General features: G+C 59.6%; 52 protein-coding genes and 4 tRNA genes (2 of these 56 only partly in view). 27 read left to right on the forward strand and 29 right to left on the reverse strand.

Features of this window, described 5'->3' with window-relative positions:
• Positions 1 to 453, forward strand: partial view of a substrate-binding domain-containing protein gene (locus tag AC0Z4S_RS12335; RefSeq protein ID WP_485623186.1) — the final stretch only. The gene continues 882 nt to the left of window position 1, outside the view; 453 of the gene's 1335 nt are visible here — the last part of the coding sequence; its start codon lies off the left edge, out of view; it ends in the stop codon at positions 451 to 453.
• Positions 454 to 575: 122 nt separating this feature from the next.
• On the opposite strand, the gene AC0Z4S_RS12340 is transcribed toward AC0Z4S_RS12335, so the two are convergent.
• On the reverse strand, positions 576 to 1805 hold the full coding sequence (locus AC0Z4S_RS12340; protein WP_016775307.1) for an acyl-CoA dehydrogenase: 1230 nt from the start codon (positions 1803 to 1805) through the stop codon (positions 576 to 578).
• Positions 1806 to 1975: 170 nt separating this feature from the next.
• On the opposite strand from AC0Z4S_RS12340, the gene AC0Z4S_RS12345 reads away from it, so the two are divergent.
• The 3 genes from AC0Z4S_RS12345 (at position 1976) to AC0Z4S_RS12355 (ending at position 4505) form a co-directional block, all read left to right on the forward strand.
• Positions 1976 to 2911 (forward strand): LysR family transcriptional regulator, encoded by a 936-nt coding sequence (locus AC0Z4S_RS12345; protein ID WP_064363647.1) that lies wholly within the window; start codon positions 1976 to 1978, stop codon positions 2909 to 2911.
• Between the two features lie 151 nt (positions 2912 to 3062).
• Positions 3063 to 3461 carry a MerR family transcriptional regulator gene (locus AC0Z4S_RS12350; protein WP_016775309.1) on the forward strand — a complete coding sequence of 133 codons (399 nt, stop codon included), beginning with the start codon at positions 3063 to 3065 and terminating at the stop codon, positions 3459 to 3461.
• A 144-nt stretch (positions 3462 to 3605) separates the two neighbouring features.
• Positions 3606 to 4505 carry a hydroxymethylglutaryl-CoA lyase gene (locus tag AC0Z4S_RS12355; RefSeq protein WP_485623188.1) on the forward strand — a complete coding sequence of 300 codons (900 nt, stop codon included), beginning with the start codon at positions 3606 to 3608 and terminating at the stop codon, positions 4503 to 4505.
• A 655-nt stretch (positions 4506 to 5160) separates the two neighbouring features.
• Here AC0Z4S_RS12355 and AC0Z4S_RS12360 read toward each other — a convergent pair.
• Entirely contained in the window at positions 5161 to 6858 is a 1698-nt protein-coding gene (locus tag AC0Z4S_RS12360) for an AMP-binding protein (RefSeq protein WP_485623189.1), read from the reverse strand.
• A 292-nt stretch (positions 6859 to 7150) separates the two neighbouring features.
• Here AC0Z4S_RS12360 and AC0Z4S_RS12365 point away from each other — a divergent pair, with 292 nt between their 5' ends.
• From AC0Z4S_RS12365 to AC0Z4S_RS12380, 4 genes are read left to right on the forward strand one after another with little or no spacing between them, the layout of a single operon-like run.
• Positions 7151 to 8314, forward strand: coding sequence for an isovaleryl-CoA dehydrogenase (locus AC0Z4S_RS12365; protein WP_041068789.1), 1164 nt, complete (start codon positions 7151 to 7153; stop codon positions 8312 to 8314).
• Positions 8315 to 8326: 12 nt separating this feature from the next.
• Positions 8327 to 9934, forward strand: coding sequence for a carboxyl transferase domain-containing protein (locus AC0Z4S_RS12370; protein WP_485623191.1), 1608 nt, complete (start codon positions 8327 to 8329; stop codon positions 9932 to 9934).
• A 13-nt stretch (positions 9935 to 9947) separates the two neighbouring features.
• Positions 9948 to 10760, forward strand: a complete 813-nt coding sequence (locus AC0Z4S_RS12375; RefSeq protein ID WP_485623192.1) for a gamma-carboxygeranoyl-CoA hydratase — start codon at positions 9948 to 9950, stop codon at positions 10758 to 10760.
• The gene (locus AC0Z4S_RS12380) at positions 10760 to 12709 is read left to right on the forward strand and encodes an acetyl/propionyl/methylcrotonyl-CoA carboxylase subunit alpha (protein WP_485623194.1); all 1950 of its coding nucleotides are present in this window, start codon (positions 10760 to 10762) and stop codon (positions 12707 to 12709) included. Before AC0Z4S_RS12375 ends, AC0Z4S_RS12380 begins: the two co-directional genes overlap by 1 nt.
• Positions 12710 to 12751: 42 nt before the next feature.
• Here AC0Z4S_RS12380 and AC0Z4S_RS12385 read toward each other — a convergent pair whose 3' ends face one another.
• The gene (locus AC0Z4S_RS12385; RefSeq protein WP_485623195.1) at positions 12752 to 13411 is read right to left on the reverse strand and encodes a LexA family protein; all 660 of its coding nucleotides are present in this window, start codon (positions 13409 to 13411) and stop codon (positions 12752 to 12754) included.
• 130 nt (positions 13412 to 13541) lie between these two features.
• Here AC0Z4S_RS12385 and AC0Z4S_RS12390 point away from each other — a divergent pair, with 130 nt between their 5' ends.
• Positions 13542 to 13940 carry a DUF6124 family protein gene (locus tag AC0Z4S_RS12390; protein WP_253505300.1) on the forward strand — a complete coding sequence of 133 codons (399 nt, stop codon included), beginning with the start codon at positions 13542 to 13544 and terminating at the stop codon, positions 13938 to 13940.
• A gap of 84 nt (positions 13941 to 14024) precedes the next feature.
• Here AC0Z4S_RS12390 and AC0Z4S_RS12395 read toward each other — a convergent pair whose 3' ends face one another.
• Positions 14025 to 14264, reverse strand: a complete 240-nt coding sequence (locus AC0Z4S_RS12395) for a hypothetical protein (protein ID WP_485623196.1) — start codon at positions 14262 to 14264, stop codon at positions 14025 to 14027.
• A 97-nt stretch (positions 14265 to 14361) separates the two neighbouring features.
• Between AC0Z4S_RS12395 and AC0Z4S_RS12400 the strand changes: the two genes are divergently transcribed.
• Positions 14362 to 15513: a M14 family metallopeptidase gene (locus AC0Z4S_RS12400; RefSeq protein WP_485623198.1), complete on the forward strand. Its 1152-nt coding sequence runs from the start codon at positions 14362 to 14364 to the stop codon at positions 15511 to 15513.
• Positions 15514 to 15572: 59 nt separating this feature from the next.
• Here AC0Z4S_RS12400 and AC0Z4S_RS12405 read toward each other — a convergent pair whose 3' ends face one another.
• Together AC0Z4S_RS12405 and AC0Z4S_RS12410 are read right to left on the reverse strand one after the other, a co-directional pair.
• On the reverse strand, positions 15573 to 16118 hold the full coding sequence (locus AC0Z4S_RS12405; protein ID WP_485623199.1) for a cytochrome b: 546 nt from the start codon (positions 16116 to 16118) through the stop codon (positions 15573 to 15575).
• A complete protein-coding gene (locus tag AC0Z4S_RS12410) occupies positions 16115 to 17221 on the reverse strand; it encodes a catalase family peroxidase (protein WP_485623200.1) in 1107 nt (368 codons plus the stop codon). The genes AC0Z4S_RS12405 and AC0Z4S_RS12410 overlap by 4 nt, the downstream gene beginning before the upstream one ends.
• A gap of 156 nt (positions 17222 to 17377) precedes the next feature.
• Between AC0Z4S_RS12410 and AC0Z4S_RS12415 the strand changes: the two genes are divergently transcribed.
• The 4 genes from AC0Z4S_RS12415 to AC0Z4S_RS12430 all read left to right on the forward strand — a co-directional run bounded on the left by AC0Z4S_RS12415 (position 17378) and on the right by AC0Z4S_RS12430 (position 21506).
• Positions 17378 to 17884, forward strand: a complete 507-nt coding sequence (locus AC0Z4S_RS12415) for a sigma-70 family RNA polymerase sigma factor (RefSeq protein WP_485623201.1) — start codon at positions 17378 to 17380, stop codon at positions 17882 to 17884.
• Complete coding sequence (locus AC0Z4S_RS12420; RefSeq protein ID WP_485623202.1) at positions 17881 to 18636, forward strand: anti-sigma factor family protein; 756 nt, start codon at positions 17881 to 17883, stop codon at positions 18634 to 18636. The genes AC0Z4S_RS12415 and AC0Z4S_RS12420 overlap by 4 nt, the downstream gene beginning before the upstream one ends.
• A gap of 208 nt (positions 18637 to 18844) precedes the next feature.
• On the forward strand, positions 18845 to 19975 hold the full coding sequence (gene zapE, locus AC0Z4S_RS12425; RefSeq protein ID WP_485623203.1) for a cell division protein ZapE: 1131 nt from the start codon (positions 18845 to 18847) through the stop codon (positions 19973 to 19975).
• Positions 19976 to 20192: 217 nt separating this feature from the next.
• The gene (locus AC0Z4S_RS12430) at positions 20193 to 21506 is read left to right on the forward strand and encodes a leucine-rich repeat-containing protein kinase family protein (protein WP_485623204.1); all 1314 of its coding nucleotides are present in this window, start codon (positions 20193 to 20195) and stop codon (positions 21504 to 21506) included.
• A 98-nt stretch (positions 21507 to 21604) separates the two neighbouring features.
• Here the strand turns inward: AC0Z4S_RS12430 and AC0Z4S_RS12435 are convergent, their stop codons facing one another.
• Positions 21605 to 22309: a YebC/PmpR family DNA-binding transcriptional regulator gene (locus tag AC0Z4S_RS12435; protein ID WP_485623205.1), complete on the reverse strand. Its 705-nt coding sequence runs from the start codon at positions 22307 to 22309 to the stop codon at positions 21605 to 21607.
• 221 nt (positions 22310 to 22530) lie between these two features.
• Here AC0Z4S_RS12435 and AC0Z4S_RS12440 point away from each other — a divergent pair, with 221 nt between their 5' ends.
• Positions 22531 to 23919 carry a type VI secretion system Vgr family protein gene (locus tag AC0Z4S_RS12440; protein ID WP_485623206.1) on the forward strand — a complete coding sequence of 463 codons (1389 nt, stop codon included), beginning with the start codon at positions 22531 to 22533 and terminating at the stop codon, positions 23917 to 23919.
• 104 nt (positions 23920 to 24023) lie between these two features.
• On the opposite strand, the gene AC0Z4S_RS12445 is transcribed toward AC0Z4S_RS12440, so the two are convergent.
• On the reverse strand, positions 24024 to 24884 hold the full coding sequence (locus tag AC0Z4S_RS12445) for a LysR substrate-binding domain-containing protein (protein WP_485623207.1): 861 nt from the start codon (positions 24882 to 24884) through the stop codon (positions 24024 to 24026).
• Positions 24885 to 24998: 114 nt separating this feature from the next.
• Here AC0Z4S_RS12445 and AC0Z4S_RS12450 point away from each other — a divergent pair, with 114 nt between their 5' ends.
• A complete protein-coding gene (locus AC0Z4S_RS12450) occupies positions 24999 to 26108 on the forward strand; it encodes a 2-aminoethylphosphonate--pyruvate transaminase (protein WP_485623208.1) in 1110 nt (369 codons plus the stop codon).
• A gap of 143 nt (positions 26109 to 26251) precedes the next feature.
• Positions 26252 to 27079 carry a phosphonoacetaldehyde hydrolase gene (gene phnX, locus AC0Z4S_RS12455; RefSeq protein WP_485623209.1) on the forward strand — a complete coding sequence of 276 codons (828 nt, stop codon included), beginning with the start codon at positions 26252 to 26254 and terminating at the stop codon, positions 27077 to 27079.
• Positions 27080 to 27166: 87 nt separating this feature from the next.
• Here phnX and AC0Z4S_RS12460 read toward each other — a convergent pair whose 3' ends face one another.
• A complete protein-coding gene (locus tag AC0Z4S_RS12460) occupies positions 27167 to 27508 on the reverse strand; it encodes a hypothetical protein (RefSeq protein WP_471879657.1) in 342 nt (113 codons plus the stop codon).
• A 661-nt stretch (positions 27509 to 28169) separates the two neighbouring features.
• Here AC0Z4S_RS12460 and AC0Z4S_RS12465 point away from each other — a divergent pair.
• Positions 28170 to 28718, forward strand: coding sequence for a cytochrome b (locus AC0Z4S_RS12465; protein WP_485623210.1), 549 nt, complete (start codon positions 28170 to 28172; stop codon positions 28716 to 28718).
• Between the two features lie 3 nt (positions 28719 to 28721).
• Here the strand turns inward: AC0Z4S_RS12465 and AC0Z4S_RS12470 are convergent, their stop codons facing one another.
• Positions 28722 to 29648 carry a 1-aminocyclopropane-1-carboxylate deaminase/D-cysteine desulfhydrase gene (locus tag AC0Z4S_RS12470; protein WP_485623212.1) on the reverse strand — a complete coding sequence of 309 codons (927 nt, stop codon included), beginning with the start codon at positions 29646 to 29648 and terminating at the stop codon, positions 28722 to 28724.
• Between the two features lie 125 nt (positions 29649 to 29773).
• Positions 29774 to 31813 carry a 2,4-dienoyl-CoA reductase FMN-binding domain-containing protein gene (locus AC0Z4S_RS12475; protein WP_485623213.1) on the reverse strand — a complete coding sequence of 680 codons (2040 nt, stop codon included), beginning with the start codon at positions 31811 to 31813 and terminating at the stop codon, positions 29774 to 29776.
• Positions 31814 to 32019: 206 nt separating this feature from the next.
• Between AC0Z4S_RS12475 and AC0Z4S_RS12480 the strand changes: the two genes are divergently transcribed.
• Together AC0Z4S_RS12480 and AC0Z4S_RS12485 are read left to right on the forward strand one after the other, a co-directional pair.
• Positions 32020 to 33150: a nitrilase-related carbon-nitrogen hydrolase gene (locus AC0Z4S_RS12480; protein WP_485623214.1), complete on the forward strand. Its 1131-nt coding sequence runs from the start codon at positions 32020 to 32022 to the stop codon at positions 33148 to 33150.
• 3 nt (positions 33151 to 33153) lie between these two features.
• The gene (locus AC0Z4S_RS12485) at positions 33154 to 34194 is read left to right on the forward strand and encodes an AraC family transcriptional regulator (RefSeq protein WP_485623215.1); all 1041 of its coding nucleotides are present in this window, start codon (positions 33154 to 33156) and stop codon (positions 34192 to 34194) included.
• A 389-nt stretch (positions 34195 to 34583) separates the two neighbouring features.
• Here AC0Z4S_RS12485 and AC0Z4S_RS12490 read toward each other — a convergent pair whose 3' ends face one another.
• Entirely contained in the window at positions 34584 to 35438 is an 855-nt protein-coding gene (locus tag AC0Z4S_RS12490) for a DUF2242 domain-containing protein (RefSeq protein WP_485623216.1), read from the reverse strand.
• Between the two features lie 92 nt (positions 35439 to 35530).
• The gene (locus tag AC0Z4S_RS12495; RefSeq protein ID WP_485623217.1) at positions 35531 to 36430 is read right to left on the reverse strand and encodes a LysR family transcriptional regulator; all 900 of its coding nucleotides are present in this window, start codon (positions 36428 to 36430) and stop codon (positions 35531 to 35533) included.
• Between the two features lie 119 nt (positions 36431 to 36549).
• Here AC0Z4S_RS12495 and AC0Z4S_RS12500 point away from each other — a divergent pair, with 119 nt between their 5' ends.
• Positions 36550 to 37755 (forward strand): MFS transporter, encoded by a 1206-nt coding sequence (locus AC0Z4S_RS12500; RefSeq protein WP_485623219.1) that lies wholly within the window; start codon positions 36550 to 36552, stop codon positions 37753 to 37755.
• Between the two features lie 605 nt (positions 37756 to 38360).
• Here AC0Z4S_RS12500 and AC0Z4S_RS12505 read toward each other — a convergent pair.
• The 10 genes from AC0Z4S_RS12505 to AC0Z4S_RS12550 form a co-directional block, all read right to left on the reverse strand.
• Complete coding sequence (locus AC0Z4S_RS12505; RefSeq protein ID WP_485623220.1) at positions 38361 to 40232, reverse strand: SurA N-terminal domain-containing protein; 1872 nt, start codon at positions 40230 to 40232, stop codon at positions 38361 to 38363.
• A gap of 227 nt (positions 40233 to 40459) precedes the next feature.
• Positions 40460 to 40732, reverse strand: coding sequence for an HU family DNA-binding protein (locus tag AC0Z4S_RS12510; protein ID WP_003183171.1), 273 nt, complete (start codon positions 40730 to 40732; stop codon positions 40460 to 40462).
• 149 nt (positions 40733 to 40881) lie between these two features.
• Positions 40882 to 43278, reverse strand: coding sequence for an endopeptidase La (gene lon, locus AC0Z4S_RS12515; protein WP_016775334.1), 2397 nt, complete (start codon positions 43276 to 43278; stop codon positions 40882 to 40884).
• 163 nt (positions 43279 to 43441) lie between these two features.
• Positions 43442 to 44725 carry an ATP-dependent Clp protease ATP-binding subunit ClpX gene (gene clpX / locus AC0Z4S_RS12520; RefSeq protein WP_007951558.1) on the reverse strand — a complete coding sequence of 428 codons (1284 nt, stop codon included), beginning with the start codon at positions 44723 to 44725 and terminating at the stop codon, positions 43442 to 43444.
• A 112-nt stretch (positions 44726 to 44837) separates the two neighbouring features.
• Positions 44838 to 45473: an ATP-dependent Clp endopeptidase proteolytic subunit ClpP gene (clpP, locus tag AC0Z4S_RS12525; protein WP_016775336.1), complete on the reverse strand. Its 636-nt coding sequence runs from the start codon at positions 45471 to 45473 to the stop codon at positions 44838 to 44840.
• A gap of 92 nt (positions 45474 to 45565) precedes the next feature.
• Positions 45566 to 46876 (reverse strand): trigger factor, encoded by a 1311-nt coding sequence (gene tig / locus AC0Z4S_RS12530; RefSeq protein WP_485623221.1) that lies wholly within the window; start codon positions 46874 to 46876, stop codon positions 45566 to 45568.
• A gap of 399 nt (positions 46877 to 47275) precedes the next feature.
• Positions 47276 to 47351: transfer RNA gene (locus AC0Z4S_RS12535), tRNA-His, on the reverse strand.
• Positions 47352 to 47428: 77 nt separating this feature from the next.
• Positions 47429 to 47513, reverse strand: a tRNA-Leu gene (locus AC0Z4S_RS12540).
• Positions 47514 to 47570: 57 nt separating this feature from the next.
• Positions 47571 to 47646, reverse strand: a tRNA-His gene (locus tag AC0Z4S_RS12545).
• 32 nt (positions 47647 to 47678) lie between these two features.
• Positions 47679 to 47755 (reverse strand) — tRNA-Arg (locus AC0Z4S_RS12550).
• A 275-nt stretch (positions 47756 to 48030) separates the two neighbouring features.
• On the opposite strand from AC0Z4S_RS12550, the gene folD reads away from it, so the two are divergent.
• From folD to pbpG, 4 genes are all read left to right on the forward strand, one after another.
• Positions 48031 to 48885 (forward strand): bifunctional methylenetetrahydrofolate dehydrogenase/methenyltetrahydrofolate cyclohydrolase FolD, encoded by an 855-nt coding sequence (folD, locus tag AC0Z4S_RS12555; protein WP_485623222.1) that lies wholly within the window; start codon positions 48031 to 48033, stop codon positions 48883 to 48885.
• A gap of 236 nt (positions 48886 to 49121) precedes the next feature.
• Positions 49122 to 49697 (forward strand): DUF6932 family protein, encoded by a 576-nt coding sequence (locus AC0Z4S_RS12560; protein ID WP_471879646.1) that lies wholly within the window; start codon positions 49122 to 49124, stop codon positions 49695 to 49697.
• Positions 49684 to 50589 (forward strand): hypothetical protein, encoded by a 906-nt coding sequence (locus AC0Z4S_RS12565; RefSeq protein ID WP_485623223.1) that lies wholly within the window; start codon positions 49684 to 49686, stop codon positions 50587 to 50589. The genes AC0Z4S_RS12560 and AC0Z4S_RS12565 overlap by 14 nt, the downstream gene beginning before the upstream one ends.
• A gap of 302 nt (positions 50590 to 50891) precedes the next feature.
• Positions 50892 to 51830, forward strand: coding sequence for a D-alanyl-D-alanine endopeptidase (gene pbpG / locus AC0Z4S_RS12570; RefSeq protein ID WP_253503480.1), 939 nt, complete (start codon positions 50892 to 50894; stop codon positions 51828 to 51830).
• A 55-nt stretch (positions 51831 to 51885) separates the two neighbouring features.
• On the opposite strand, the gene AC0Z4S_RS12575 is transcribed toward pbpG, so the two are convergent.
• From AC0Z4S_RS12575 to AC0Z4S_RS12585, 3 genes are all read right to left on the reverse strand, one after another.
• Positions 51886 to 52092 carry a hypothetical protein gene (locus tag AC0Z4S_RS12575; protein ID WP_485623224.1) on the reverse strand — a complete coding sequence of 69 codons (207 nt, stop codon included), beginning with the start codon at positions 52090 to 52092 and terminating at the stop codon, positions 51886 to 51888.
• Between the two features lie 12 nt (positions 52093 to 52104).
• Positions 52105 to 52311 (reverse strand): DUF6021 family protein, encoded by a 207-nt coding sequence (locus AC0Z4S_RS12580; RefSeq protein WP_485623225.1) that lies wholly within the window; start codon positions 52309 to 52311, stop codon positions 52105 to 52107.
• 90 nt (positions 52312 to 52401) lie between these two features.
• A complete protein-coding gene (locus AC0Z4S_RS12585) occupies positions 52402 to 53073 on the reverse strand; it encodes a peptidase C39 family protein (RefSeq protein ID WP_485623226.1) in 672 nt (223 codons plus the stop codon).
• Positions 53074 to 53307: 234 nt separating this feature from the next.
• Here AC0Z4S_RS12585 and AC0Z4S_RS12590 point away from each other — a divergent pair, with 234 nt between their 5' ends.
• Entirely contained in the window at positions 53308 to 53475 is a 168-nt protein-coding gene (locus AC0Z4S_RS12590) for a hypothetical protein (RefSeq protein WP_485623227.1), read from the forward strand.
• A 244-nt stretch (positions 53476 to 53719) separates the two neighbouring features.
• Here the strand turns inward: AC0Z4S_RS12590 and AC0Z4S_RS12595 are convergent, their stop codons facing one another.
• The gene (locus AC0Z4S_RS12595; RefSeq protein ID WP_042609161.1) at positions 53720 to 54469 is read right to left on the reverse strand and encodes a TerC family protein; all 750 of its coding nucleotides are present in this window, start codon (positions 54467 to 54469) and stop codon (positions 53720 to 53722) included.
• A 29-nt stretch (positions 54470 to 54498) separates the two neighbouring features.
• Positions 54499 to 54741: a hypothetical protein gene (locus AC0Z4S_RS12600; RefSeq protein ID WP_252874802.1), complete on the reverse strand. Its 243-nt coding sequence runs from the start codon at positions 54739 to 54741 to the stop codon at positions 54499 to 54501.
• A gap of 133 nt (positions 54742 to 54874) precedes the next feature.
• Here AC0Z4S_RS12600 and nhaR point away from each other — a divergent pair, with 133 nt between their 5' ends.
• Positions 54875 to 55774 (forward strand): transcriptional activator NhaR, encoded by a 900-nt coding sequence (gene nhaR / locus AC0Z4S_RS12605; protein WP_016775345.1) that lies wholly within the window; start codon positions 54875 to 54877, stop codon positions 55772 to 55774.
• Here nhaR and AC0Z4S_RS12610 read toward each other — a convergent pair.
• On the reverse strand, positions 55769 to 55955 hold the final stretch of the coding sequence (locus tag AC0Z4S_RS12610; protein ID WP_471879639.1) for an MFS transporter. Its footprint extends 971 nt past the window's final position; the window shows 187 of its 1158 coding nt (coding positions 972-1158); the start codon falls outside the window, past its right edge; it ends in the stop codon at positions 55769 to 55771. The two genes, nhaR and AC0Z4S_RS12610, sit on opposite strands and share 6 nt — an antisense overlap.

Here is a 55955-nt window from a genome sequence, read left to right on the forward strand (position 1 = left end):
AGTCCAGAGGGTCAAGCAATTGTCGCTGCCAGCGGTTTCGTCAGCCAGACCGTGCAGGCCATGAGCGTGGTGCCGAATGCGCTGATGCCCGAGGGTTACCAATCCCTCAGCCGACACGCCCAGCGTCTGACAGTGAACTTCCGTTTTGCCGAGGGTAGCGCCAGTCTGGACAACAAGGCGCGGCAGGATCTGGCGCGGGTGCTCGACTATATGAAGCGCAACGGCAAGACCGAGCGCGCGGTGACACTGGTGGGTTTTGGTGACCTCAAGGATGACCCGGCGCGGGCCGATCTGCTGTCGAAGCTGCGGGCGATGGCGGTGCGCCGCGAGCTGGTCAGGAACGGTGTGGTAATGCGCGAGGTGCGCGGCTTCGGCGCGCTGATGCCGGTGGCGACCAACAGTGCGGATGAAGGAAGGATCAAGAATCGGCGGGTGGAGGTTTGGGTGTATTGACCCTGATCCTTTTGTGGTGAAGCTGATGGCCCCTTCGCGAGCAAGCTCGCTCCCACAGGGATCTGTGCTGTTCACAAATCCAGTGTGGGAGCGAGCTTGCTCGCGAATGAGGCGACGCGGTGTTACTGGCCGCTGCGCAGCATTTCCTTCGGCACATACTTGCCGATCTCGAACTTGCCGATCGCCGCGCGGTGCACTTCGTCCGGGCCGTCGGCCAGACGCAGGGTGCGTTGCATGGCATACATGTAAGCCAGCGGGAAATCGTTCGACACCCCGGCGCCGCCGTGCATCTGGATGGCCCGATCGATCACTCGCAGGGCGACATTCGGCGCCACAACCTTGATCTGTGCGATCTCGCTTTTCGCCACCTTGTTGCCGACGGTGTCCATCATGTACGCCGCTTTCAACGTCAGCAGGCGCGCCATGTCGATCTCCATCCGCGAGTCGGCGATCTTGTCGATATTGCCGCCCAGACGCGCCAACGGCTTGCCGAACGCGGTGCGGCTCACCGAGCGTTTGCACATCAGTTCCAGCGCACGCTCGGCCATGCCGATCGAACGCATGCAGTGGTGAATCCGGCCCGGGCCAAGGCGACCCTGAGCGATTTCGAAGCCACGTCCTTCGCCGAGCAGGACGTTTTCGTACGGCACCCGCACGTTGTCGAACAGCACTTCGGCGTGGCCGTGCGGTGCATCGTCGTAACCGAACACCGGCAGCGGCCGGACGATCTTCACGCCGGGGGTGTCGACCGGCACGAGGATCATCGAGTGCTGGGCGTGACGCGGTGCGTCGGGGTTGCTCAGGCCCATGAAGATCAGAATCTTGCAGCGCGGATCGCAGGCGCCGGAGGTCCACCATTTCTTGCCGTTGATCACCCACTGATCGCCATCACGCACCGCGCGGGCGGCCATGTTGGTCGCGTCGGAAGACGCCACGTCGGGCTCGGTCATGGCGAACGCCGAACGGATCTCGCCGCGCAGCAGCGGTTCGAGCCAGCGCTGTTTCTGTTCTTCATTGGCGTAACGCACCAGCACTTCCATGTTGCCGGTATCCGGCGCCGAGCAGTTGAACGGCTCCGGCCCCAGCAGGGAACGGCCCATGATTTCCGCCAATGGCGCGTATTCGAGGTTGCTCAGGCCGGCACCCAGTTCGGACTCGGGCAGAAACAGATTCCACAGCCCTTCAGCCTTCGCCTTGGCCTTGAGCTCCTCCATGATCGCGGTCGGCTGCCAGCGATCGCCCTCGGCGACCTGGCGCTCGAACACCGCTTCGGCCGGGTAAACATAAGTGTCCATGAACGCGGTCACGCGCTCACGCAGTTCTTGCACCTTGGGCGAATAAGCGAAATCCATGGGTAGTTACCTTCTCGGCAGAGGTTGTTCAAGTTATGCAATCGATGCTAGAACAGCGCTGATAATTTACCTAGCCTATTCTCGGCGTGTATAAACATTCATCACCGATATATGATCGGCTGATCCTGAGCCCCAAAACACTTGCACTTAATAACAAGAGAAGCCGCGTTATGAACCTGAGCAAGGTCGACCTCAACCTTTTCATCGTCTTCGACGCGATCTACACCGAAGCCAACCTGACCCGCGCCGGGCAGATTGTCGGCATCACCCAGCCGGCGGTGTCCAACGCCCTGGCGCGGTTGCGCGAAACCTTCAACGACCCGCTCTTCGTGCGTACTGCCCAAGGCATGGTGCCCACCCCGATGGCGCAGAACATCATCGGCCCGGTGCGCAACGCCCTGTCGCTGCTGCGCGTGTCGGTGCAGGAAAGCCGCATTTTCAACCCGGCGCAGGCGGTCAAGACTTACCGCATCAGCATGACCGACCTGACGGAAGCAATCATTCTGCCGCCATTGTTCCAGCGTCTGCGCCGCCTGGCGCCGACGGTGATCATTGAAAGCTTTCTGTCGAAACGCCGGGAAACCACCAAGGAACTGGCGGCCGGGCGTCTGGATTTCGCTGTGGATGCGCCGCTCAACACCGACCCGCAGGTGCGTCACGTCAAGCTGATGGACGACCGTTACGTCTGCGCCATGCGCAAGGGCCATCCGATGGCGGGCAAGGAAAAACTCAGCCTCGATGATTATCTTTCGCTGACGCACATCCATATTTCCAGCCGCCGCAGTGGTCTGGGTTATGTCGATCTGGCGCTGGGCAAAATGGGCATCCAGCGCAAGATCGCCCTGCGCTCGCAGCACTACCTGATGGCGTCGCAAGTGATGCAGCAGACCGACATGGTCATGACCGTGCCGGAACGCTTCGCCCGCCGTCATGACTTGCAGGCGTTCAATTTGCCGGTGAACGATGTGCCGTCGGTGGAAACGCATTTGTACTGGCACGAAAGCACCGACCAGGACCCGGCCAACCGCTGGATGCGCGAGCAGATGATCGAGTTGTGCCAGCAGGTGACGGCGCAGGAGAAAAAGCTGGATAAGCAGGCGGTTTGAGGAAAATCAAAAGATCGCAGCCTTCGGCAGCTCCTACATTTGGAATGCATTCCCCCTGTAGGAGCTGCCGAAGGCTGCGATCTTTTTCTTGCTTGACGTAAACGTAAACCACCGATTAGCTTAGCGCCATGCCCCTTTTCCGAGCGCTTTCATGAGCAGTCAGACTTACAGCATTTCCGATCTCGCCCGCGAGCTGGACATCACCACCCGGGCGATCCGTTTTTATGAAGAGCAAGGCCTGCTAAGCCCCGAGCGTCGTGGCCAGGAACGTATCTATTCGCCGCGCGACAAGGTCACTCTGAAGCTGATCCTGCGCGGCAAGCGCATCGGTTTTTCCCTGGCCGAATGCCGCGAACTGATCGAGCTCTACGACCCGTCAGGCGGCAACACCAAACAGCTCAACAGCATGCTGGCGAAAATCAGCGAACGCCGTGAACAGCTCGAGCAGCAGTTGCTGGATATCGAACAGATGAAGCTCGAGCTGGACACCGCTGAAGAGCGCTGCGTTCAGGCGCTGGAGCAGACGCTCAAGAGCCAGCAGGCGATTTAACAAATCACCATTTCCCCTGTGGGAGCGAGCTTGCTCGCGAATACGGTCTGACATTCAGAATATCTGTCACTGACCCTGCGCTTTCGCGAGCAAGCTCGCTCCCACAGGGTTCTACGTGAACCCAAAAAACAGGTAGGCCCGCCCATGTCCCTCCCCTCCCAAGTACGCCTGATCGAAGTCGGCCCGCGCGATGGCCTGCAGAACGAAGCCCAGCCGATCAGCGTGGCTGACAAGGTGCAACTGGTCGATGCCCTGAGCGCCGCAGGTCTGGGCTATATCGAAGTCGGCAGTTTCGTCTCGCCCAAGTGGGTGCCGCAGATGGCCGGTTCGGCCGAGGTGTTCACTCAGATCCAGCGCAAGCCTGGCGTCACCTATGGCGCGCTGGCGCCGAACCTGCGCGGCTTTGAAGACGCACTCGCCGCCGGGGTCAAGGAAGTCGCGGTGTTCGCTGCGGCCTCCGAGGCGTTTTCACAGCGCAATATCAATTGTTCGATCAGCGAGAGCCTGGGGCGCTTTGCGCCGATCATGGAGGCGGCGAAACAACACGGCGTTACCGTGCGCGGTTACGTTTCCTGTGTGCTGGGCTGCCCGTATGAAGGCACGGTCGCGCCGGAGCAAGTGGCGATGGTCGCCCGTGAGCTGTACGCGATGGGCTGCTACGAAGTGTCGCTGGGCGACACCATCGGCACCGGCACGGCGGGTGCGACCCGGCGCCTGTTCGAGGTGGTCTCGGCGCAAGTGCCGCGGGACAAGCTCGCCGGGCATTTCCACGACACCTACGGCCAGGCCATGGCCAACATCTACGCCAGCCTGCTCGAAGGCATTGCGGTGTTCGACAGTTCTATCGCCGGCCTCGGCGGCTGCCCGTACGCCAAAGGCGCAAGCGGTAACGTCGCCACCGAAGACGTGGTGTACCTGCTCGACGGCTTGGGCATCGGGACCGGTATCGACCTGGACGCCCTGATCGCCGCGGGCCAGCAGATCAGTTCAGTGCTCGGCCGCCCAACTGGATCGCGAGTGGCGAAGGCACGTAGTGCCCAGTGAGGTGTTACCGCTGGGTCAGTGATGTGGGCAAAAGCGAGTAACACGGAAACAAATTGTCTGGCTTTGCCCTACGCTGAAAAATACTTAAAATCGTAACCACTTGATTTACAACGTATTTCTAAAGTTGGCACGACACCTGCTATCTCTATCGCATAACAAGAATAAAAAGCCGCAACCAATAAAAACAAGACGAAACGACTCTGACATAACAAGAACAACACGGCAGAGACGCAGCTAACAGATTTTTTTGGAGAAGGTGTGCTTTTCAGGGTGCTCTCAGGAGTGACCCGCAACCGGGCAGAGAACAATAAAACTACCTTCAGGTAGCTCCCGAATCGGTTGGATCGTTTGACGAGAAAGCAGATCAGCGCTCAAAAAAATACGTTTGCTCTTGACCCCGGATGGGGGTCGCCAAAAGCTGTACAGGGCCACGGTTGCCAAAAACAACAACAGACCGACCCTCAATAATAAAAAGAGCACGCAACGACAAATTAAAGGGGAGCCTCGGCTCCCCTTTGTGCTTTCTGTGATTCGTCTCTCTATCACTGCATCCCTGTGGGAGCGAGCCTGCTCGCGAAAACGGTGTGCCAGACACATTTACGCTGAATGACACACCGCATTCGCGAGCAGGCTCGCTCCCACAGAAGTTTTGTGGTTATCGGTCGATTGTTTTCAGCTCTTCGATACTGATCTCACGCATCCTGAATTTCTGGATCTTCCCCGTCACCGTCATCGGAAACGCGTCAACGAACTTGAAGTAACGCGGTGTCTTGAAGTGAGCGATGCGCTCCTTGCACCACGCTTGCAGCTCAAGCTCCGAGGCGCTGTGGCCGGGGTGGAATTTGATCCAGGCGACGATTTCCTCACCGTAGCGCGAGCACGGAATGCCTATTACCTGCACGTCCGCCACCGCCGGGTGGGTGAAGAAGAATTCCTCCAGCTCGCGGGGATAAACGTTCTCGCCACCACGAATGATCATGTCCTTGTTACGCCCGGCGATGTTGACGTAGCCCTCTTCGTTCATGCTCGCCAGATCGCCGGTGTGCATCCACCCCGCCTCATCGATGGCTTCGGCCGTGGCCTGTAGGTTATTCCAATAGCCGAGCATCACGCTGTAACCGCGCGTGCACAATTCACCGATGGTGCCGCGCCGCACGATGTTGCCAGCGGTGTCGATGATCTTGCTTTCCAGTTGTGGCTGAGTGCGGCCGACCGTGGTCACGCGCAACTCCAGCTCATCCGCCGGCCCCGTTTGCAACGACACCGGGCTGGTTTCGGTCATGCCGTAGGCAATCTGCACTTCGCTCATGTGCATTTCGTTGATCACCCGGCGCATGACCTCGATCGGACAAGTGGCGCCGGCCATGATCCCGGTGCGCAGGCTCGACAGGTCGAAAGCTTGCCGCTGCGGCTGATCGAGCATGGCGATGAACATGGTCGGCACACCGTACAGCGCCGTGGCCTGTTCTTCGGCCACCGCTTGCAGGGTCAGCGCCGGATCGAAGGCGTCGTTGGGGTAAATCATCGTGCTGGCGTGGGTGACGCAACCGAGATTGCCCATGACCATGCCAAAACAGTGATACAGCGGCACCGGAATCACCAGACGATCGGCAGCCGTCAGCCCGAGGCTTTCGCCGACCATGAAACCGTTGTTGATAATGTTGTAGTGGCTGAGGGTCGCGCCCTTGGGGAAACCGGTAGTGCCGGAGGTGTACTGGATGTTCACCGGTTGATCGAAATGCAGACTGGCGCTGCGTTCGCGCAGTTGATCGGGTGAGACGCCGGCGGCCAGATCGTTCAGTTGCCCCCACGGTAAAAAGCCGCGCGGCGGATTTGCGTCGAGGCTGATCACGCCGTGCAAATCCGGGAGGCGTTCACTGCGCAGGTGACCGATGGCGTGCTCGGCCAGTTCTGGCGCCAGGCCCTGGAGCATTTCGTGATAATTCGAGGTTTTGAACGCTCCGGCACAGACCAGCCACTGACAGCCGGACTGCTTGAGCACATATTCGAGTTCGGAACTGCGGTAGGCGGGATTGATGTTGACCAGGATCACGCCGATCTTCGCCGTGGCGAACTGGGTGATGCACCACTGCGCGCAATTCGGCGCCCAGATGCCGAGGCGATCGCCGGTCTGCAGACCCAATGCGAGCAAGGCTCTGGCCTGCTCATCCACCGCGTCGGCCAGTTGCCGCCAGGAGTAGCGCAACTGTTGATGGCGCACCACCAGCGCCTCGCCGTCCGGGTGTTGCGCGACGGTCTGATCGAAGCGCTGACCGATAGTCATCGCCAGCAGAGCCTTCTCCTGAGAGCCACGGCTGTAGCTAGGCTGCGGATTTGCACTGGGTTGATCCATGACGACCCCTATTGTCTTTATTAGTGGGTTTGACCGAATTCAATCTTTGTGGGAGCGAGCTTGCTCGCGAAGAGGCCAGCATATTCAGCATAAATGTTCACTGAACTGACGCGAGCAAGCTCGCTCCCACAGGTTTCATTCGGCTTGCGAGTCTGAACTGTCCTTACTCTCGCCCAAGTTGACGCTTACGTAAAGCCGATTGACAGTAGAACTGTGGAAGCTTTACGTTAACGTAAAGCTGAACGCCGATTCGTCGTGCGCTCCACCCGATAAAAAAGCCAAAAGGTGCCCCATGAGCTATCCATCCCTGAACTTCGCCCTCGGTGAAACCATCGACATGCTGCGCGATCAGGTGCAGTCCTTTGTCGCCGACCAGATCGCGCCGCGTGCCGCGCAGATCGATCACGACAACCTGTTCCCCGCCGACATGTGGCGCAAATTCGGTGACATGGGGCTGCTCGGCATCACCGTGCCGGAAGAGTACGGCGGCGCGGGCCTGGGTTATCTGGCGCACGTGGTGGCGATGGAAGAGATCAGCCGTGGTTCGGCATCAGTGGCGCTGTCCTACGGCGCGCATTCCAACCTCTGCGTCAACCAGATCAACCGCAACGGCAATCACGAACAGAAAAGCAAATACCTGCCAAAACTGATCAGCGGCGAACACGTCGGCGCCCTGGCGATGAGCGAGCCCAATGCCGGTTCCGACGTGGTCTCTATGAAGCTGCGCGCCGACAAACGCGGCGATCGTTTCGTCCTCAACGGCAGCAAAACCTGGATCACCAACGGGCCCGACGCCAACACCTACGTCATCTACGCCAAGACCGATCTGGAGAAAGGCCCGCACGGTATCACCGCGTTCATCGTCGAGCGCGACTGGAAGGGCTTCAGCCGCAGCAACAAGTTCGACAAGCTCGGCATGCGCGGCTCCAACACCTGCGAGTTGTTTTTTGATGACGTCGAAGTGCCGGAAGAGAACATTCTCGGTGTGCTCAACGGCGGCGTGAAGGTGCTGATGAGCGGTCTCGATTACGAACGGGTGGTGCTTTCCGGCGGTCCCACCGGGATCATGCAGTCGTGCATGGATCTGATCGTGCCGTACATCCACGACCGCAAGCAGTTCGGCCAGAGCATCGGCGAATTCCAGCTGATCCAGGGCAAAGTCGCCGACATGTACACCCAACTCAACGCCAGCCGCGCCTATCTGTACGCGGTGGCCCAGGCCTGCGAGCGCGGCGAAACCACGCGCAAGGACGCCGCCGGGGTGATCCTCTACACCGCCGAACGCGCCACGCAAATGGCCCTCGACGCGATCCAGATTCTCGGCGGTAACGGCTACATCAACGAATTCCCCGCCGGGCGCCTGCTGCGCGACGCCAAGCTCTACGAAATCGGCGCCGGCACCAGCGAAATCCGCCGCATGCTGATCGGTCGCGAACTGTTCAACGAAACCCGCTAAACGGAGCTGACCATGGCAACGCTGCACACTCAGCTCAACCCGCGTTCAGCGGAGTTCGCCGCCAACAGCGCGGCGATGCTCAAACAGGTCGACGCGCTGCACACTTTGCTCGCCCAAGTGGCGCAGGGTGGCGGTGCCAAAGCCCAGGAACGCCATACCTCGCGCGGCAAACTGTTGCCACGTGAGCGCATCAACCGCCTGCTCGATCCGGGCTCGCCGTTTCTCGAAATCAGCCAACTCGCCGCCCATGCGGTGTATGGCGAAGACGTGCCGGCCGCCGGCGTGATCGCCGGGATCGGTCGCGTCGAAGGCGTGGAATGCATGATCGTCGCCAACGATGCGACGGTGAAAGGCGGTTCGTATTACCCGCTCACGGTGAAGAAACACCTTCGTGCACAGACCATCGCCCAGCAGAATCGCCTGCCGTGCATTTATCTGGTGGACTCGGGCGGCGCCAACCTGCCGCGTCAGGACGAAGTGTTTCCGGATCGCGAGCACTTCGGACGGATCTTTTTCAATCAGGCCAACATGAGCGCCATGGGCATCCCGCAGATCGCCGTGGTCATGGGCTCGTGCACCGCTGGCGGCGCGTATGTGCCAGCGATGGCGGACGAAGCGATCATGGTGCGCAACCAGGCAACCATTTTCCTCGCCGGCCCGCCGCTAGTGAAAGCGGCGACCGGTGAAGTGGTCAGCGCCGAAGACCTGGGCGGTGCCGATGTGCACTGCAAGACTTCCGGCGTGGCCGACCATTACGCCGAGAACGACGAACACGCCCTCGCCTTGGCCCGCCGCAGCGTCGCCAACCTCAACTGGCGCAAGCTCGGCGAGGTGCAGCAACGCACGCCGATCGCGCCGCTGTACGCCAGCGACGAGTTGTACGGTGTGGTCCCGGCCGACGCCAAGCAGCCATTCGATGTGCGCGAAGTGATCGCGCGGCTGGTCGACGGCTCGGTGTTCGATGAATTCAAAGCGCTGTTCGGCACCACGCTGGTTTGCGGTTTCGCTCACTTGCACGGCTACCCGATCGCGATCCTGGCGAATAACGGCATCCTCTTCGCCGAAGCCGCGCAGAAAGGCGCGCACTTCATCGAGCTGGCCTGCCAGCGCGGAATTCCGCTGCTGTTTCTGCAGAACATCACTGGCTTCATGGTCGGCCAGAAATACGAGGCCGGCGGCATCGCCAAGCACGGCGCCAAACTGGTGACCGCGGTGGCCTGCGCCAAGGTGCCGAAATTCACCGTGATCATCGGCGGCAGCTTCGGCGCCGGCAACTACGGCATGTGCGGTCGCGCTTACGACCCGCGGTTTTTGTGGATGTGGCCGAACGCCCGGATCGGCGTGATGGGCGCCGAACAGGCCGCTGGTGTGCTGGTGCAGGTCAAGCGCGAACAGGCCGAACGCAGCGGTCAGGCGTTCACTGCTGAGCAGGAGACCGAGATCAAGCAGCCGATTCTCGACCAGTACGAAGAGCAGGGTCACCCCTACTACTCCAGCGCGCGGCTGTGGGACGACGGCGTCATCGACCCGGCGCAGACCCGCGATGTGCTGGCCCTGGCCTTGTCCGCGGCGCTGAACGCGCCAATCGAACCGAGCCGCTTCGGCGTGTTCCGGATGTGATGGGAAGAATCTGATGAACGACTTCAATACCCTCGAACTGCAACCCGATCCACGCGGTTTTGCGACGCTGTGGCTCAACCGCGCCGAGAAAAACAACGCCTTCAACGCCGAGATGATCCGCGAACTGATCCTTGCCCTCGACAAGGTCGCCAGCGATTCGAGCCTGCGTTTTCTGCTGCTGCGCGGGCGCGGCAAGCACTTCAGTGCCGGCGCCGACCTGGCGTGGATGCAGCAATCGGCCGAGCTTGATTACCACACCAACCTCGACGACGCCCGCGAACTGGCCGAGCTGATGTACAACCTCGCCAAGCTGAAAATCCCCACCCTCGCCGTGGTCCAGGGTGCGGCGTTCGGCGGTGCGCTGGGTCTGATCAGTTGCTGCGACATGGCGATCGGCACCGATGACGCGCAGTTCTGCCTGTCGGAAGTGCGCATCGGCCTGGCGCCGGCGGTGATCAGCCCGTTCGTGGTGCAGGCGATCGGTGAACGGGCGGCGCGGCGTTACGCGCTAACGGCCGAGCGCTTCGGCGGACAGCGGGCGCGGGAAATCGGCTTGTTGTCTGAAAGCTGTCCTGCCGCTGAACTGGAGCAACAGGTCGAGCAGTGGATCGACAACCTGTTGCTCAACAGCCCCGCCGCCATGCGTGCCAGCAAGGATTTGCTGCGTGAAGTCGGCAATGGCGCACTGACCCCGGCCCTGCGCCGTTACACGGAAAATGCGATCGCGCGGATTCGCGTCAGCCCCGAAGGCCAGGAAGGCTTGCGCGCCTTTCTGCAAAAACGCCCGCCGAACTGGCAAGCCGCATCCACCAAGGAGTCGCGTTGATGAGCGCACCTGTGATTACCACCCTGTTGGTGGCCAACCGCGGCGAAATCGCCTGCCGGGTCATGCGCACCGCCAAGGCCTTGGGTCTGACCACCGTCGCCGTGCACAGCGCCACCGACAGAGATGCGCGGCACAGCCGTGAAGCCGATATCCGCGTTGACCTGGGCGGCAGCAAGGCCGCTGAGAGTTATCTGCAAATAGATAAATTGATCGCTGCTGCCAAGGCCAGCGGCGCCCAGGCGATTCATCCAGGCTACGGCTTTCTCTCGGAAAACGCTGGATTCGCCCGCGCCATCGAAGCTGCCGGCCTGATCTTCCTTGGCCCGCCCGCCTCGGCCATTGATGCCATGGGCAGCAAATCCGCCGCCAAAGCGCTGATGGAAAAGGCCGGTGTGCCGTTGGTGCCGGGCTATCACGGCGAAGCGCAGGATCTTGATACCTTCCGCGAAGCCTGCGAACGCATCGGTTATCCAGTGCTGCTCAAGGCCACGGCCGGTGGCGGCGGCAAGGGTATGAAAGTGGTCGAGGACGTCAGCCAGTTGGCTGAAGCCCTCGCCTCCGCTCAGCGCGAAGCGCAGTCCTCGTTTGGCGACTCGCGGATGCTGGTGGAGAAGTATCTGCTCAAGCCACGTCATGTGGAGATTCAGGTGTTCGCCGATCAGCACGGTAACTGCCTGTATCTCAACGAGCGCGATTGTTCGATTCAGCGTCGCCATCAGAAAGTCGTCGAAGAAGCACCAGCGCCGGGCCTGACGCCCGAATTGCGCCGGGCGATGGGCGAAGCCGCCGTACGTTCGGCGCAGGCGATCGGTTATGTCGGCGCCGGCACCGTGGAATTTTTGCTCGACGCGCGCGGCGAGTTTTTCTTCATGGAAATGAACACGCGGCTGCAGGTCGAGCACCCGGTGACCGAAGCGATAACCGGGCTCGATCTGGTCGCCTGGCAGATTCGCGTCGCCCGTGGTGAGGCGCTACCGATCAGTCAGGCACAGGTGCCGCTCAATGGTCATGCGATTGAGGTGCGCTTGTATGCCGAAGATCCGGCGAATGATTTTCTTCCGGCCACCGGGCGTCTGGACTTGTATCGCGAATCGGCGCAGGGACCGGGGCGACGGGTGGACAGCGGCGTTGAGGAAGGCGACGAGATTTCGCCGTTCTACGACCCGATGCTCGGCAAACTGATTGCCTGGGGGGAAGACCGCGAACAGGCGCGCTTGCGTCTGTTGAGCATGCTCGATGAGTTTGCGATCGGCGGTCTGAAGACCAACATCAATTTCCTGCGCCGGATCATCGCGCATCCGGCGTTTGCCGCGGCACAGCTGGATACCGGGTTTATCCCGCGCTATCAGGAGCAATTGCTGCCAAGGCCGGGCACATTGAGCGATGAGTTCTGGGAGGTGGCGGCGCAGGCGTTTGCGCAGAGTCTGCCAACCCGTGCGCGGGCAGATGACCCCGCTTCGCCGTGGTCTTGCGGCAGTGGTCTGCGAGCAGGTTTGCCGGCGCAAATCACTTTGCATTTGAGTTGCGAGGGACAGGATCGCGCGCTGACCCTGGGAGCTGCGGCCCACGCCAAACTGTTGGGCGAAGCGCTGGTGGTCGAGCATGAAGGCGTGCGCCGCACGTTGCGGGCGATTCGTCAGGGTGGTTCGTTGTATCTGCAATGGGACGGCGAATTGCGGCGCATCGAGGCGTTCGATCCAGTCAGTGCCGTCGAAGCCAGCCATAGCCATCAGGGCGGCCTGACCGCGCCAATGAACGGCAGCATCGTGCGCGTGCTGGTCGAAGCCGGGCAAGCGGTTGAGGCCGGGGCGCACCTGGTAGTGCTCGAAGCCATGAAAATGGAACACAGCATCCGCGCGCCACAGGCCGGTGTGATCAAAGCGCTGTATTGCCAGGAGGGCGATATGGTCAGCGAAGGCAGCGCTTTGGTTGAACTGGAAGAAGGATGAAATAAAAGGATCGATCCTGGCCTTGAGCGAGGATCGATCCGCTCAGTAACGCGCCGTTGCCTGAACCACCACGCCGATAATCCGGCATTCATCGGTGAGCAGGGTTTTCGGCCAGGTCGGATTGAGCGGCACCAGGTAACGCTGGCCGGCCTGCTCGTCGAGTTTGCGGAAAATTGCTTCTTCGCTGTCCGGCCACTGGGCGATCACCAGTTTGCCGGGCACCGCTTCCAACTCCGGATCGACCAGAATCAGCATGCCTTCGGCAATGCTCTGGCCGCTCGGCGCGGTCATCGAATCCCCCGTGACCGTCAGCCAGAACGCCGCACCGCCGCGAGCGTGGTAATCAGTGAGTTCGAAGCGCTGCTTCGCCGATGCGCCGGCGTAGCTAGCTGCAGCGTCGCGCACCTCGCACGGCGCTCGCCAGTCGCAGACCGGGTAACGGAAGTACGGGTTGTACTTCTGCGCCAGCGGCATCTCGTCATCCGCCGTGGGCTGCGGCTCGCGGATGACCAGGACGACTTCGAGGAAATCCATTCCCAGCGCCTTGAGCACGCGATTCATTTCGCTGACACCGGGTTCGCGACGCTTGTTCAGCCAATGACCGATCCCGCCCTGGGACATGCCGACGCGCTCTCCGAGCTCTGTTTGAGTGATTTTGAGTTCACTCATCTTGGCCTTGACCAACTCAATCCATTTATCCATGTGCCGCACCTTACGCGGACGTCTTCGACCGGCAAAACACATATTGTAGTATTTAAATTCTCGTCACAAATACAAGCGGTACTATCCTAAGGAAACGGACTTTCAATTGAACATGGAGTGCCCTTTCATGATGAACATCAGCAGCAAAGACTTGCCCGACCTGCAAATCGATACCAGCTTCTCCTCGCCTCAGGGCAATGCCGCCGCACAGCGCGCGCTGGACTATTACTTGAAACCGGCTGTTTCAGAACCTGAGACGGACGAACGTTTCTTCAATGTCAAAGGCCATCTCAGCGGCGAGGAAGCGCTGGTACATGCTTCGGATCTATTGCGATGTGCAGCCGCCACGGCATTCAAGGCAGCAGAAAACCTGCAAGGCACGAATCGGGATCTGGCTTTCTCGGTGGTGCACATGGTGGATATGGCGCGGGCGATGGTCGACCATTCGATCGATAACGACGAAGTCACGGCGAACAAGGTTCGGGCGGACAGGAAAGAATTTTCCCATCGCGCAGATAAAAACATTTGACTTGCAAATGATAATGATTATTATTGCAAGCAGCTGGTCGCGAGATCAGTCGATGGACCAGAGACCTTAGGTCGGTCTTCTGGACTATCTCCTCATCAGGCTAATCACGGTTTTTGACCCGGCTTTTTGCCGGGTCTTTTTTTTGCCCGTTTTCCGGGCTTGTGTCTTCAGGCTAATGAAGTCTTTGGGTGCTGCAAATTCGATGGCGCGGATAATATCAAATGAATATCGATTGGCAACCCGAGCCCAGCCACAATGGCCGAAACTAATGGCAATCAGCACTTGAGAATCAATCGCATAGGCCCTAAGCTGCGGTCGCGTCACGGAGGACGCCCCCCGCTCGCGATCCGCAATTCCCCTCGGTTTCACCCCAGCCTGCGTGTAAAGTACCGGTCATAAAAATCCTGCTCAGGAAGCGACTATGACCGTGGCCAAATCTTCGTTCGATATCAGCGCCAATTTCGACAGCGGCAATATCCAAGTCATCGACATCAGCAACCCGCTCAATCCGGTTCTGGCCATCCGCCCGGACACTCGCAGCGCCCATTTCCAGTGGTTCCACTTCAAGGCCAGCGGCCTGCATGTTCATCAGGAGCACTGGTTTCGCCTGGTCAACGCCAGCCAATCCTCCTATAACAAAGCCTGGACCGGCTATCAGGCAGTCGCTTCCTACGACCACGTCAACTGGTTCCGTATCCCCACCAGCTTCGAAGGCGACAGCCTGCGTTTCTGCCTCGAAGCCGAACAGACCCACGCCTGGTTCGCTTATTTCGAACCCTACAGCCGCGGCCGTCACGACTGGCTGATCGAGCAGGCGCTGAGCAAGGCTGGCACCGAATTGCTGGCAACCGGCAAAAGTGTCGAGGGCCGCGACATTCAGTTGTTGCGCAAAGGCAGCGGCGCCGGAGGCCAACGCAAGATCTGGATCATCGCCCAGCAGCATCCGGGCGAGCACATGGCCGAATGGTTCATGGAAGGTGTGATCGAACGCCTGGAACGACAGGACGATCCGGTACTGAACAAACTGCTGGCCAGCGCCGATCTGTATCTGGTGCCGAACATGAACCCGGACGGCGCCTTCCACGGCCACCTGCGCACCAACGCCATGGGCCAGGACCTGAATCGCGCCTGGCAGAACGCCAGTCAGGACATCAGCCCGGAAGTACTTTTCGTCCAGCAGCAGATGGAAAAATACGGTGTCGATGCATTTATCGATGTGCACGGCGATGAGGAAATCCCCCACGTTTTCACCGCCGGTTGTGAAGGCAATCCTGGCTTCACACCGCGCATCGAAAAGCTTGAAGAGCATTTCCGCAGCCATCTGAAGCACACCACCAAAGACTTCCAGACCACCTACGGCTATACCCGCGACGAACCGGGTCAGGCCAATATGACGCTGGCCTGCAACAGCGTCGGGCAGACATACGACTGCCTGTCGCTGACCCTGGAGATGCCGTTCAAGGACCATGACGACCACCCGGACAAGATCACCGGCTGGTCGGGCAAGCGTTCGAAGCAATTGGGCAAGGACGTGCTGACCACGCTCGCCGACATGGTCGACACCCTGCGCTGATCCCCTCGCCCGCACCAACAAAAGATCGCAGCCGGCCTGCGATCTTTTGCTTTGACGACTCAGCCGCGATCGCGCCCGCGCAACATGCTCTCGAGCACTTCGTCACGACGCACCCAGCCATGAAACAGCGCGGCCGCCAGGTGCAGCAACACCGTCAGAAACAGCAGATACGCCAGATAGCCATGGGACTTGCGCAACAGCGCAAACAGTTGCGCATCCGCCGGCACGATCGACGGCAGATGCAGCGACGCCGTGAGCATCACCGGTTCGCCCGATGCACTGATCATCGCCCAGCCGAGCAGCGGCAATACCAGCATCAACGCATACAACAAGACGTGGGAAGCCTTGGCTGCCAGCACCTGCCAGCCCGGCAGATCATCCGGCAACGGTGGCTGGCGCGTGGTGAAGCGCACCAGCAGGCGCACAATCACCAGCGCCAGAATCGCGATGCCCAGCGGCTTGTGCAGATGAATCAGCCATTCATGGCGAGACGACACCGAAGTGACCATGCCTGCGCCGATAAACAGCATTGCAATGATCATCAGCGCCATCAGCCAGTGCAGCAAACGCGCCAGCAATACGAAATGAGTCGGGTGCTTGCTCATGGGCGAGCCTCCTGTCTGGCGGCGGGCAATTGGCTGACTTCGCTGGTGCGACGCAGGTAGGAATCGGCGTAACCGGCGGAGCGCGCGGCGAGCAATGGGTCTTCCGAACCTTGAATCCCGGCTGGCAACACCAGCGGGTCATAGTTGATATCGCGGCACTCGCCACTCAGCTGCGGCTGGGTTTTTTCCAGCACCAGCGTCCCGGCGTTCAGCACTTTGCGATCTGCAGGCCAGGATTTGCTCGCATCGTTGACCGGGTCGTCGGCGTTGGCCAGGGTGATGTTCAGCTGGAAGCGCAAGGGTGCGGCGGCCAAGCGTTGCACCAGGTCCTTCTCGAGAAAGTCCGCGCCTTCAGGAGCGGTGGCACCCGCCGCGTCCTGGGCCAATGGCGTCATGCTCCAGCGCACCGCCTGTTTCTTGCCGTTGCCATCGACCAGATAGAACGCATTGATGCTGTTATAGGTTTCAGTGGCGTAGCTGGCCGAAGGCTTGGCGGTCTTCACCCAAGTCAGAAACGGCACGGCCTCAGGGTGTGCGGCGAAGAAGGCCGGCACCTTCGTAGGGTCGGGTTTGCCGGTGGCGGGATCCGGCGACTGCGCCTGTTGTAACTGATAGAACGCCTCGGGTGTGCCGATCGGGAACACCGGCATGCTGTTCATGCCGGTGCGCCACTGCTGGCCGTCCGCCTGAGTGAAGCGCAGCGCCAGACTGCGGATCGGCACGGCGCTGTCCGGCGCATAGGGATTGCCGGCCGGCAAGGCGAAACGCCCCACCACCGGCGTCTGCGGCAGGTTGAACACCTGCGCAGTGGAATACTCGCGCGCCGCGCCGCTGCTCTCGAAATGGCCGATCACGCACACACCCTTGGCATGATTGCGACGAAAGCCGGGATGCACGCCGTTGTTCTTCTCCAGCACATCGACCAGCGCTTTTGGCGTCAATCGTTGTGGGTCAAGGTTGCCATGCACGTAGGCAAACGCCCCGGCCACGGCGGCAACAATCACGGCAATGGCGCCCAGACGGAAAACCAGGCTCGCGGCGCTCAGTGGCTGGCGCGGCGGCCTGCCCGGCGGTGCAGCGTTGGGGGACGAGCGATCAACCATGAATATCTCCAGGCCATCGGCCACAAGTGGAAAGAGTCAGCAAGACGCACCCCGTCAGGGTTTATTCCACGGCGCCGTATTTATTTTTGCGCACGGGGAATAACCTGCGCTGACGGGCGTCTTCCTAGTCCACAGCGTAGCGACCAGCAGAAATTCATGAGCGAATTCGACGAACAGTTGAGAGAAATCATTCCCAGATTGCGCCGCTTCGCCGTGTCGTTGACGCGCAACAGCTGCAGCGCTGACGATCTGGTCCAGGCCAGCCTCGAGCGGGCGCTGTCGGCGTGGGGCGAAAAACGCGCCGAAGGCGACTTGCGTGCCTGGCTGTTTGCGATCCTCTATCGGCAATTTCTCGACGCGCACCGTCGCTCGCGGCGCTATGCGCGGATGCTCGAATTTTTCACCGGTCGTGACGACGCCGAACCTTCGGTGGAGCGCACGGTGATTGCCCAGTCGACCCTGCAAGCCTTCGAACGCCTGCCCACCGAACAACGCGCCCTGCTGCTGATGGTGTCGGTGGAGGGCCTGTCCTATAAAGAGGTCGCCGAGATCCTCGGCGCCCCGATCGGCACCGTGATGTCGCGCCTGTCCCGCGCCCGCCAGGCCTTGCGCCAACTCAGCGACGGCGAAATCAGCAGCCCTTCCCTGCGGATACTCAAATGATCAGCCTGCCTCCCAATGAGCGTGACTTGCACGCCTACGTCGATCACCAGCTCAGCGACGCCGACCGGCGCGTGCTGGAAACATGGCTGGCCAGCCACCCTGAAGAAGCGGCGCAGGTTCGCGCCTGGCAACGCGACGCCCAGCAGTTACGTGCGGCCCTCAGTGGCGGGTTGCAGCAGCCGAGTAATCCGGCGCTGGATCCGATGATGATTCGCCAGCGTCGCCGCCAACAGTCACGTCGGCATCTGGCCAGCGCGGCGGTGTTGCTGATCGCCGTCAGCGTCGGCGGTTTCAGTGGCTGGCAGGCGCGGGAAATGACTCTGGTGCGCCCTGCGCAATTGCCGATGACTGACGCCTTGCAAGCCTATCGTCTGATCGCCCAGCAAGGCGTGTTGCCCGCCGATTACAAGGTCGACAGTGACGGCGACATGCAGCGTTGGCTCGACCGTTACTTCAGCGGCGCCGGACGCTTGCCGAATTTGAAGGCAGCCGGTTTTGAACCGGTCAGCGGGCGCTTGCTCAGCACCGATGAAGGCCCGGCGGCGATGGTGATGTATGAGGATGGCGGCGGCCACAAGGTCAGTTTCTACCTGCGTCCGCCGGGGCCGCAAAACACTCTGCTGCCGCGCGGTTCGCGCAGCGATGGCGATCTGCAGGCCGATTACTGGTCGGGGCCGGGCTACAACTACGCGGTGGTCAGCCCGACCGACTCGCCGGCAGCAGAGTTGCTCAAGCAATCGCCACCGTTCTGAAACAGGGCCCTTGTAGGAGCTGACGAGTGCAACGAGGCTGCGATCTGTTCGCGGCAACCCAAGATCAAAAGATCGCAGCCTCGTTGCACTCGTCAGCTCCTACAGGGACCGTGCACATATTTCATGGAGCCAGCCCCTGAGCTCTGGTTACACTGGCGCCACCGCGCTCCCGGTGGAGCCCGCCCAATCAACCAGGAGCCTGTCCCGCGTGCCCGCCCGAACGCCGAAACGATCACGACTGAGCCAACGCTGGCCGTTGCTGCGCCGCCTGTTCGGCAAAGGCGTGCCTGTCAGCGCCGGGCACGATGCCAACGCCGCGATCATCCGCGATTATTTTCGCGACAAGGCTCACAGTCAGGGTTACACCCTCAGCCGCAGCCAGCAGCACGTCATTGATTGCATGGCGCAACAGGCCAGCGTGCTGTTGGGCGACAGCGGACTCACACCACCCAGTCTGTATCTGCACGGCGCGGTCGGGCGCGGCAAGAGCTGGCTGCTCGACGGTTTCTTCCAGGCACTGCCGATCACCCGCAAGCGTCGCCTGCATTTCCATCAGTTCTTTGCCCGACTGCACGAGGGCATGTTCCGTCATCGCCAGCAGGAAGACGCGCTGGAAATCACCCTGGACGAGCTGCTGGAAGATTGTCAGGCGCTGTGTTTCGACGAGTTTCACGTGCATGACATCGGCGATGCGATGCTCATCACGCGCCTGTTCAAGGCACTGTTCAAACGACGGATCATGCTGTTGGTCACGTCCAACTACGCGCCGGAGGGCCTGCTGCCCAATCCGCTGTATCACGCGCGCTTCAAACCGGTGATCGAGCTGATCAACACGCGCATGCAGGTGATGGAAGTCGGCGGCGCCCACGATTACCGCACGCTCAACCGCCAGCACACGCATCAGGTGTTTACCCAGGGACACTACGTGTGGCCGGCCACGTCGGCGCAGCGCCAGGCTCTCAACCTGCCGCCAGCCGACGCGCCTGCCCTTGCCCTCGAGGTTGGCAAGCGCCAGCTCCAGGCGCGCTTGTGCGAGGGCCGAAGAATCGCATTCACTTTCAATGACCTGTGTGAACAACCGACGGCAGTGATGGATTATCTGCAGCTGTGCCAGCGTTTCGACCAGTGGATCATCGATGACCTGCCACTGCTCGGGGACTGTCCGATCGCCGTGCAACAGCGCTTCATCAATCTGATCGACGTGCTTTACGATCAGGACAAACACCTGACCCTGCTCGGCCAACTGCCGCTGGGCCAGAGCCTGGAAGGCCACGCCATCGATCTGGCGCGCACGCGCAGCCGATTGGGGCAATTACAGGAAATCCACGAATCTGACTGATACCCGGCCCCCTGTGGGAGCGAGCTTGCTCGCGAAGGCGGTGTATCAATTACATCAGCTTCGACTGACACGCCGCCTTCGCGAGCAAGCTCGCTCCCACAATGATACCCACCAGTATTCCAGCATCCCGCCCCAATCCAGCATCCGCTTTACCGTTATCATGTCGCCCATTCCCAGCGCCCCCGCGTCGCTCCACCGATCAATAGCGAAACCAAACATGCACACCCTTGCTCAACTGCGCGCCGGCGAGCTGTCTGGCATTACCCGCCTCGACCTGTCTTGCGGCCTCAGCGAATTCCCTCGCGAAATTTTCGAACTGGCCGACACGCTGGAAGTGCTCAATCTCAGCGGCAATGCGTTGAGCAGCCTGCCAGACGATTTGCATCGTCTGACCCGACTGCGCGTGTTGTTCTGCTCCGACAACCAGTTCACTGAACTGCCGGCCTGCCTCGGCCAGTGCAACGCGCTGACGATGGTCGGCTTCAAGGCCAATCGCATCGTCGATGTCCCCGGCGCTGCCCTGCCGCCACAGCTGCGCTGGCTGATCCTCACTGACAACCGCATCGAAAGCCTGCCGAGCGAACTCGGCGAACGCCCCGCCCTGCAGAAACTGATGCTCGCCGGCAATCGCCTGCAATCGCTGCCGGAATCCCTGCGCCACTGTCATCGGCTGGAATTGCTGCGCATCGCCGCCAACCAGCTCACCGAGCTGCCACAGTGGCTGCTGACCCTGCCGAGCCTGACCTGGCTGGCCTACGCCGGCAATCCGCTGGAATCCGAAGCCGATGCCGCTGCCCTCGAGGCCACGCCGCTGATCGACTGGTCGGCGCTGCGCCTTGAGCAACAGCTGGGCGAAGGCGCTTCCGGGGTGATTTCCCGGGCGGTGTGGAAGCGTGACGACGGCACGGCGCAGGCGGTTGCGGTCAAGCTGTACAAAGGCGAGATGACCAGCGACGGCTCGCCGCTGCACGAGATGAACGCCTCTATCACCGCCGGTTTGCACCCCAACCTGATCCGCGTCGAAGGGCGCATCAGCGGCCATCCCGATCACCAGCAGGGATTGGTCATGCAGTTGATCGACCCGAGTTTTCGCAACCTCGCCGGCTTGCCGAGCCTCGCCTCGTGCTCGCGAGACGTCTACGCCGAGAATTGCCGATTCTCGGCGGAGGTTGCGCTGCGCATCGCCAACGGCGTCGCTTCGGCAGCGCAACATTTGCATCGGCAAGGCATTACCCACGGCGACCTCTACGGCCACAACATTCTGCTGAACGATCAGGGCGATTGTCTGCTGGGGGATTTTGGTGCGGCGTCGTTTCATGCCACTACCGATGATGCGCAGACCTGTGCATTGCAACGCCTGGAAGTGCGCGCGTTCGGCGTGTTGCTGGGGGAGTTGCTGGCGCGTATCGACTCGGGGTTGAGTACCGAGCGGCGCTTGGCGCTGGAGGCGCTTGAAAGGCGTTGCTGTCAGGCGGATGTGTTGGGGCGGCCGGGGTTCAGCGAAGTGATCGAGGTGCTGGAGAATCTGTGACCGCTGCGCGGTCATTCGCGAGCAGGCTCGCTCCCACATTGAAATGCATTTCAAGGGTGGGAGCCTGCTCGCGAAGAAGCCCTTACTGATGCAGAGGATCAGCCAGCCAGACCGACAAACATGTCCTGCACGTCATCATGGTTGTCGAGGCCTTCGAGGAACGCTTCGACTTCAGCCATCTGCTCGTCGCTCAAGCCGCTGACCGGGTTCTTCGGCTGGTAGCCGAGCTTGGCCGACAGCACGGTGAAGCCTTGTTCCGGCAGGGCTTTCTGCACAGCGTCAAGGTCAGTCGGATCGGTGAGGAACAACGTTGCGCCCTCTTCACCCGGCTCGAAATCCTGGGCACCGGCTTCAATCGCGGCCATTTCCGGATCGGCGTCCGGGGTATCCGGCGAGGCTTCGATCATGCCGACGTGGTTGAACATCCATGCCACCGAACCGGAAGCGCCCAACTGGCCCTTGCGGAACGCCACGCGGATTTCTGCGACGGTGCGGTTGATGTTATCGGTAACGCATTCGACGATCAGCGGCACTTGGTGCGGGGCAAAACCTTCGTAGGTGACGCGATGGTACTGGACGGTTTCGCCCAGCAGACCGGCGCCTTTCTTGATCGCGCGATCGAGGGTTTCCTTCGGCATCGAGGCTTTTTTCGCCTGTTCGACCACCAGACGCAGGTGTGCGTTGGTGGCGGTGTCGGGACCGTTGCGCGCAGCAATGGTGATTTCCTTCACCAGTTTGCCGAAGATTTTCCCTTTGGCGTTGGCTGCCGCTTCTTTGTGTTTAACCTTCCACTGTGCGCCCATTACTCACTCTCTTGATCTGTGGCGCCGAGACATCTATTGGCCGACGCGTGGCCGCAAGTTTATACGGCCTAAAGTCGGCAATCGACCAAAAAAACAGCCGACGGAATCGACATCTTCACCAAAGCGTGTAGGGGGATTCTGAAAAGCGGCTTTGACATGACCATTGAGCTCGACGGTTTCGTACCCTTGAAACCCCGTATCGCCTGACAGGGCCTGCTCGAATGCTCAATGACAAGGAAAGTCCGTTCACCCTTACTCTGATCGACAGTGGATTGCGCCTGCCAGTGGTGCGTTTTCGCGGTGAGGAAGCGCTGAACCAGCCCTACCGTTTCGACATCCAACTGGTCGGTCTGGCTCCGGCCATCGCTCCCAGCGCTTTCTTGCACTGCCAGGCTTTTATGCGTCTGAGCGAACAACAGGGTTTCCACGGTACGATCTCCAGCGCCAGTTGCGAACATCGTGGCACCCATCGGGTGGGCTATCGCCTGATTCTGGTGCCGTATCTGCAACAACTGGCGCAAACGCCTGAACGACGTGTGTTTACCCACCTGAGTGCGCCGCAGATCATTCAACTGCTGCTGGAGGAGCACGCCCTGCCAGTCGACAGCTACCGTATTGAAATGACGGCGGGCCATTACCCGGCACGGCCGTTTTGCATTCAGTACGAGGAAAGCGATCTGGCGCTGGTACAGAGGCTTTGCGAAGAAGAAGGGATCCACTATCACTTCGAGCACGGGCCTGAAGGACATGTTGTGGTGTTCGCCGACGACAGCCTGAGCCTGCCACAAACCCCAGTGGAGATTCCGTTCAATGCCGACGAACAGCCGCCGTCGCCCTGCGTCAGCGTTCTGTACCAACAGCATCGCGCGGCACCTGCCCCGGTACTGCATGCGGTACGCAATCGCGGTCAGCCAACCTGTAACGATGAAGCAGCCAACGAAGTCACCCCGCAGCTACCGATGCCAGCGCGATCGCTGGAGCGTCTGCACGCAGAACAACGCAGCCGTCGTCATCTGCAGCGACAACGCTGCCAGCTGCGCACCATTCACGGTCGCAGTGATTGCAGCGATTTGCTCAGTGGCCGCTTGCTGTTGGTGGCGGAGCACCCGATCCATCACTTCAACGAACAGTGGCTTATCAATGCCGTGCGCCACCATGGGCAGCATCCTTCAATTCTCGAGACGGCCCCGACTGCTCATCGCTACCACAACGACTTTACTGCACAGCCCTGGTCAAGCGACTTCCGTCCGCCGCTCAAACAGGCGCGTCCGAATATTGCTGGTTATCACCTCGCGCGAGTGGCGGGCGCGCCCGGGCAACCGGCGCAAGTGGATGAAAACGGACGCCTCGCTGTGGTCTTGTGGCCAGCGGAGGGAAAACCCGACAGCGACGCCCTGTGGTTGCCGATCGCCATGAGTCGGCTCAACCGCCCGGTCGGCATTGACGAGTTGCCTCGCGCCGGCAGTGAAGTGTGGGTCAGTTTCCTCGACAGCGATCCGGACCGACCGATTCTGTGCCTCGGCCATTCGCGCCAGCCGCCGGCATGCGAGTCGGAGCCTGCACGCGACGGCCTGCTGCTGGACTGGCTGATCAACCGCGCCGAGCATTAGAGCAAAGTCAAAAGATCGCAGCCTTCGGCAGCTCCTGCATTCATCGCGCCAGGCGCAGAATTCATGTGGGAGCGAGCCTGTTCGCGAAGGAGTCGCCTCGGTATTCAGGTTGGCGCCAGATCAAAGAACGCGTGAATCAAGCGCAACTCGCGCCGACGCTCCATGCAGCCGATCATGTGCCGGTTCATCAGCCCTTCCCCGGCAATCGGAATCGCCACTACGCGCGGGTCGTGGCTGACCTCCACCGATGACACCACACCAACGCCCAGCTCAGCCGCAACCGCTTCGGTGACCGCCTCGCGACTGTCCAGCTCCAGTAACACCCGCGGTTGAATCGACGCCTGCGCGCAAGCCTTGTCAAACGTGCGGCGGGTGATCGAGCCCGGTTCGCGCAAGACCATGATCACCTGATCCAGCTCTTCGAGTTTCACTTCACCGCAGCGCGCCGCCCACGGATGCGCCACCGGTACCAGCGCGCAGATCCGCGACTCACTCAGCGCTTGCAAGTGCAGTCCCTTGCGCGGCTCGACCTCAGTCAGCACCGCGACATCGGCGTGCTCGGACAACAGCGCCGCCAGCGTTTCCTGCGCATTGCCCAGACGCAGGTTCACGGTGATCCCCGGATAGCGCGCGCGCAGACTGGCCAGCATCGGCATGACCAAGTGCGGCCCGTCCGCCGCCACTTCCAGGCGCCCGGTCAATAACTGCCGATTGGCCTCAAGCAGGGTCTGGGCTTCTTGCGCCAGGCCAAACATCGCACGGGTGATCGCCGCCAGTCTGGTGCCCTCCTCGGTCAGCTCTACCCGGCGCGCGGTGCGCCGCAGCAGGGTGATCTGGTAATGCTCCTCCAGTGCCTTGATGTGCCCGGTCACTGCCGGCTGGCTGATGAACAACCGCGCGGCGGCGCGGGTGAAACTGCATTCCCGCGCCACGGCGTCGAAGGCGCGTAGCTGAAACAGGTTCATGAATAAGCCTCACTGATGGCTGGCATAACAACAAACAATTTGATTGATGCAACCGCGAATTGCAACGTATGCCCAGTAGCGTCACTCCACAGCGCTCTTGCAAGGACACCATTAATGAGTACCGCCGTACCGATTTTGCTCACTCCCGGTCCGTTGACCACTTCGGCCCGCACCCGTCAGGCGATGATGGTCGACTGGGGTTCGTGGGATGAGCGCTTCAACCAGTTGACCGCCAGTCTGTGCGAACAATTGCTGGCCATCGTCAACGGCGCCACCAGCCACCACTGCGTGCCGTTGCAAGGCAGCGGCACCTTCGCCGTCGAAGCTGCCATCGGTACGCTGGTGCCGCGCGACGGCAAGGTGCTGGTGCTGATCAATGGCGCGTACGGCAAGCGTATGGCGAAAATCTGCGAAGTGCTCGGTCGCTCGTTCAGCACCTTCGAAACCGCCGAAGACCAACCGACCACCGCCGTCGACGTCGACCGACTGCTGCGCGCCGACGCCAACATTACTCACGTCGCGCTGATTCACTGCGAAACCAGTACCGGCATTCTCAATCCGCTGGCGGAAATCGCCGGGGTCGTCGCGCAACACGGCAAACGCTTGATCATCGATGCCATGAGTTCCTTCGGCGCATTGCCGGTGGATGCGCGAAAAGTGCCGTTCGACGCGCTGATCGCGGCCTCCGGTAAATGCCTGGAAGGCGTGCCGGGGATGGGTTTTGTCTTCGCCCGCAAAGAATCGCTGGCCGCGGCCGCCGGCAACTCGCACTCACTGGCGATGGACCTGTACGACCAGCACGCCTACATGATCAAAACCGGGCAATGGCGCTTCACCCCGCCGACCCACGTGGTCGCCGCGCTGCACGAAGCATTGCTGCAATACAGTGAAGAAGGTGGCCTGCCGGCGCGGCATGCGCGTTATGCCGCCAACTGCCAGGCGCTGATGGCAGAGATGAACAAAATCGGTTTGCGCAGCTTTCTGCCAGCGGCGATTCAGGCGCCGATCATCGTCACGTTCCATGCGCCGCAGGATCCGCGTTATCGCTTCAAGGATTTCTACGAACGGGTCAAGGCCAAGGGTTACATCCTCTACCCCGGCAAACTGACCCAGGTCGAAACCTTCCGCGTCGGCTGCATCGGCCACGTCACCCCGGACGAAATGCGCCGGGCGGTGGCAGCCGTGGCTGAAGCGCTGCGGGAGATGGAAGTGCTCGACATTTAAATCCCACCACAAATCCCCTGTAGGAGTGAGCCTGCTCGCGATGAGGCCCTGTCAGTCGACGAAGATGCTCAATGATCAACCGCCATCGCGAGCAGGCTCACTCCTACATTTGAATCGTATTGCCAACTCAGGAATTGATTGCCATGAACTACACCAACCCAGACAAGCTGCAAGCCGCGATCCTCGACTGGGCCGGCACCGTGGTCGATTTCGGCTCGTTCGCGCCGACGCAGATCTTCGTCGAAGCCTTCGCCGAGTTCGACGTGCAGGTGTCGATCGAAGAAGCCCGCGGGCCGATGGGCATGGGCAAATGGGATCATATCCGCACCCTTTGCGATCAGCCGCAAGTCGCCGAGCGTTACCGCACAGTATTCGGTCGTACGCCAACCGACGATGACGTTACCGCCATCTACAACCGCTTCATGCCGCTGCAGATCGAGAAGATCGCCGAGCACTCGGCACTCATTCCAGGCGCACTGGACACTATCGCCCAACTGCGCCAGCAAGGAATCAAGATCGGCTCCTGCTCCGGTTACCCGAAAGCGGTCATGGACAAAGTCGTCGAACTGGCCGCCAGCAACGGCTACGTCGCCGATCACGTGGTCGCCACCGACGAGGTACCGAACGGTCGTCCATGGCCGGCGCAAGCCCTGGCCAACGTGATCGCCCTGGGCATCGACGACGTTGCGGCGTGCGTAAAGATCGACGACACCGTGCCGGGCATTCTCGAAGGTCGCCGTGCCGGCATGTGGACGGTTGCGCTGATCTGTTCGGGCAACGCCTTGGGTCTGGACTACGAGGGTTTCCGCGCACTGGGCAATGATGAACTGGCCAGTGAACGCAAGCGCATTCACGCACTGTTCGAAAGCTCGCGTCCGCATTACATGATCGACACCATCAGCGACCTGCCGCACGTGATCGCCGACATCAACAAACGTCTGGCCAACGGCGAGATGCCACAAGTTGCCTGAGGCTGAACACCGAAACACCGCTGATCAATGACCGTCAGCGGTGTTTTTTTGCACTATCTGAAAACCACGATAACGCTCGGTAATCAATTATTCCGAAACAAGGTTACCTTGGGCATCGTATGTAAGGCCATCGGGATGTTTAACACTGCCGTCTGGCAACTGTTCAGTTCCATCTTCCCAGACAATACGACCATCCGGATATTCAACGGTATTATCCGGCCAGACGATCCGCCCGTCAGGATGCTCTACCCGGCCGTCTTCATATTGAATGATGCCGTCGGGACGCTTGATCGAAGTTTTATCGACATCCACCACGCTACCGTCGGGGAGTGTGGTCGAACCATCGACATTGACCGTTGCACCAAGTGTCTGAATCAACGTTATCAAGGCCACCGGATCGACGTTGATGTTGATGGTCGGCCATGGCATTGGCGGACGCTTGTTGTCGACCGCTGCCACGGGTTTGATAGGGGCTACCGGGCTGGTCGGTGCGACTGGCTTGGTTGGCGCTACTGGCCTGGTGGGGGCCACTGGTTTGGTCGGCGATACTGGCCTGGTGGGGGCCACTGGTTTGGTCGGCGATACTGGCCTGCTCGGTGCCACGGGTTTGGTTGGAGCTACTGGCCTGGTGGGTGCCACGGGTTTGGTTGGAGCTACTGGCTTGGTCGGTGCCACCGGTCTGGTTGGCGCAACTGGCTTGGTAGATGTAACCGGTTTGGTTGGAGCTACTGGTTTTGGCTTCGTGGTAGTGGGACGAGGCTTGGTGGTTGGACGTTTCATACGCACACTCAAAATAAAGTAAATTTTAATCTTCAATAACTAACTAAAGACCCGATCCGACAATAACCACACCCAACGAACCATTCAAATCAAAAGAAAGTACAAGATATAAACAACATACAGTTACGCCACGCAGGACAACTTATGATCGTTACTTTTGAATACCGGGCAAATCAAAAACCGGGCACCAGAGACTTTTCTTCGTTGCAAAATTCATCATGCATTGCAGGCAAAAACATCCCGGCAGGTTTACAGTGAAACGAGTGCCGCGACGACGGCCTGATTGCATTTCGATCCCGAGGAACCCCTTATGCCGTGGACAAGCTCCGAATCGCGTTACAGCACTGTATCGGTTCTGTTGCACTGGCTGATGCTGGTGTTGTTGGTGCTGGTGTACGCCAGCATGGAACTGCGCGGCTTCTTCCCCAAGGGCAGCGGCGGTCGCACGCTGATTCGCGAGATGCACTATCTGCTGGGGCTCACCGTTTTCGTACTGGTGTGGTTTCGCCTGCTTGCGCGCAGCCTCGGCCATGCGCCGAAAATCTTCCCCGCTTCGCCCGCCTGGCAAACCGCCGTGGCGCGGCTGATGCACTGGGCGTTGTACTTGTTCATGCTCGGCATGCCGATATTGGGCTGGCTGATCACCAGCGCCGAGGGCCATCAAGTGATGTTCTACGGTTTCGATCTGCCGCTATTGGTCGGTGAAAACAAGGCGTTCGCCAAACAGGTCGAAGGCTGGCATGTGCTGATCGCCACGATCGGCTATTGGCTGATCGGCCTGCATGCGCTGGCGGGTATTTATCACCATTACGTGGTGCGCGATAACACCTTGCTGCGGATGATGCCCAGGCGCGGCTGAGCCTCAGGGCGTCGCGGCAAATCCGCGTCGCCCTTGCAGGCCGCCCGTGTGGACGAAAATCAGACGAGTGCCAGCGGCGAATCCACCTGACTCGACATGCTGCTTGAGCGCCAGCAAGGCCTTGCCGGTGTACAGCGGTTCCAAAGGGATACCGCTGGCTTGCTCGGTCTGTTCAATGAAGGTCAGCAGCGCCTCGTCGACTTTGGCGAAGCCACCCCGGCTGGCGTCGACCAGTTGATAGCCCGCCGCAGGCTCGGTGGCGTGCGCAAGAATCAACTCGATGTTCGGCGCCACGCCATGATCATCCGGCACCGCCAGCGCGCCATACAGTGAGCGCTTGCCTCTCTCGCCGAGTGCCAGCCCGGCCAGGGTCGTGCCGGTGCCACAAGCCAGCCACCATGCGTCGAAATCATCCCATCCCACGTTGGCCAATTGTCCATCGACCTGCTGCCTGATCGCCGCGCAACCCAGTGCGCCGGCCAGTCCACCACCGCCCTCGGGCACTGCATACAGCGCCGGATATTGCGCCTGCCACGGCGTCCAGAATCCAGCTTCGTGCCGCGCGCGGTAGCCGCCGTAACCCAGCCAATGCAACTGCATCCCGAATGCGTGCAGATCCTGCACTGTCGGCGTGTCCTGCGGGTGCCCGCGCAGCAGCCCCACGGTTGTGAACCCCAGCCGGTTGCCCGCCGCCGCCAGCGCATGCAGATGATTGGAATGCGCGCCGCCAAGACTGATGATGCCATCGGCGCCGGCACGCTCAGCGGCTTTGAGGTGTTCGACGAGTTTGAACCACTTGTTGCCGCTGATCAGCGGGTCGATCCGGTCCAGACGCAGGATCGCGACTTCGATGCCGGCGCTTGCAAGCCAGTCCAGATGGAGGGGTTCGAGCGGGGCTTGGGGTAGCCAGTTGGCGGGAGGCAAAAGCATGGACACTGCACAATCTGGAAAAGACCACATACTAGTAGGAGCTGCCGCAGGCTGCGATCTTTTGATCTTGCTTTTGAACACAAGATCAACAGATCGCAGCCTGCGGCAGCTCCTACAAAATGTGTTTACAGTTCAGCGGCCAGACGCGAGCCCTGATTGATCGCACGCTTGGCATCCAGCTCCGCCGCCACATCCGCACCGCCGATCAAGTGCACATTCTGCCCGGCGGCAACCAGGCCTTCGTGCAACTCACGCAGCGGATCCTGCCCCGCGCAGATCACGATGTTGTCCACCGCCAGCAGTTGCGGCTCGCCGGTTTCGCCGATGCGAATATGCAGACCCTGGTCATCAATGCTCAGATATTCGACGCTGTTAAGCATCTGCACCTGCTTGTTCTTCAGACCGGTGCGGTGAATCCAGCCGGTGGTTTTGCCCAGACCGTCGCCGACCTTGGTTTTCTTGCGCTGCAACAGAAACACTTCACGGGCCGGCGCATGCGGTACCGCTTTGATTCCCGCCACACCACCACGGGCTTGCAGTTGCGTGTCGATGCCCCACTCTTTCCAGAACGCCGCTCGATCCAGACTGGTGGCCACGCCTTGGTGGACGAGGAACTCCGACACGTCAAAACCGATACCACCCGCACCGATCACCGCCACGCGCTTGCCGACCGGCTTGCGCTCGAGGATCACGTCCAGATAACTCAGGACCTTGGCATTCTCGACACCCGGAATCGCCGGCACGCGCGGGGCAATACCGGTGGCGAGAATGATTTCGTCGTAACCGCCTTCAACCAGTTTTGTCACGTCGACTCGGGTGTTCAGGCACACCTCGACATTCGTGGTCTGCAACTTGCGCTTGAAGTAGCGCAGGGTTTCGAAAAACTCTTCCTTGCCCGGCACGCGCTTGGCGATATTGAACTGACCACCAATCTCACTGGCCGAATCGAACAGCGTGACCTGATGACCGCGCTCGGCGGCCACGGTGGCGGCGGACAACCCGGCAGGGCCGGCACCGACCACGGCGATTTTCTTGATCTGCTGCACCGGCAGGTAATTGAGTTCAGTCTCGTGGCAGGCACGCGGGTTGACCAGGCAACTGGTGAGCTTGCCGCCAAAGGTGTGGTCGAGGCACGCCTGGTTGCAGCCGATGCAGGTGTTGATTTCGTCGGCACGACCTTCGGCGGCCTTGTTGACGAACTCCGGGTCGGCAAGGAACGGTCGCGCCATCGAGACCATGTCGGCATCGCCCTCGGCAAGAATCTGCTCGGCAATTTCCGGGGTATTGATACGGTTGGTGGTGATCAGCGGAATGCTCACCGAACCGCGCAACTTGGCCGTGACCTTGCTGAACGCCGCACGCGGAACCTTGGTGGCGATGGTCGGAATCCGCGCTTCGTGCCAGCCGATACCGGTGTTGATGATGGTCGCGCCCGCCTGTTCGATGGCTTTGGCCAGCATGACGATTTCATCCCAGGTGCTGCCACCTTCGACCAGGTCGAGCATCGACAGGCGGAAGATGATAATGAAGTTCGGCCCGACTGCTTCGCGCACACGGCGGACGATTTCCACCGGCAGGCGCATGCGGTTTTCGTAACTGCCGCCCCAGCGGTCGGTGCGGTGGTTGGTGTGGGCGGCGAGGAACTGGTTAATGAAATAACCTTCCGACCCCATGATCTCGACGCCGTCATATTCGGCAGACTGCGCCAGCACCGAGCAGGTGACAAAATCGCTGATCTGCTTTTCGATGCCCTCTTCGTCCAGCTCTTTGGGCTTGAACGGGTTGATCGGCGCCTGGATCGCGCTCGGCGCTACTTGCTTCGGGCTGTAGGCATAACGGCCAGCGTGGAGAATCTGCATGCAGATCTTGCCGCCGGCCTCATGCACCGCGCGGGTGACGATGCGGTGCTTGAGCGCCTCTTCTTCGCTGGTCAGTTTCGCCGCGCCAGAGTAAACGCCACCCTCATCATTCGGGCCGATGCCGCCCGTGACCATCAGGCCGACGCCGCCTCGGGCACGTTCGGCGAAGTACGCCGCCATGCGTTCGAAGCCACCCGGCTTTTCTTCCAGGCCAGTGTGCATCGAGCCCATCAGGGTGCGGTTGCGCAGCGTGGTGAATCCCAGGTCCAGCGGGGCCAGCAAATGCGGGTAATGAGCGGCGGTCATCGGTAACTCCACAACGTGCGATCACGGAAAATTGCGGGAGCTCTGCGTCCCCCGTCAGTCATGTTCGACAGACTAAGAGGCGCACCGCTGTCACTCAATGACCGTAACTGACAAGTTATTGATCCAAATGCGCAGTGCCCCTTGGCAATCCGGGCCATGGGCCCTACCCTAGGCGCCACACTCTGTACCGGCTGTTGTTGGTTTTCATGCGCAAACTTCTGTACCTGTTTTTCTCCATGGCCCTCGTTGCCGCCCTGACCACCTACGCCATGTGGGCGGCAGACCGGCCGGCGGGGCACTACCTGTCGGATTTGCGCATCAAGCTTGCCGTCAATCAGGGCACGCCCGCCGGTCGTGGGAACCTGCTGGGCATTCAACCCGAACTCTTCCCCACCGATTATCAAAGCCCGGCACGCCTGCACCGCAAGCTCGCGGCGTATCTTCAGCAAGCCCGCGATCAAGGCTTGCTCAATGAGAAAACCGTGGTGGTATTGCCGGAGCATGTCGGCACCTGGCTGATGATCAGCGGCGAGAAAGACGAGTTGTATCAAGCGCCGACCCTGGCTGAAGCGATGAACTGGCTGGCGGCAAGCAATCCGCTGCTGTTCGCCCGCGCGTGGTTGCGCGCCAAGGGCGAGCAACGTCTGGACGATGCTTATCTGCGGATGAAATCGAAGGCCATGGCCAAGGATTATCAGGCACTGTTCGGCGGTCTGGCCAAGGAGTTTCAGGTCACCCTGGTCGCCGGTTCCATCGTGCTGCCGGAGCCGAGCATCCGCGACGGCCGGCTCAAGCCTGGCAGCGGCGCGCTATTCAACAGCAGCGTGGTATTCGGCCGCGACGGCGCACCGCTGGGCCAGCCGCAACGGCAGATGCACCCGATCTTCGATCAGCAGGGGGTGATTCAGGCCGAAGACAAGCACGCCATCCAGGTCGTCGACACCCCGGCCGGACGTCTGGGCATCCTCATCGGCAGTGACAGCTGGTATCCCGGCAACTACCGCACCCTCGACGATCAAGGCGCGCAACTGGTCGCCGTGCCGGCGCAAGTGATTGGCCAAGGTGCCTGGGACAAACCATGGCGCGGCTACAAGGGTTCGAGCACGCCGGGGTCGGTCAGCCTCAAGCCTGGCGACCTCAGCGAAGGTCAGGCCTGGCATCGGTTGACTCTCACCGCGCAGCCGCCGAGCAGCCGCGCCATTGCCGGGGTCAGTGTGTTCATGCGCGGACAGTTCTGGGACAAGCCGAGTACCGGCAGAAGCTTCCTCAGCAGCAATGGCCAGCAGTTCGCCGATGGCGAGGCCCGTGGTGCGCGCTTGCTGAACGTCTGGCTGTAAACCATGAAGCCGCAACCGATGCGTCTCGGGGATCTGTCGGTGGGCTTCGTTCATAGTCTGGCCGAGGCCGTGCATAGCCACGGCGCGGACCCGCTGCCTCTGCTTGAGCAATACGGCCTCGATGCCGCGCGGCTGGCGGAGGCCGGCGCACGCTTGTCGATCCCGCGTTACATGCGCCTCGGCCATGCGGCGATCCAACTCACTGGCGACCCGGCGCTGGGCCTGCGCATGGGGCAGATGATCCGCTTGAACCAGGCCGGTCTGGCCGGCATCACCGCTGCGCAAGCGCCTACCGTGCGCGAGGCGGCCCGCTGCCTGACTCGCTTTGAACCGCTTTACGGCTCCAACTATCGCGGGCAATCCAGTTTCCACGAAGACGCCAATGGCGCCTGGCTGCGCTTCTACTCGATCAGCCCCTACAACGCTTATAACCGCTTCGTGGTCGACTCGATCCTCGCCGGCTGGCTGCACCAGTTGTCGAGTCTATGCAGCGAAACGCTACGCGCTGAAAGAATCGAAATCGAGTTCGAAGCGCCGGATTATCGTGATGCCTACGCTGTGCTCGGCGACTGCCCGATCCAGTTCAGCGCCGAACGCAATCAACTGCGCCTGAGCCTGAGCAGCCTCGCCCTGCGCAACCCCGAACATTGTCCGAGCACCTGGCGGCATTTGCTGCAATTGTGTGAACGGGAACTGGAACAGCTGACCCGCACCCGCAGCCTGCGCGAACGCATCACGCAATTGCTCGGCCCGTTGCTCAATGGCGGCCGCGAGCCGGATCTGGAAGAAGTCGCAGCACGTCTGAAACTACCCACCTGGACCTTGCGGCGCAAACTGGCCGAGGAAGGCACGCAATTTCGCGCGATCCTCAATGACACACGCCGCGATCTGGCGATGACCTACATCCGCGACACCGAACTGGCGTTCGGCGAAATCGCCTACCTGCTGGGCTTTGCCTCAGCCGAAGCTTTCCAGCGCGCATTCAAGCGCTGGAGCGGACAGACGCCCGGCGAATCTCGACGAAATTATCGCTCGGGAGCTTGAAGCTCAGAGCTCCGTCGCGTCGTCAGCCGGCTCTGGTTGATCCAGTTCAAAGGCCTGGTATTCGAGCAGTTCTTCCTGATACTCATCCATCGTATAAATCTCCCCAACAGCTCGCTGTGAAAATGGCCTGATCAATCGACCTGTGCCCCGAGCATAAAGTGCCCGTGTGAAGGAAAAGTGAAACGCGACCTTCATGAATAAAACGTAGCAGGTGGTTGGGGATTTATCGCGGGGATGGTGTCGCAGGGATGTAACCAGATCTTAAGCCAACCCGAAACCACTGTGGGAGCGAGCCTGCTCGCGAAGGCGGTGGGTCAGTCTAACAATCTGTCGACTGACACTCCGCCTTCGCGAGCAGGCTCGCTCCCACAGGGTTTCGCTGAGTTTTCTTACTGTCCCGACGCAGGCATCGCCGGGATCGGCTCGGACGGCGGTGGAATATCCGGATTGGTCGGTGGCGTGATGGTTTCGCTGGCCGGTGCTGGCTCTTCAACGGGCGCTGGCGTGATCGGTGCCGACTCCGCTGGTGGCGCCACCGGTTCGGAACTCACTGGTGCGGTTTCAGCCGGCGCCGGTGCAGGTTCCGCAGCCGGCGCGGGGGCCGGTTCCGCTGCAGGTGTCGGCACCAGTGGCGCAGCAGCCGGAGCAGGCGTCGCTTTCGGCTCAGGTACACCGAGATCGGTTTTCGGTTTTTCTTCGATGTGCGCAGCCTTCTTCGCATCGGCGGGCAGGAACTGCTCGACCAGGGTGAAGAAACGCTCGTAGAACTTCTGCGCGGTGACGGTCTCACTGGCGACCTTGACCATCGAGTCGTCCGAAGAGCCGATCGGCATCGACACCGAACCCAACACGCCAACCCCGAGGCTGGCCGAGTTATTGGTCTTCTTCAGCGCGTATCGGTCCTGCAAGGCGTTAGCGAACACCGTCGCGTGATGCCCGGCGCTGCCGTCTCCGGCGCAAACCACATTGAAGCTGATCTCAAGATGCGTCTCGCCGGTCTGCTGGAAGCTCTTGTGACCGCTGACCAGTTTCGGATCGCTGCTGGTAATGATGTAGCCCTGACTGAGCAACGCGCGCCGGGCGGCTTCGCAACTGGCGGTATCGGTCACCGGGTAATTGCGCGAAAAGGTGCCGGAGTCATCGAAGTTCTCATGCTCATAGATCGGCTTGTCCTTGGAACAACCGGCTACCGCAGTCAACAAAAGCGCCAGCCCGACGACACGCATGGGAGTGGAAATCAACATTGAACATCCTGAGGGAAAACAGTCCGGGGCGTATTGTGCAACAGATCGCCGCCCCATGGCGCATGGAATAGTGTCAAGAATCGGTTACAACTTTACCGGTCATGAGCGCCAGGAAAAAGCCGCGCCGACAAATGATCGATCAGCGCGCGCAATTTCGCCGTGGCCTGCCGGCTCGACGGCCACAATACCCAGAACTGCCCGGCATGCTCCACATGCTCATCGAGCACCCGGCGCAAGCGACCTTGGCGCACCGCTTCATGCACCATGAAATCCGGCAGACAGGCAATGCCCATCCCGGCCAGCACCGCATGCTGCACCGCCTCGATCGAGGTGCTGAGCAGACGCAGCGGCAATACCGGCTCAGGCGCCCCCTCTGCGCGGCGCAGCGGCCAGGCCTCCAGCTTGCCGGTGGCGTGAAAGGTGTGACGTAAACAGGCGTGATCGGCCAGATCGCCCGGCGTGCGCGGTTCACCTCTGTGTTCGAGATAATCGGGGCTCGCCACCAGCACCAGATGAAACTCGCCCAGCGGCCGCGCCATCAGTCGTGAATCCTTGGGTTTGCCGGTGCGAATCACCGCGTCGAAACCCTCATCAATCACATCGACCATGCGGTCGGTGAGATCCAGATCCAGTTCGATGTGCGGGTACAGCATCATGAATTCGGTCATCACCGGCATGACCAACTCGTGCACCTGCGGCAGGCTGATCCGCAGCCGACCGTGGGGCGCCGAGGCGGCATTGCACAACTCGAACTCCGCCGCCTCCACCTCCGCCAGAATCCTGCGACAACGCTCGAGAAACAAAGCGCCTTCCGAAGTCAGGGTGATACTGCGAGTGCTGCGATTGAACAAGCGCACGCCAAGCCGCGCTTCCAGCCGCGCAATGCTCTTGCCGACCGCCGACGATGACACCCCTTGCAAGCGGCCGGCTTCAGTGAAACTGCGAGTCTCGGCGACCTGCACAAATACCGAGATGCTACCCAGGCTATCCATTCACACCTCCGATTGGCGACATCCGTGTCCGATATGTTCGGAACCCTAACCTGTTTTTCCGCAATACGCAGCGCCCTACCCTGTGTTCCTCGACATTGATCACACAGGGACGCAGGAACATGACCGACGTACATTTCACTTCCTCAGGGCTTGACCAGCCGACTGACAACAGCGAACGCCTGCCTTACGGAGCACTGCTGGCGCTGGCCACGGCAGGTTTCATCACCGTCATGACCGAAGCGATGCCGGCGGGTCTGCTGCCGCAAATGAGCGCCGGCCTGAACGTATCTCAAGCGCTGATCGGACAACTGGTCACGCTGTACGCCGTCGGCTCGATACTCGCGGCGATCCCCCTGACCATCGCGACCCGTGGCTGGCGCCGCAAACCATTGCTGTTGACCGCGATCGCCGGCTTCGCCGTGGCCAACAGCGTTACTGCCGTATCCGAGCAGTACTGGCTGACCCTGAGCGCACGTTTTATCGCCGGCCTCTTCGCCGGCCTGCTCTGGGCACTCCTGGCCGGCTACGCCAGTCGCATGGTCGCACCTCACCTGCAAGGCCGCGCTATCACCGTCGCCATGCTCGGCGCGCCATTGGCGCTAGCGCTCGGCATACCCGCCGGGACGCTGCTGGGCACGATGGTGGGCTGGCGCCTGAGCTTTGCCATCATGACCGCGCTGACCCTAGGGCTGGTAATCTGGGTGCACCTGCGAGTCCCGGACTTCGCCGGCGAAGTTGAAGGAAAACGCCTGCCCTTGCGTCAGGTATTCACCCTGCCCGGCATACGATCGGTACTGTTTGTAACCTTGTCCTACGTCGTGGCGCATAACCTTCTCTACACCTACATCGCGCCGTTCCTGCAACCCTCCGGTCTGACTTCGGACATTGATCGCGTACTCTTGGCGTTCGGCCTGGCCTCGGTGCTGAGCCTGTGGATTGTCGGCAGCCTGATTGATCGCTGGTTGCGTGAACTGGTACTCGGGAGTGCGGCACTGTTCCTGCTCGCTGCGATAGCCCTGGCGCTGTGGCGCGCATCGCCCGGCGTGGTTTACGCAGCCGTTATCGTCTGGGGACTGGCATTCGGCGCGATGCCTTCGCTCCTGCAAACCGCCTCAGCGAAAACCGCCTCCCAAGCCGCTGATACAGCACAATCGATGCTGGTGACACTCTGGAATGTTGGTATTGCCGGCGGCGGACTGGCCGGCGGATTGATGATGGGAAATGTCGGGGTCGGGGCATTTCCGTGGATTGTTGCGGGGTTGCTGGTGGTGACGCTGTCTGCGGTGGTGATGGCCAGGGCGCATGAGTTTCCGTCGGGGCGGTGAAACCGTTTAGAAAGATGACAAGCCTCGATCTGTGCGACCTGCAGGAGATTGGTTGACAGGCATGTCGCCATCGCGAGCAGGCTCACTCCTACAAGGGGGCGGTGTACATCTGGAGAAATCAGGTCGGCTGTCAGGCCGCCTTCGCGAGCAAGCTCGCTCCCACAGAAAAGCAAGATCAAAAGATCGCAGCCTTCGGCAGCTCCTACACAATGAGCGTTAGCTCGAGTGCTTTTGATCTACGGGCGACTTCGGAAGGCTGAGCGGAGGGATTGATCCGGGCGTGGGAGCGCAGCGACCGTCTGGCGCAGCCAGACACAGCGGAAGGAGGTGCAGCGAAGCAAACCGGAGCCGCTGCGCCCGGATCGATCCCGCAGCGAAGGAACCCGAGCCTGCGAGGGCCGAACGCAGGAGCAAGCCTTTTCGGTTACCTTTTCGGCGTTTGGAAAAGGTGACCCGCCGTAAGGGCGGAACCCTAAGTCGCCGTTACCGCAGAAATGGATATTCACCCAAAACCCCAAGCAGCATGGTCGGCCCAAAGGCCGCCAAGGCACAAAAAAAAAGCCCCGACCAAACGGCCGGGGCTCCTTCAAACGTCAGTCAAAAGATCAGAACCGCTCGATCTTCGCCTCAGCTTCCAACTGCTTGCGATAAGCCGCAAAGTCCTGCTGCCCCTCACGGGAAGCCAGGAAGCGACGGTATTGCGCCTTCTCTTCATCCGTCGGCGCAGCCGCTTCATTGACGCCATTCAGACGCACAATCATCAGACTACCGTCCGGCAACGTAACGCTGGTGAACGTCGGCTTGTCCTTCGCAGCCGGCTTCGGCATACGGAACAACGCCTGCAGCACAGCTGGATCAACCCCTTCCTGACCACGGGTGGCCGCTTCGGTGGTTTTCCAGGTCTGGCCGTCGATGGCCTTGTCCAGCGGCGCCTTGCCGTCGCGCAGATCGGCAATCAGCTTTTCGGCACGAGTTTTGGCCTCGGCGCTGGCGTGCTCTTTGGTCAACTGAGTGCGGATTGCCGCGCTCACGCTTTCCAGCGGCAGTTGCGCAGGCTTGAGATGCTCCTTGGCGCGCAACACGATCACGGTTTCCGGATCCAGCTCGATGGCCGTGCTGTTCGCACCTTCATCAATCACTTCCGGGCTGAACGCAGCAGTGACCACGGCACGGTTGGCCGCAACACCTTCGCCACCCTCGCGGCCGAACGGCTTGGAAGTGTGCACGGTCAGCTTCAGATCCGCCGCTGGCTGAGCCAGGTCGGACGCTTCGAATGCGGAGTCTTCCAGTTGCTTGGTCGCCTCGACGAAACGCTGCTCGACCTGCGCGGCTTTCAGCTCGCGGGTCAGCTTGTCTTTCAGGCTGGCCAGAGTCGGCACTTCAGGCGCTTCCACACCCAACAGCTTGATCAGGTGATAACCGAAGTCGGTACGAATCGGCTCGGATACCTGGTCTTTCGACAGCGAGTACAGAGCCTTTTCGAAGGCCGGATCGTAAACGCCAGGACCGGCATAACCGAGGTCACCGCCATTGTTCGCCGAACCCGGATCCTGCGAGAACTCCTTGGCCAGCGCTTCGAACTTCTCGCCCTTGGCCAGACGCGCCTGGACTTCGTCGATCTTCGCCTTGGCCTGTGCCTCGGTAGTCTTATCGTTCACTTCAATCAGGATGTGCGCGGCACGACGCTGCTCCGAAAGGTTGGCGATCTCTTTCTGATACGCCGCCTCAAGGTCTTCATCCTTCACCGCGACCTGATCGAAGAACGACGACTTCTTCAGCTCGACGTAATCGATGATCACCTGATCCGGAGTCATGAACTCCTTGGCGTGTTCATCGTAGTAAGCCTTGACCTCGTCATCGGTCAGCTTGACCGCAGCCGGGTCGGCCTTGACGTTCAGAGTGGCGAAATCGCGGGTCTGTTTTTCCAGACGGGCGAATGCCAGCACTTCGGCGTCGGTCACGAAACCGCTGCCGGCAACGCCAGCGCGCAACTGGCCGATCAGCATTTCCTGAGCCAGCATCTGGCGGAACTGCATGCGGCTGTAACCCAGTTGACGGATCACCTGGTCGAAACGCTCGGAGCTGAACTTGCCGTCGACCTGGAATTCAGGTGTCTGCAGGATCACTTGATCCAGCGCGGCTTCGGAGAAGGAGAACTTCGCCTGTTCGGCGCCTTGCAGCAGCAACTTGCGGTCGATCAGGCCTTTGAGAGCCGATTCGCGCAGCATTTTTTCGTCGAGCAAGGAAGCATCGAAGTCCTTGCCCAGCTGTTGCATCAGCTGACGGCGTTGCATGTCAACCGCCTGGCTCAGCTCGTTCTGGCTGATTTCGTCACCGTTGACCTTGGCCGCCTCGTTCTTGTGAGTCGTGGCCTGGAAAATGGCATCGAAACCGGTCAGGGCCATCAGTGCAACGATGACCCCAATAATGGTCTTGGCAATCCAGCCTTGTGAATTGTCCCTGATATTCTGCAGCATGCGTCCCCCAGAAACGGTTGAACTTCAATTTAGGCAACCGTGGAGCGTGGGTAGAATCCGGATAGAAGAAAGGCGCATCCGAGGATGCGCCTTCTCGTAACTGGCGGAGCGGACAGGGCTCGAACCCTCGATCCCGGCGTTACAGGTGCCTGTTCCAGCCACCTGCTCTACCGCTCCGCTGCCAAGTCAGGCTTGACCCCGACCCGGATGGGTAAAAACCTGAAAACTCAGTTAACAGCTTCTTTCAGTGCTTTACCGGCTTTGAAACCTGGCTTCTTGGCAGCCGGGATTTCCAGAGTCTTGCCGGTTTGCGGGTTGCGGCCGGTACGAGCCGGACGGTCAGTCACGGAGAAAGTACCGAAACCAACCAGAACAACGGAGTCGCCAGCCTTCAGAGCGCCAGTGACGGATTCGATTACAGCGTCCAGCGCACGGCCAGCAGCAGCTTTCGGGATATCAGCGGATGCAGCGATAGCATCAATCAGTTCCGACTTGTTCACTCTAAGTCCCCTTATATCTATTTTGAGATGTTTCTAAGTTTTTTGGTGAAAGCAAAAACGAGTGCTGAATGGCCTACAGACACTTAAGAGCCGCTTTATAACAAGGGCTCTAAAATGCTGTCAAGGAAAGCCCCCCAGGCTAAAACGTATTAATGCGTGCTAATTCTTTCCTTGGCATCAGACTCGCGTTTTTCGTCCTTGGCAACTATCTCCGGAGCCACATCCGGCAAGGGCTCCGGCGCGTATTGCAGCGCAATTTGCAGGACCTCGTCAATCCATTTAACCGGTTTGATCTGCAGATCCTGCTTGATATTGTCAGGAATCTCCTTCAGATCGCGGACGTTTTCTTCCGGAATAATCACGATCTTGATTCCGCCGCGATGTGCCGCCAGCAGTTTTTCCTTCAAACCGCCGATTGCCAGCACCTGACCACGGAGAGTGATTTCGCCGGTCATGGCGACATCGGCACGCACTGGAATCCCGGTCAACGCCGATACCAGCGCCGTGCACATGCCCACGCCAGCGCTAGGGCCGTCTTTCGGCGTAGCACCTTCGGGCATATGAATGTGGGTGTCGCGCTTCTCGTGGAAGTCCAGCGGAATGCCCAGGCTCTTGGCGCGGCTGCGCACGACGGTCTGCGCGGCAGTGATCGATTCGACCATCACATCACCCAGCGAACCGGTCTTGATCAGTTGTCCTTTGCCCGGAATCACCGCGGCTTCGATGGTCAGCAATTCGCCACCAACCTGAGTCCACGCCAGGCCAGTAACCTGCCCCACCTGATCCTGCTGCTCGGCGAGACCGTAGCGGAACTTGCGCACGCCGAGGAAATGCTCGAGCAGATCAGCTGTCACTTTTACCGAGAAACGTTTTTCCAGTGCATGCTCTTTGACCGCCTTGCGGCAGACCTTGGCAATCTGCCGCTCAAGACCACGCACGCCCGCTTCACGGGTGTAGTAACGGATGATGTCGCGGATCGCTTCCTCGTCGAACTCCAGCTCGCCCTTCTTCAGACCATTGGCGGCGATCTGTTTTGGCGACAGGTATTTCACGGCGATGTTGATCTTCTCGTCTTCGGTGTAACCCGGCAGACGGATGACTTCCATCCGGTCCAGCAGGGCTGGCGGGATGTTCATCGAGTTCGAGGTGCACAGGAACATCACATCGGACAGGTCGTAATCGACTTCCAGATAGTGATCGTTGAAGTTGTGGTTCTGCTCCGGATCGAGCACTTCCAGCAATGCGGACGCCGGATCGCCACGCATGTCGCTGCCCATCTTGTCGATTTCATCGAGCAGGAACAGCGGGTTGCGAACGCCCACCTTTGTCATCTTTTGAATCAATCTTCCCGGCATCGAACCGATGTAGGTCCGGCGGTGACCACGGATTTCCGCTTCATCACGCACGCCGCCCAGGGCCATACGCACGAATTTGCGGTTGGTGGCATGAGCAATCGATTCCGCCAGCGAGGTTTTACCTACACCTGGAGGACCGACCAGGCACAACACCGGGCCACGGATCTTTTTCACGCGTTTTTGCACAGCGAGGTATTCAAGGATGCGTTCCTTGACCTCTTCGAGACCGTAGTGATCGGCGTCGAGAATGTCTTCTGCACGGGCCAGATCGAGGCGTACCTTGCTCTGCGCCTTCCACGGCACTTGCACCAGCCAGTCGATGTACGAGCGCACCACGGTGGCTTCAGCCGACATTGGCGACATCTGCTTGAGCTTGTTCAGCTCGGCGGTGGCTTTGGCCAGTGCGTCTTTCGGCAGGCCGGCCGCATCGATGCGTTTCTTCAGCTCTTCGATTTCGTTGTGACCTTCGTCACCGTCGCCGAGCTCTTTCTGAATGGCCTTCATCTGCTCGTTCAGGTAGTACTCGCGCTGACTGCGCTCCATCTGCTTCTTGACGCGACCGCGAATGCGTTTCTCGACCTGCAGCAGGTCGATTTCGGCATCCAGCAGCGCCAGCACGTGCTCGACACGGGCCGACAGATCGATGATCTCGAGGATTTCCTGCTTCTGCTCGATTTTCAGCGCCATGTGCGCGGCCATGGTGTCGACCAGACGACCCGGCTCATCGATACTGTTGAGTGACGACAGGACTTCAGCCGGGACTTTCTTGCCCAGCTGCACATATTGTTCGAACTGCGACAGCAGCGTGCGCACGAAGACTTCGGATTCGCGTTCGGCAGCGTCGACTTCTTCGATCAGCGAAACTTCGGCGCGGCAGTGGCCATCGACTTCGCTGAAGCGTTCGACGGTGCCACGCTGCTCGCCTTCGACCAGAACCTTGACGGTGCCATCAGGCAGCTTCAGCAACTGCAGAACCGTGGCAATCGTACCTACGCGATAGAGAGCGTCTTCACCGGGATCATCGTCAGCCGGGTTTCTCTGGGCCAGCAGCAGAATCTGCTTGTCACCCGTCATCGCTGCCTCGAGGGCTTCGATGGATTTCTCGCGCCCCACGAACAGCGGGATAACCATGTGCGGATAAACCACGACATCACGCAATGGCAGGAGAGGCAATTCGATGGTTGTCTTCATGATTTCGCCTCTACGGCGGCCATATGGCCGTAATCAGATGGAATTGAGCTTGAAACCAAGATGGGGGCTGCCTCGAAAAAAAACAAGCGTAAAGCGGAGGTAAAAAACGACTTAAAAAAAAAGAGGCCCGAAGGCCCCTTCTTTGTTGCGGCGCGGTGGACGCTTACGCGTCCGGCGCTGCCTTCGCCGCCGGCTCACTGTTTTCGTAGATATACAGTGGCTTGGACTTGCCTTCGATCACGCTTTCATCGATCACGACTTTGCTCACCTCGGACTGCGAGGGGATTTCATACATCGTGTCGAGCAGCACACCTTCGAGAATCGAACGCAGGCCACGGGCCCCGGTTTTACGTTCCAGGGCACGCTTGGCGACCGATTTCAGCGCGTCGGAACGGAATTCCAGATCCACGCCTTCCATCTCGAACAGCTTGGCATACTGTTTGGTCAGAGCATTTTTCGGCTCGGTGAGGATCTGCATCAGTGCAGCCTCGTCGAGCTCGTCCAGTGTCGCCAGGACCGGCAGACGACCGACGAACTCCGGGATCAGACCGAACTTGACCAGATCGTCAGGCTCGACTTCACGCAGGGATTCACCGACTTTCTTGCCTTCTTCCTTGCTGCGCACTTCGGCGTTGAAGCCGATGCCGCCTTTGGTGGAACGGTTCTGAATGACCTTTTCCAGGCCAGAGAACGCACCGCCGCAGATGAACAGGATGTTACGAGTGTCGACCTGCAGGAATTCCTGCTGCGGATGCTTGCGGCCACCTTGCGGCGGTACCGAAGCGACCGTGCCTTCGATCAACTTGAGCAAGGCCTGCTGCACGCCTTCACCGGAAACATCACGGGTGATCGACGGGTTGTCGGACTTGCGGGAAATCTTGTCGATTTCGTCGATGTAGACAATGCCCATCTGGGCTTTCTCTACGTCGTAATCGCACTTCTGCAGCAACTTCTGAATGATGTTCTCGACATCTTCACCTACGTAACCGGCCTCGGTGAGGGTGGTAGCGTCGGCGATGGTGAACGGAACGTTCAGCAAGCGGGCCAGTGTTTCGGCCAGCAGGGTTTTACCGGAGCCTGTCGGGCCGATCAGCAGGATGTTGCTCTTGCCGAGTTCGACGTCGTCAGCCTTTTTGTCACGCTGGTTCAGGCGCTTGTAGTGGTTGTACACCGCTACGGCCAAAACCTTTTTCGCACGTTCCTGACCAATGACGTACTGGTCAAGGATGCCGCTGATTTCTTTAGGCGAAGGCAATTTATGCGCGCTGCTTTCGGCCTGTGCTTCCTGCACCTCCTCGCGGATGATGTCATTGCACAGGTCGACGCACTCGTCGCAGATAAAGACCGAGGGGCCGGCAATCAATTTGCGCACTTCATGCTGGCTTTTGCCACAGAAGGAGCAATAGAGCAGCTTGCCGTTGTCCTCGCCGTTGCGGGTGTCAGTCATTCGTTCGATCCAAATCCGATAGGCTTGCAACACAAGATGAAGGCTATTGCGGGCTTTTTCAAGCCCGCCGCTGATCGGACATGCCGATCAGGCCTGTTTTGCGCTGCTTATATTAAGCTGGACGCTGATTGATCACTTCGTCGATCAGGCCGTATTCCTTCGCAGCTTCGGCACTCATGAAGTTGTCGCGGTTGGTATCGCGCTCGATTTCTTCCAGAGTACGGCCGCTGTGCTTGGCCATCAGCATGTTCAGACGCTCGCGGATGAAGAGGATTTCCTTGGCGTGGATTTCGATGTCCGACGCCTGGCCCTGGAAACCGCCCAGTGGCTGGTGAATCATCACGCGCGAGTTCGGCAGGCAGAAACGCTTGCCCGGAGCACCTGCGGTGAGCAGGAATGCGCCCATGCTGCAGGCCTGACCGATGCAGGTGGTCGACACGTTCGGCTTGATGAACTGCATGGTGTCGTAGATCGACATGCCTGCTGTCACCGAACCGCCCGGCGAGTTGATGTACAGATGGATGTCCTTGTCCGGGTTTTCCGCTTCAAGGAACAGCAGTTGCGCACAGATCAGGTTGGCCATGTAGTCCTCTACCGGGCCCACCAGAAAGATCACTCGCTCCTTGAGCAGGCGCGAGTAGATGTCGTAGGCGCGTTCGCCACGAGCGGACTGCTCGACAACCATCGGGACCAGGCCGCCAGCGGCCTGGATATCAGAGTTCTGCTGAATATAAGAATTACGGAACATGCTCTGCAGTCGCTCCCAAATAGTTATGTCTTGAATACGCATAAGCCAGCTCGAGAGCTGGCTTATGGTGTGCACTTCTAACGCAAAATCAATCAGTCGGCTGCTGGAGCTTCTACCGGCTTGACTGCTTCTTCGTAGGAGACCGATTTATCGGTCACACTAGCTTTCTGCAGAACAGTATCCACAACTTGCTCTTCCAGCACAACCGAACGCACTTCGTTCAGTTGCTGCTCGTTTTTGTAGTACCACGACACGACCTGCTCTGGCTCCTGGTAAGCGGAAGCCATTTCCTGAATCATTTCGCGAACGCGAGCTTCGTCAGGCTTGAGGTCGAACTGCTTGACCACTTCAGCAACGATCAGGCCCAGCACGACGCGACGCTTGGCTTGCTCTTCGAACAGCTCGGCCGGCAGTTGATCCGGCTTGATGTTGCCGCCGAATTGCTGAACAGCCTGCACGCGCAGACGGTCAACTTCGTTGGACAGCAGGGCCTTTGGCACTTCGATCGGGTTGGTGGCCAGCAGACCGTCCATTACCTGATTCTTGACCTTGGATTTGATCGCCTGACGCAGTTCACGCTCCATGTTCTTGCGAACTTCGGTGCGGAAACCGTCGATGCCGCTTTCCTTGATGCCGAATTGAGCGAAGAACTCTTCGTTCAGCTCAGGCAGCTTAGGCTCGGACACAGTGTTGACGGTCACGGTGAACTCGGCGGTTTTGCCAGCCAGGTCCAGGTTCTGATAGTCCTCAGGGAAGGTCAGGTTCAGAACGCGCTCTTCGCCAGCTTTAGCGCCAACCAGGCCTTCTTCGAAGCCCGGGATCATGCGGCCGGAACCCAGCACCAGCTGAGTGCCCTTGGCGGAACCGCCAGCAAACACTTCGCCGTCGACCTTGCCAACGAAATCGATGTTCAGCTGGTCTTCGTTCTGAGCAGCACGATCGGCCACTTCGAAACGAGTGTTCTGCTTGCGCAGGATGTCGAGCATCTTGTCCAGGTCAGCGTCAGCCACTTCAGCGCTCAGGCGCTCAACGGTGATGCCTTCGAAACCGGCAACGGTGAACTCAGGGAACACTTCGAATACGGCTACGTATTCCAGATCCTTGCCCGCTTCGAGGGATTTTGGCTCGATCGAAGGCGAACCGGCAGGGTTGAGCTTCTGCTCAACCACGGCTTCGTAGAACGAAGACTGGATCACGTCGCCTACCGCTTCCTGGCGCGCGTCAGCACCGAAACGGCGCTTGATTTCGCTCATTGGCACTCTGCCTGGACGGAAGCCAGCAATTTTGGCCTTTTGGGCAGTCTGCTGCAGACGCTTGTTGACCTGAGTCTCGATGCGTTCTGCCGGCACGGTGACGCTCATGCGGCGCTCGAGAGCAGTAGTATTTTCAACAGAAACTTGCATGGATATTCCTCGTTGCACAGACGTTAGCCGGCCGTTTCCGACCCCAGAATCAAGGGCATGCATTCTAGTGGGTCAAACTCAAGAAGTCACCCTACTGGAAACGGGTAAAAAAACAGCAGGCAATTTATAGGGAGCGCCGCACGAATGCCGCGCACTCCACAGGCGAATACAAGCGATCACGCCAGGGCTCTGCATCAACCCTTCTATATATAGAAGGGCAATCGATTGGCCCCAGACAGCTATCCCGGCAATTACCGGAACAGCGAGCAGCTCAGCCTCATCGGAACCTTTATATTCGATGAAGTGCCCTGCCCTGCGACCTGAAACCGACCAGGTCGGATTCCAAACCGCTAAAACAAAAAAGGCGCCAGACTGTTAAATCTGGCGCCTTTCGAAATATGGGGTGGACGATGGGGATCGAACCCACGACAACGGGAGTCACAATCCCGTGCTCTACCAACTGAGCTACGCCCACCATATTGCGTAACAAAAAAGCCAAACAACTTCTTTGTCGAAACTTCATCAGGCCCGAGGCGCAGATGAAGCTTTATTTGGTGCGGATGAAGAGACTCGAACTCTTACGCCTCGCGGCGCTGGAACCTAAATCCAGTGTGTCTACCAATTCCACCACATCCGCGGATGAAGCTTTTAAAGCAAAGGCGCCAGACCGTTAAATCTGGCGCCTTTCGAAATATGGGGTGGACGATGGGGATCGAACCCACGACAACGGGAGTCACAATCCCGTGCTCTACCAACTGAGCTACGCCCACCATATCGCGTTACTTGTGCCAAAGCTGCCTAATGGCGCACCCGGCAGGACTCGAACCTGCGACCATCCGCTTAGAAGGCGGATGCTCTATCCAGCTGAGCTACGGGCGCCTTGTTAATCTGTACTCTTAAAGGACTACAAACTAAGTGCTTTCCAGTGTCGCAGAACCTTGATTCCGCTTCACCTTCTTAACCAGTGCTAGGCTGTGCCCGACAAGTGCGACGAATAGTATAGAGGGCTCCAAAGGTCGTCAAATCCTTTTTGAAAAAAATTCATTTAATTAAAGGAGTTAGCGGAATTTGCTGACCAAGCGCCTTTGCCCTCACCGCTCGACATGCGAGAATGCGTTCTCATTTTTTCCCCTCTCGATGGTTAATCACGCGCAATGACTGCACAACTAATCGACGGCAAATCGATCGCCGCCAGCCTGCGCCAGCAGATCGCCCAACGAGTTGCCGAGCGTCGCCAGCAAGGCCTGCGCACCCCCGGCCTCGCGGTGATCCTGGTCGGCAGCGATCCTGCCTCTCAGGTTTATGTCTCGCACAAGCGTAAAGACTGTGAAGAGGTTGGCTTCCTCTCTCAAGCCTACGACCTGCCCTCCAACACCACTCAGGACGCCCTGACCGATCTGATCGATCGCCTCAATGACGATCCAGCCATCGACGGCATTCTGCTGCAGCTGCCTCTGCCAGAACACCTCGACGCATCCAGATTGCTGGAACGCATCCGCCCGGACAAAGACGTCGACGGTTTTCACCCCTACAACGTCGGCCGCCTGGCCCAGCGCATCCCGCTGCTGCGCCCCTGCACCCCGAAAGGCATCATGACCCTGCTGGAAAGCACTGGCGCTGATCTTTACGGGATGGACGCTGTGGTCGTGGGTGCCTCCAATATCGTCGGTCGCCCGATGGCCATGGAACTGCTGCTGGCCGGCTGCACCGTCACCGTGACCCACCGCTTCACCAAGGACCTGGCCGGTCACGTCGGTCGTGCCGATCTGGTGGTCGTTGCCGCCGGCAAGCCGGGCCTGGTCAAGGGCGAGTGGATCAAGGAAGGCGCGATCGTGATCGACGTCGGCATCAACCGTCAGGACGACGGCAAGCTGGTCGGTGACGTCGTCTACGAAACCGCCCTGCCACGCGCCGGCTGGATCACTCCGGTACCGGGCGGCGTCGGCCCGATGACCCGCGCCTGCCTGCTGGAAAACACCCTGTACGCGGCAGAAACCCTGCACGTCTGACCGGTTTTTTGAGCTGCACCGGAACCCCGCCTTGTGCGGGGTTCCGGTGCAGCTGGAAAAGCTGCGCCTCATTTTTTAATGCCAAGAAAAAATTAACCTAATTTGCGATTTAACAAGTTGTAGCAACTCCACCATTTGAGGGTCTTTCCACAACGCGTATGTTGACAAGTCAGTGCCAACGCCTTGCCATGAGGCTCGAGGGCGTTTCAGGCCTGAAGAAATGCAAGGAGGCTAGTTTGATCCCACAATGGAATGCCGAGGGAGTTTTACCTCCCATCAATATTGATGACCCGACAGGGTCTGACCGGGCTCCGTATTACGTGAGCCTCGAGCAGATGGTCGATAGGTTCGCGACCAGTCAAGACCGGTGTGATATTTTCGCAGGCTATCTCGCTCATCGCTCAGAGCTTCATAGAATGGGTTTGGACAGCGGATTTCAATGGCTGGATGGTAGCTTTACCGAAGACATCGAAATGCTTGAACACCGTGCTCCTCGAGATATTGATGTTGTTACCTTCACTGATGCTGGCGACGCATTTTTTGATGCACTCGGGGATGATGACGTCAACCTTCTTGGTGGCGACCGAGCTAACCTTAAGAAAGCGTTCAAGATCGACTTCTACATTCAGTCGTTGACTGATCCAGCCGAGTCATTGATCGCCATGACGACTTATTGGTACAGCATGTGGTCTCACAGGCGCACCGGACAATGGAAGGGTTTTTTGCGAGTTGATCTTTCGCCTGTACAGGATGAAGCTGCAAAGACCTTGCTCGCGACACGTCGGCAGGAGCTAGAAGATGGACAGATCTGAATATGCCCATAAAGCTGCAGAGCTCGGCTTTCTAGAAAAACAAGCTGCCGCTCCAGGCATCAGCAAGCTTACCCTGATGTCGGTACAGGCAAGGATAGAGCAGGCGCGGACGTTCTTGGAAGACAATGGCAAACATGCGTATCGCCCCGCCAAGGTCCGATTGACATACCGCGGCGCACCTGTGTGGGGAACCCATGGCGTACTGGCTGAATTTGGCGCTTCCGCTACTCAGGCATTCAGCGTTGCGATCACAGCAATCGCAGCATCGCTGTCAGGCTCATTGGCAGATAAGGGCCCTATCCCGAACCGGTTAGCCAATCAACTTTTAATTACCGGGCCAGCTCGCGGCTCCTTTGGGTTCGAGCTGGAAGAAATACCGGCGGAAAAGCAGCTTGATATAGAGGGCACCACGCCGGTATCGCAAGCAATCGAAATTCTTGCAGAGTTGCTCGAGGCGACGACTACAAGAAGTGACGAGGAGCTATCAGAACCAGTTTCCCGCTTGGCTGACAGGGCAATAGCTGCAGTATCGGATTTTCTCAACGAACTATCCGAAAACGATGCGTCCTGCGGAGTGGCAACCAGTACCCGCCGGTTTCAGTTTTCTGATGTTGAACAGGTGCGTCGCAGCAAAGCGCGGCTCAGCCGAGACAACATCAGAGAAGAAGACGAGACTTTTACAGGTTCGTTTGTGGGCGTCTTGCCTGATAAACGGATTTTCGAGTTCAAGACTACCGGAGGCGAGGTTTTGCACGGCAGAGTCTCAGCCGAAATTGACGGCCCAAACGTCATCAACAACCATCTGTACACCGAGGTGAGCATTCAAGTCACAGCAAGGAGAATAGGTTCTAGCAGCCCGAGGTATACGCTCAAAGCGCTTCCTTGGCGCTAGCTTAGGGGCCCGATGACCCGCGCCTGCCTGCTGGAAAACACCCTGTACGCGGCAGAAACCCTGCACGTCTGACCGGTTTTTTCCACCGCACCGGAACCCCGCCTTGTGCGGGGTTTTTCATGCCTGAGAAAAAACTCGAACCGTTCGCCGGAAACTGCTCTTTTTACAGGCCTTTTCACGAGATTTTCAGGTCTCTCAAACAACCATCGACAGTTCTTCAGCCATACTCCTAAAATGCGCCGGCTTTAAGAAATAACCCGTTACAAACTAACGGAATATCCAACCCTTATGAGTTCGCCCGCGTGAAAATTCGTCTCTCGATTCTGAGCCTGTTTTTTGCTGTGACAGGCACATTCATCACGCCAACGATCAACGCTGCGGAAACCACCGCTGTCCCACGTGACGCTTCGACTTTGAAGATCGCCTCCGGCAGCGCCCTGCTCATGGATATGCAGACCAATAAAGTCATTTATTCCAGCAACCCTGACGTGATCGTGCCGATCGCCTCTGTCAGCAAGCTGATGACTGGCCTGGTGGTGGTAGAAGCTCGACAGAACATGGACGAATGGATCGATGTCGATATCAGGAACACCCCGGAAATGAAGGGTGTGTTCTCCCGGGTCAAACTCAAGAGTGAGCTGCCGCGCCGCGAGATGCTACTGATCGCCTTGATGTCTTCGGAAAACCGCGCCGCCGCCAGCCTTGCGCATCACTACCCGGGCGGCTATGCAGCTTTTATTGCGGCGATGAACGCCAAGGCCAAAGCACTGGGAATGACCAGCACCCACTTCGTGGAACCGACCGGGCTGTCGGAGCGTAACGTTTCCACCGCCCGCGACCTGAGCAAATTGCTGGTGGCTGCGCACAAGCAGCCATTACTCGTGCAATTGACGACCACCAAGGAAAAAACCGTGGCGTTCCGCAAGCCCAACTACACCTTGGGCTTTCGCAATACCGATCATTTGGTCAACAAGGCCGATTGGGACATCAAGATCACCAAGACCGGCTTCACCAACCCGGCCGGCCATTGCCTGGTGCTGGTGACGAAGATGAGCAACCGGCCGGTCGCTCTGGTGATTCTCGATGCGTTTGGCAAATACACACACTTTGCCGATGCCAGTCGCATCCGCAGCTGGGTGGAAACCGGGCGCAGCGCCAATGTTCCTGCGGTGGCGCAGCAATATAAAGCCGACAAGAATCTCAAGAGTCGTCAGAGCGGCGTGGTCGAAGCGGCAAAGTAGATGTTCGCGAGCATGAAAAAGCCCCGAGTCTTCGGGGCTTTTTTTCGTCTGCGCATCAGTCGTTGGGCAGCGGCATCTTGTCATCATCGGGGATGCCATCGCCAGAGCTCGGCTCCGGCGAAGTGCCCGGAGTCAGCACGGTGGGCCGCGCCAGCGGGTCGCGCAGCGGACTGTCCGGATCCAGCACCGGATCAACTTCTGGCTCCGGCGTGGTCGGCACGCTTTCAGGTTTTTGGTCATCGAAGCTTGAATCGGTACTCATACGCACCTCACATCAAGGTTTCAGATCGGCTAACGGATCGTAGGGCTTGGCCGGTTTCTTCGGATCTTCGCCCGGCTCGACATCCAGCGGCGCCTTCGCCGGACCGACAGGGTCGACTTGCGGATCGTCGAGGTCCGGCGAATCCGGATCGAATCCCAGATCATCACCCGAGGAATGTGCGGACGAGTGCGGGCCTTTCGGGGTTGAGGAATCTGCCATGTTGCCTCCTTGATTCACCCGCGAAGCACGGGTACTGATCTTCAGAGGCCTGCCGGGCGCAGTCGTGCCCGGCAGATGACGAACGGAACCCTACTGCGCCGCCAGAGCTTTTCTCGCTTGCGCCGCAGCGTTTTCTTCACCGGCCTGCGCCAGTTCATCGGCGGCTTTCAGCCAACGGGAGCGGTCGACGGATGCCGGAATCTGCGACGGTTTCTGGATGAGGATTGCCCAGCCACCGGCCTTTTCGAACGCTGATTCAAAGCTGCCGAAGTCCATCAACTGCCGACGATTCATGCCGGCGCGCAGCAGGACCTTCTGTTTATTGCGGTCGTAGCCGGAGAGGATCGCATAACGCGGCTCGGCCCAGAATGCCGAACCCTCACTGAAACGCACCATGACCGGGTAGCCGGCAGCAACCTGCGTCAATAACGCGGGCAGTTTGCTGTCGAGCGGATAGACCACCAGGCCATATTCGCGAGCGAGGTTCTGCATGTTTTGCTCTAGCTTGTCTTCAGCGCCTGGCAAGTGCAGCGGCTTTACCAAAAGTCCTGGAGTAATCACGATGCCTTGTTGCGACAGCAGACTGGCCAGCACCTGTGGCCCGCTCTGATTGGCTTCACCCCGATAAAAAGTGCCGCTGAGCTCAACCCGCTCCGGCAAGCGTTTGACTTGCGGCGCCACATTGCCTGCACACCCAGCCATCGCCACCACGCAAACGCCGACCAGCAGCGCCCCACGCACCCGAGAAAATACTTGCACCATCGTCACTCTCTTCCAGACGCCGGTCATCGTGTTCCGGCAACGCCAGCGATCATAGAGCCGCACCTCCTCGCGGTATAGCCTTAAACCGCAGACCCCGCGATTGCATAGAGCAAACTGATTGGTCACTAACGACCTTTGGTCAATAGCTTGAAACACCCCATTGACTAGACTGTCACTGGAATAGAGCGAATTGCGAAAAGCGAGCGCCCGACGCAGGGCGAAGAGGAGGCACCAATGAGCCTGACCATGACCATCGTGATGTTGATAGCCGGCTGGCTGGCCGTGGCGACTGCCATGTTATGGGGCGTATTGCGGATTTCCCGGCGGCATCATCATCCGGTGCAGACGCCATCGGTTGAGAAGACAGAAAAGCATGCCGGACGGCACGTTGCCGCGCACTGAAGATCGAAAGCCCCTCACCCTAGCCCTCTCCCGGAGGGAGAGGGCACCTACCGTGTTGTTCTTTTGAATGACGCCGACCTGAATCATCGAGCCGAACTCAGACTTTGAAAAGCCCCCAATCGGCTCCCTCTCCCTCGGGAGAGGGCTGGGGTGAGGGGCTGGTTCTCAAACACACGGCGAACATCAACGCGAAAAAAAACCGCCTGGACTCAACAAGCCCAGGCGGTTTTTGTGTTGTCAGCGATTACGCTTGCTGAGCAACCTTCTTCTGCTTCGCCCGGCGCGACATCATGTTCAATACCTCTATACCGGCCGAGAACGCCATGGCCGCGTACACATAACCCTTCGGTACATGGGCGCCGAAGCCTTCGGCGATCAGCGTCATGCCGATCATGATCAGGAAGCCCAGCGCCAGCATGACCACGGTCGGGTTGTCGTTGATGAACTTGGCCAGCGGATCAGCCGCGAGCAGCATCACCAGTACCGACACCACCACCGCGATGATCATGATCGGCAAGTGTTCGGTCATGCCGACAGCGGTAATGATGCTGTCGATCGAGAACACCATGTCGAGCATGAGGATCTGACCGATAGCCGCGGCAAAACCGAGGGTCACGGTCGAAGTCGCGGTCTTCGGATCTTCCGGCGCCGGGTCCATGCTGTGGTGGATCTCGGTCGTGGCTTTCCAGACCAGGAACAGGCCACCGGCGATGAGGATCATGTCCTTCCAGGAGAACGCATGGCCGAGGATTTCGATCACCGGCTCGGTCAACTGAACGATGAAGGCGATGGTGCTCAACAGGGCCAGACGCAGGATCAGGGCCATGCCGATACCGATACGACGCGCCTTCTGCCGATGCTGTTCGGGCAGTTTGTTGGTCAGGATCGAGATAAAGATCAGGTTATCGATGCCGAGCACGATTTCCATCACCACCAATGTGGCCAAAGCAACCCAAGCGGTCGGGCTGGCGGCGAGTTCTAACAGATATTCCATGGGTCAGTCCTGACTCTGTGTAAGACGGTTCAGATGGTCTCGGAGGAAGATTCGGATTCTTCCGCTTGTTTTTCCGGTGTTTCTTTTTTCTGGATCAAGCCACCGGTAGCATCGCTGAGCGCTTGCTCGGCGGCCTTGTGGGTGTCGTCGATCGCTTGCTTGGCGGTCTCAGCCGCCGCGCCCATCAATTGCTGCGCGCTTTTCTCGGCCTGATCGCAACCGGCCAGAACCAGTAAAGACGCAAACATCAATGCGGGAAATGTGTATTTCATAAGGTTTCCTTCGAATGAGCAGACAGGCGCAGACACCGGCCGTCGATGGCTGGGCATTCTAGGCAGGTGAACACTTCAGGAAAATTCGTATTTTTAGCGGCTATACTTCGATTTTCACGAAGTGGCGACCGATATGCTCAATTACCGACAGCTGCATTACTTCTGGGTCGTGGCCAAGACCGGCAGCATCGTCCGCGCCTGCGAGCAGCTGAACCTGACGCCACAGACCATCAGCGGGCAGATTTCACTGCTTGAACAAACCTATGGCGTGGAACTGTTTCGCCGGGTTGGCCGCCAGCTGGAGCTCACCGAAGCCGGGCGCCAGGCCCTGCCCTACGCCGAGCAAATGTTTCAGTTGGGCGGCGAGCTGGAGCTGATGCTGCGCGCGCAACCGAACGAGCAGCAGATCCTGTTCCGTGTCGGGGTGGCCGACGTGGTGCCGAAATCCATCGTCTATCGCCTGATCGCGCCGACCATGGAGCTGAGCGAGCCGCTGCGCATCACCTGTCGCGAAGACAAACTCGAACGCCTGCTCGCTGATCTGGCGATCCAGCGTCTGGACCTGGTGATTTCCGACAGCCCAATGCCTTCGCATCTGGACATCAAAGGCTACAGCCAGAAACTCGGTGAATGCGGTATCAGCTTTTTCGCCACCGCCGAACTCGCCGCACAGTATGGCCAGGACTTTCCGCGCAGCCTGCACGGCGCGCCGCTGTTGATTCCCGGGGCGGAAACCGTGGTGCGCAGTCGCTTGCAGCGCTGGTTTGCCGAGCAGCAGATCCAGCCGCAGATTGTCGGCGAGTTCGATGACAGTGCTTTGATGCAGGCCTTCGGCCAATCCGGCAGCGGGATCTTTATCGGCCCGAGCGTGATTGCCGAGGAAGTGAAGCGCCAATATGGCGTCGAGCTGATCGGCCAGACCGATGCGGTGAGCGAGTCGTTCTACGCTATTTCGGTGGAACGCAAGGTCAAGCACCCTGGCATCGTTGCGATTACCGAAGGTGCCCGACGCGAGCTGTTTACCGGATTATGAAGCGCAGGCTTCACGCGGCTTCAGTGTCATCAGCACCATGGCGAGGAACACCGACAGCAGGATGAAGCCGGCAGCGGCGAAGCCGAGAAAGCCCAGACCGGCGCTGTCGATCACCCGGCCGCCGACCATCGCGCCCAGGCCGATACCGAGGTTGGCCCCGGCGATGTTCAGCGACGCAGCA

Source organism: Pseudomonas sp. 1L-B-1-E-C1 (genome assembly GCF_057291835.1).

Excerpts from the sequence above, each read along its gene's own strand:
- AC0Z4S_RS12340 (WP_016775307.1), bottom strand. The coding sequence starts at position 1,805 with ATGGATTTCGCTTATTCGCCCAAGGTGCAAGAACTGCGTGAGCGCGTG.
- AC0Z4S_RS12345 (WP_064363647.1), top strand. The coding sequence starts at position 1,976 with ATGAACCTGAGCAAGGTCGACCTCAACCTTTTCATCGTCTTCGACGCG.
- AC0Z4S_RS12350 (WP_016775309.1), top strand. The coding sequence starts at position 3,063 with ATGAGCAGTCAGACTTACAGCATTTCCGATCTCGCCCGCGAGCTGGAC.
- AC0Z4S_RS12355 (WP_485623188.1), top strand. The coding sequence starts at position 3,606 with ATGTCCCTCCCCTCCCAAGTACGCCTGATCGAAGTCGGCCCGCGCGAT.
- AC0Z4S_RS12360 (WP_485623189.1), bottom strand. The coding sequence starts at position 6,858 with ATGGATCAACCCAGTGCAAATCCGCAGCCTAGCTACAGCCGTGGCTCT.
- AC0Z4S_RS12365 (WP_041068789.1), top strand. The coding sequence starts at position 7,151 with ATGAGCTATCCATCCCTGAACTTCGCCCTCGGTGAAACCATCGACATG.
- AC0Z4S_RS12370 (WP_485623191.1), top strand. The coding sequence starts at position 8,327 with ATGGCAACGCTGCACACTCAGCTCAACCCGCGTTCAGCGGAGTTCGCC.
- AC0Z4S_RS12375 (WP_485623192.1), top strand. The coding sequence starts at position 9,948 with ATGAACGACTTCAATACCCTCGAACTGCAACCCGATCCACGCGGTTTT.
- AC0Z4S_RS12380 (WP_485623194.1), top strand. The coding sequence starts at position 10,760 with ATGAGCGCACCTGTGATTACCACCCTGTTGGTGGCCAACCGCGGCGAA.
- AC0Z4S_RS12385 (WP_485623195.1), bottom strand. The coding sequence starts at position 13,411 with ATGGATAAATGGATTGAGTTGGTCAAGGCCAAGATGAGTGAACTCAAA.
- AC0Z4S_RS12390 (WP_253505300.1), top strand. The coding sequence starts at position 13,542 with ATGAACATCAGCAGCAAAGACTTGCCCGACCTGCAAATCGATACCAGC.
- AC0Z4S_RS12400 (WP_485623198.1), top strand. The coding sequence starts at position 14,362 with ATGACCGTGGCCAAATCTTCGTTCGATATCAGCGCCAATTTCGACAGC.
- AC0Z4S_RS12405 (WP_485623199.1), bottom strand. The coding sequence starts at position 16,118 with ATGAGCAAGCACCCGACTCATTTCGTATTGCTGGCGCGTTTGCTGCAC.
- AC0Z4S_RS12410 (WP_485623200.1), bottom strand. The coding sequence starts at position 17,221 with ATGGTTGATCGCTCGTCCCCCAACGCTGCACCGCCGGGCAGGCCGCCG.
- AC0Z4S_RS12415 (WP_485623201.1), top strand. The coding sequence starts at position 17,378 with ATGAGCGAATTCGACGAACAGTTGAGAGAAATCATTCCCAGATTGCGC.
- AC0Z4S_RS12420 (WP_485623202.1), top strand. The coding sequence starts at position 17,881 with ATGATCAGCCTGCCTCCCAATGAGCGTGACTTGCACGCCTACGTCGAT.
- AC0Z4S_RS12430 (WP_485623204.1), top strand. The coding sequence starts at position 20,193 with ATGCACACCCTTGCTCAACTGCGCGCCGGCGAGCTGTCTGGCATTACC.
- AC0Z4S_RS12435 (WP_485623205.1), bottom strand. The coding sequence starts at position 22,309 with ATGGGCGCACAGTGGAAGGTTAAACACAAAGAAGCGGCAGCCAACGCC.
- AC0Z4S_RS12440 (WP_485623206.1), top strand. The coding sequence starts at position 22,531 with ATGCTCAATGACAAGGAAAGTCCGTTCACCCTTACTCTGATCGACAGT.
- AC0Z4S_RS12445 (WP_485623207.1), bottom strand. The coding sequence starts at position 24,884 with ATGAACCTGTTTCAGCTACGCGCCTTCGACGCCGTGGCGCGGGAATGC.
- AC0Z4S_RS12450 (WP_485623208.1), top strand. The coding sequence starts at position 24,999 with ATGAGTACCGCCGTACCGATTTTGCTCACTCCCGGTCCGTTGACCACT.
- phnX (WP_485623209.1), top strand. The coding sequence starts at position 26,252 with ATGAACTACACCAACCCAGACAAGCTGCAAGCCGCGATCCTCGACTGG.
- AC0Z4S_RS12460 (WP_471879657.1), bottom strand. The coding sequence starts at position 27,508 with ATGCCATGGCCGACCATCAACATCAACGTCGATCCGGTGGCCTTGATA.
- AC0Z4S_RS12465 (WP_485623210.1), top strand. The coding sequence starts at position 28,170 with ATGCCGTGGACAAGCTCCGAATCGCGTTACAGCACTGTATCGGTTCTG.
- AC0Z4S_RS12470 (WP_485623212.1), bottom strand. The coding sequence starts at position 29,648 with ATGCTTTTGCCTCCCGCCAACTGGCTACCCCAAGCCCCGCTCGAACCC.
- AC0Z4S_RS12475 (WP_485623213.1), bottom strand. The coding sequence starts at position 31,813 with ATGACCGCCGCTCATTACCCGCATTTGCTGGCCCCGCTGGACCTGGGA.
- AC0Z4S_RS12480 (WP_485623214.1), top strand. The coding sequence starts at position 32,020 with ATGCGCAAACTTCTGTACCTGTTTTTCTCCATGGCCCTCGTTGCCGCC.
- AC0Z4S_RS12485 (WP_485623215.1), top strand. The coding sequence starts at position 33,154 with ATGAAGCCGCAACCGATGCGTCTCGGGGATCTGTCGGTGGGCTTCGTT.
- AC0Z4S_RS12490 (WP_485623216.1), bottom strand. The coding sequence starts at position 35,438 with ATGTTGATTTCCACTCCCATGCGTGTCGTCGGGCTGGCGCTTTTGTTG.
- AC0Z4S_RS12495 (WP_485623217.1), bottom strand. The coding sequence starts at position 36,430 with ATGGATAGCCTGGGTAGCATCTCGGTATTTGTGCAGGTCGCCGAGACT.
- AC0Z4S_RS12500 (WP_485623219.1), top strand. The coding sequence starts at position 36,550 with ATGACCGACGTACATTTCACTTCCTCAGGGCTTGACCAGCCGACTGAC.
- AC0Z4S_RS12505 (WP_485623220.1), bottom strand. The coding sequence starts at position 40,232 with ATGCTGCAGAATATCAGGGACAATTCACAAGGCTGGATTGCCAAGACC.
- lon (WP_016775334.1), bottom strand. The coding sequence starts at position 43,278 with ATGAAGACAACCATCGAATTGCCTCTCCTGCCATTGCGTGATGTCGTG.
- clpX (WP_007951558.1), bottom strand. The coding sequence starts at position 44,725 with ATGACTGACACCCGCAACGGCGAGGACAACGGCAAGCTGCTCTATTGC.
- clpP (WP_016775336.1), bottom strand. The coding sequence starts at position 45,473 with ATGTTCCGTAATTCTTATATTCAGCAGAACTCTGATATCCAGGCCGCT.
- tig (WP_485623221.1), bottom strand. The coding sequence starts at position 46,876 with ATGCAAGTTTCTGTTGAAAATACTACTGCTCTCGAGCGCCGCATGAGC.
- folD (WP_485623222.1), top strand. The coding sequence starts at position 48,031 with ATGACTGCACAACTAATCGACGGCAAATCGATCGCCGCCAGCCTGCGC.
- AC0Z4S_RS12565 (WP_485623223.1), top strand. The coding sequence starts at position 49,684 with ATGGACAGATCTGAATATGCCCATAAAGCTGCAGAGCTCGGCTTTCTA.
- AC0Z4S_RS12575 (WP_485623224.1), bottom strand. The coding sequence starts at position 52,092 with ATGAGTACCGATTCAAGCTTCGATGACCAAAAACCTGAAAGCGTGCCG.
- AC0Z4S_RS12580 (WP_485623225.1), bottom strand. The coding sequence starts at position 52,311 with ATGGCAGATTCCTCAACCCCGAAAGGCCCGCACTCGTCCGCACATTCC.
- AC0Z4S_RS12585 (WP_485623226.1), bottom strand. The coding sequence starts at position 53,073 with ATGGTGCAAGTATTTTCTCGGGTGCGTGGGGCGCTGCTGGTCGGCGTT.
- AC0Z4S_RS12590 (WP_485623227.1), top strand. The coding sequence starts at position 53,308 with ATGAGCCTGACCATGACCATCGTGATGTTGATAGCCGGCTGGCTGGCC.
- AC0Z4S_RS12595 (WP_042609161.1), bottom strand. The coding sequence starts at position 54,469 with ATGGAATATCTGTTAGAACTCGCCGCCAGCCCGACCGCTTGGGTTGCT.
- AC0Z4S_RS12600 (WP_252874802.1), bottom strand. The coding sequence starts at position 54,741 with ATGAAATACACATTTCCCGCATTGATGTTTGCGTCTTTACTGGTTCTG.
- nhaR (WP_016775345.1), top strand. The coding sequence starts at position 54,875 with ATGCTCAATTACCGACAGCTGCATTACTTCTGGGTCGTGGCCAAGACC.